General features: G+C 70.4%; 42 protein-coding genes and 2 riboswitches (2 of these 44 only partly in view). Of the genes, 21 read left to right on the top strand and 21 right to left on the bottom strand.

The window, feature by feature from the left end; all coding sequences use genetic code 11:
• Together AL2_RS19275 and drmD are read right to left on the bottom strand one after the other, a co-directional pair.
• Window positions 1–3,708 carry the 5' portion of an Eco57I restriction-modification methylase domain-containing protein gene (locus AL2_RS19275; RefSeq protein ID WP_067635274.1) on the bottom strand. It extends 318 nt beyond the left edge of the window, so 3,708 of the gene's 4,026 nt are visible here — the first part of the coding sequence; its start codon is at window positions 3,706–3,708; its stop codon lies off the left edge, out of view.
• 1 nt (window position 3,709) lies between these two features.
• Window positions 3,710–6,808 (bottom strand): DISARM system SNF2-like helicase DrmD, encoded by a 3,099-nt coding sequence (drmD, locus tag AL2_RS19270; protein WP_067635272.1) that lies wholly within the window; start codon window positions 6,806–6,808, stop codon window positions 3,710–3,712.
• Window positions 6,809–7,165: 357 nt separating this feature from the next.
• Between drmD and AL2_RS19265 the strand changes: the two genes are divergently transcribed.
• From AL2_RS19265 to AL2_RS19255, 3 genes are all read left to right on the top strand, one after another.
• Entirely contained in the window at window positions 7,166–7,789 is a 624-nt protein-coding gene (locus tag AL2_RS19265) for a dihydrofolate reductase family protein (protein ID WP_067635270.1), read from the top strand.
• 79 nt (window positions 7,790–7,868) lie between these two features.
• Window positions 7,869–10,334: an McrB family protein gene (locus tag AL2_RS19260; RefSeq protein WP_083946673.1), complete on the top strand. Its 2,466-nt coding sequence runs from the start codon at window positions 7,869–7,871 to the stop codon at window positions 10,332–10,334.
• A 74-nt stretch (window positions 10,335–10,408) separates the two neighbouring features.
• Complete coding sequence (locus AL2_RS19255; RefSeq protein ID WP_168444539.1) at window positions 10,409–11,662, top strand: McrC family protein; 1,254 nt, start codon at window positions 10,409–10,411, stop codon at window positions 11,660–11,662.
• Between the two features lie 31 nt (window positions 11,663–11,693).
• Here the strand turns inward: AL2_RS19255 and AL2_RS19250 are convergent, their stop codons facing one another.
• From AL2_RS19250 to AL2_RS19215, 9 genes are all read right to left on the bottom strand, one after another.
• Window positions 11,694–11,936 (bottom strand): hypothetical protein, encoded by a 243-nt coding sequence (locus AL2_RS19250; RefSeq protein WP_067635268.1) that lies wholly within the window; start codon window positions 11,934–11,936, stop codon window positions 11,694–11,696.
• Window positions 11,937–11,948: 12 nt separating this feature from the next.
• A complete protein-coding gene (locus AL2_RS19245; protein ID WP_174550859.1) occupies window positions 11,949–12,854 on the bottom strand; it encodes a TrbL/VirB6 family protein in 906 nt (301 codons plus the stop codon).
• A gap of 226 nt (window positions 12,855–13,080) precedes the next feature.
• Complete coding sequence (locus AL2_RS19240; RefSeq protein WP_218003678.1) at window positions 13,081–14,106, bottom strand: SRPBCC family protein; 1,026 nt, start codon at window positions 14,104–14,106, stop codon at window positions 13,081–13,083.
• A 134-nt stretch (window positions 14,107–14,240) separates the two neighbouring features.
• Window positions 14,241–15,221, bottom strand: coding sequence for an NAD(P)-dependent alcohol dehydrogenase (locus AL2_RS19235; RefSeq protein ID WP_067635265.1), 981 nt, complete (start codon window positions 15,219–15,221; stop codon window positions 14,241–14,243).
• Between the two features lie 104 nt (window positions 15,222–15,325).
• A complete protein-coding gene (locus AL2_RS19230) occupies window positions 15,326–16,027 on the bottom strand; it encodes a TetR/AcrR family transcriptional regulator (protein WP_210747717.1) in 702 nt (233 codons plus the stop codon).
• Window positions 16,028–16,179: 152 nt separating this feature from the next.
• Window positions 16,180–16,635: a hypothetical protein gene (locus tag AL2_RS19225; protein WP_083946670.1), complete on the bottom strand. Its 456-nt coding sequence runs from the start codon at window positions 16,633–16,635 to the stop codon at window positions 16,180–16,182.
• Between the two features lie 85 nt (window positions 16,636–16,720).
• Window positions 16,721–17,053: a hypothetical protein gene (locus AL2_RS36495; protein ID WP_157438242.1), complete on the bottom strand. Its 333-nt coding sequence runs from the start codon at window positions 17,051–17,053 to the stop codon at window positions 16,721–16,723.
• Between the two features lie 191 nt (window positions 17,054–17,244).
• The gene (locus AL2_RS19220; RefSeq protein WP_067635263.1) at window positions 17,245–19,755 is read right to left on the bottom strand and encodes a multicopper oxidase domain-containing protein; all 2,511 of its coding nucleotides are present in this window, start codon (window positions 19,753–19,755) and stop codon (window positions 17,245–17,247) included.
• On the bottom strand, window positions 19,752–20,900 hold the full coding sequence (locus tag AL2_RS19215) for a DUF8744 domain-containing protein (RefSeq protein ID WP_067635262.1): 1,149 nt from the start codon (window positions 20,898–20,900) through the stop codon (window positions 19,752–19,754). The genes AL2_RS19220 and AL2_RS19215 overlap by 4 nt, the downstream gene beginning before the upstream one ends.
• A 64-nt stretch (window positions 20,901–20,964) precedes the next feature.
• On the opposite strand from AL2_RS19215, the gene AL2_RS19210 reads away from it, so the two are divergent.
• A complete protein-coding gene (locus AL2_RS19210; protein WP_067635261.1) occupies window positions 20,965–21,747 on the top strand; it encodes a DUF2249 domain-containing protein in 783 nt (260 codons plus the stop codon).
• Window positions 21,748–21,903: 156 nt separating this feature from the next.
• Here AL2_RS19210 and metH read toward each other — a convergent pair whose 3' ends face one another.
• From metH to AL2_RS19190, 4 genes are all read right to left on the bottom strand, one after another.
• On the bottom strand, window positions 21,904–25,506 hold the full coding sequence (gene metH / locus AL2_RS19205; protein ID WP_067635260.1) for a methionine synthase: 3,603 nt from the start codon (window positions 25,504–25,506) through the stop codon (window positions 21,904–21,906).
• A gap of 24 nt (window positions 25,507–25,530) precedes the next feature.
• Window positions 25,531–25,608, bottom strand: a riboswitch (S-adenosyl-L-homocysteine riboswitch).
• Between the two features lie 66 nt (window positions 25,609–25,674).
• On the bottom strand, window positions 25,675–26,049 hold the full coding sequence (locus tag AL2_RS19200; RefSeq protein ID WP_067635257.1) for a DUF6221 family protein: 375 nt from the start codon (window positions 26,047–26,049) through the stop codon (window positions 25,675–25,677).
• Window positions 26,050–26,131: 82 nt separating this feature from the next.
• Entirely contained in the window at window positions 26,132–27,385 is a 1,254-nt protein-coding gene (locus AL2_RS19195) for a lipase family protein (RefSeq protein ID WP_067635253.1), read from the bottom strand.
• A 136-nt stretch (window positions 27,386–27,521) separates the two neighbouring features.
• The gene (locus AL2_RS19190; RefSeq protein WP_218003677.1) at window positions 27,522–28,649 is read right to left on the bottom strand and encodes a glycosyltransferase; all 1,128 of its coding nucleotides are present in this window, start codon (window positions 28,647–28,649) and stop codon (window positions 27,522–27,524) included.
• A 70-nt stretch (window positions 28,650–28,719) separates the two neighbouring features.
• Here AL2_RS19190 and AL2_RS19185 point away from each other — a divergent pair, with 70 nt between their 5' ends.
• The 7 genes from AL2_RS19185 to AL2_RS19155 all read left to right on the top strand — a co-directional run bounded on the left by AL2_RS19185 (window position 28,720) and on the right by AL2_RS19155 (window position 35,239).
• Window positions 28,720–30,087: a type I restriction-modification system subunit M gene (locus tag AL2_RS19185; RefSeq protein WP_067635251.1), complete on the top strand. Its 1,368-nt coding sequence runs from the start codon at window positions 28,720–28,722 to the stop codon at window positions 30,085–30,087.
• Window positions 30,080–31,111 carry a restriction endonuclease subunit S gene (locus AL2_RS19180; protein ID WP_157438241.1) on the top strand — a complete coding sequence of 344 codons (1,032 nt, stop codon included), beginning with the start codon at window positions 30,080–30,082 and terminating at the stop codon, window positions 31,109–31,111. Before AL2_RS19185 ends, AL2_RS19180 begins: the two co-directional genes overlap by 8 nt.
• 101 nt (window positions 31,112–31,212) lie before the next feature.
• Window positions 31,213–31,917, top strand: a complete 705-nt coding sequence (locus AL2_RS19175) for a hypothetical protein (RefSeq protein WP_157438240.1) — start codon at window positions 31,213–31,215, stop codon at window positions 31,915–31,917.
• Window positions 31,918–32,107: 190 nt separating this feature from the next.
• Window positions 32,108–32,623: an ATP-binding protein gene (locus AL2_RS19170; protein ID WP_168444540.1), complete on the top strand. Its 516-nt coding sequence runs from the start codon at window positions 32,108–32,110 to the stop codon at window positions 32,621–32,623.
• A 251-nt stretch (window positions 32,624–32,874) separates the two neighbouring features.
• On the top strand, window positions 32,875–33,867 hold the full coding sequence (locus tag AL2_RS19165) for a hypothetical protein (RefSeq protein WP_157438239.1): 993 nt from the start codon (window positions 32,875–32,877) through the stop codon (window positions 33,865–33,867).
• Between the two features lie 33 nt (window positions 33,868–33,900).
• Window positions 33,901–34,656, top strand: a complete 756-nt coding sequence (locus AL2_RS19160; protein ID WP_067635242.1) for a class I SAM-dependent methyltransferase — start codon at window positions 33,901–33,903, stop codon at window positions 34,654–34,656.
• A 10-nt stretch (window positions 34,657–34,666) separates the two neighbouring features.
• Window positions 34,667–35,239, top strand: coding sequence for a methyltransferase domain-containing protein (locus tag AL2_RS19155; RefSeq protein ID WP_067635241.1), 573 nt, complete (start codon window positions 34,667–34,669; stop codon window positions 35,237–35,239).
• Between the two features lie 24 nt (window positions 35,240–35,263).
• Here AL2_RS19155 and AL2_RS19150 read toward each other — a convergent pair whose 3' ends face one another.
• Window positions 35,264–36,082 carry an exodeoxyribonuclease III gene (locus AL2_RS19150; RefSeq protein WP_067635240.1) on the bottom strand — a complete coding sequence of 273 codons (819 nt, stop codon included), beginning with the start codon at window positions 36,080–36,082 and terminating at the stop codon, window positions 35,264–35,266.
• Between the two features lie 213 nt (window positions 36,083–36,295).
• Here AL2_RS19150 and AL2_RS19145 point away from each other — a divergent pair, with 213 nt between their 5' ends.
• Window positions 36,296–37,450 carry an FKBP-type peptidyl-prolyl cis-trans isomerase gene (locus tag AL2_RS19145; protein ID WP_067635239.1) on the top strand — a complete coding sequence of 385 codons (1,155 nt, stop codon included), beginning with the start codon at window positions 36,296–36,298 and terminating at the stop codon, window positions 37,448–37,450.
• 240 nt (window positions 37,451–37,690) lie between these two features.
• Window positions 37,691–40,354, top strand: a complete 2,664-nt coding sequence (locus AL2_RS19140; protein ID WP_157438238.1) for a transglycosylase domain-containing protein — start codon at window positions 37,691–37,693, stop codon at window positions 40,352–40,354.
• Between the two features lie 49 nt (window positions 40,355–40,403).
• On the opposite strand, the gene AL2_RS19135 is transcribed toward AL2_RS19140, so the two are convergent.
• Entirely contained in the window at window positions 40,404–40,805 is a 402-nt protein-coding gene (locus tag AL2_RS19135) for a DUF8711 family protein (protein ID WP_157438237.1), read from the bottom strand.
• Between the two features lie 20 nt (window positions 40,806–40,825).
• Window positions 40,826–40,942: riboswitch (SAM riboswitch) on the top strand.
• Window positions 40,943–40,983: 41 nt separating this feature from the next.
• Between AL2_RS19135 and AL2_RS19130 the strand changes: the two genes are divergently transcribed.
• From AL2_RS19130 to AL2_RS19120, 3 genes are all read left to right on the top strand, one after another.
• Entirely contained in the window at window positions 40,984–42,237 is a 1,254-nt protein-coding gene (locus AL2_RS19130; protein WP_083946665.1) for an aminotransferase class V-fold PLP-dependent enzyme, read from the top strand.
• A gap of 101 nt (window positions 42,238–42,338) precedes the next feature.
• On the top strand, window positions 42,339–46,154 hold the full coding sequence (locus AL2_RS19125) for an SseB family protein (protein WP_067635236.1): 3,816 nt from the start codon (window positions 42,339–42,341) through the stop codon (window positions 46,152–46,154).
• The gene (locus AL2_RS19120; protein WP_067635235.1) at window positions 46,151–46,519 is read left to right on the top strand and encodes a UCP033725 family protein; all 369 of its coding nucleotides are present in this window, start codon (window positions 46,151–46,153) and stop codon (window positions 46,517–46,519) included. The genes AL2_RS19125 and AL2_RS19120 overlap by 4 nt, the downstream gene beginning before the upstream one ends.
• 88 nt (window positions 46,520–46,607) lie before the next feature.
• On the opposite strand, the gene AL2_RS19115 is transcribed toward AL2_RS19120, so the two are convergent.
• Window positions 46,608–47,417 (bottom strand): hypothetical protein, encoded by an 810-nt coding sequence (locus tag AL2_RS19115; RefSeq protein WP_157438236.1) that lies wholly within the window; start codon window positions 47,415–47,417, stop codon window positions 46,608–46,610.
• On the opposite strand from AL2_RS19115, the gene AL2_RS19110 reads away from it, so the two are divergent.
• A complete protein-coding gene (locus tag AL2_RS19110) occupies window positions 47,401–47,688 on the top strand; it encodes a hypothetical protein (protein WP_067635233.1) in 288 nt (95 codons plus the stop codon). The two genes, AL2_RS19115 and AL2_RS19110, sit on opposite strands and share 17 nt — an antisense overlap.
• Window positions 47,689–47,777: 89 nt before the next feature.
• Here AL2_RS19110 and AL2_RS19105 read toward each other — a convergent pair whose 3' ends face one another.
• Window positions 47,778–48,593, bottom strand: a complete 816-nt coding sequence (locus AL2_RS19105; RefSeq protein ID WP_067635232.1) for a TrmH family RNA methyltransferase — start codon at window positions 48,591–48,593, stop codon at window positions 47,778–47,780.
• A 233-nt stretch (window positions 48,594–48,826) separates the two neighbouring features.
• On the opposite strand from AL2_RS19105, the gene AL2_RS19100 reads away from it, so the two are divergent.
• The 3 genes from AL2_RS19100 (at window position 48,827) to AL2_RS19090 (ending at window position 54,582) form a co-directional block, all read left to right on the top strand.
• On the top strand, window positions 48,827–51,109 hold the full coding sequence (locus AL2_RS19100) for a substrate-binding and VWA domain-containing protein (RefSeq protein ID WP_067635231.1): 2,283 nt from the start codon (window positions 48,827–48,829) through the stop codon (window positions 51,107–51,109).
• A 277-nt stretch (window positions 51,110–51,386) separates the two neighbouring features.
• On the top strand, window positions 51,387–52,892 hold the full coding sequence (locus AL2_RS19095; protein WP_067635230.1) for an RNA polymerase sigma factor: 1,506 nt from the start codon (window positions 51,387–51,389) through the stop codon (window positions 52,890–52,892).
• A 217-nt stretch (window positions 52,893–53,109) separates the two neighbouring features.
• Window positions 53,110–54,582 (top strand): RNA polymerase sigma factor, encoded by a 1,473-nt coding sequence (locus tag AL2_RS19090; RefSeq protein WP_067635229.1) that lies wholly within the window; start codon window positions 53,110–53,112, stop codon window positions 54,580–54,582.
• A gap of 45 nt (window positions 54,583–54,627) precedes the next feature.
• Here AL2_RS19090 and AL2_RS19085 read toward each other — a convergent pair whose 3' ends face one another.
• On the bottom strand, window positions 54,628–55,713 hold the full coding sequence (locus AL2_RS19085; RefSeq protein WP_067635228.1) for a phosphotransferase family protein: 1,086 nt from the start codon (window positions 55,711–55,713) through the stop codon (window positions 54,628–54,630).
• 454 nt (window positions 55,714–56,167) lie between these two features.
• Between AL2_RS19085 and AL2_RS19080 the strand changes: the two genes are divergently transcribed.
• Window positions 56,168–56,860: a hypothetical protein gene (locus AL2_RS19080; RefSeq protein ID WP_067635227.1), complete on the top strand. Its 693-nt coding sequence runs from the start codon at window positions 56,168–56,170 to the stop codon at window positions 56,858–56,860.
• Between the two features lie 4 nt (window positions 56,861–56,864).
• On the opposite strand, the gene pdxR is transcribed toward AL2_RS19080, so the two are convergent.
• Window positions 56,865–57,671, bottom strand: partial view of a MocR-like pyridoxine biosynthesis transcription factor PdxR gene (gene pdxR / locus AL2_RS19075; protein WP_376741299.1) — the 3' portion only. 561 nt of this gene lie beyond the right edge of the window; 807 of the gene's 1,368 nt are visible here — the last part of the coding sequence; its start codon lies off the right edge, out of view — the gene reads right to left on this strand; the stop codon is at window positions 56,865–56,867.

The raw sequence follows: 57,671 nt of genomic DNA, 5'->3' as shown, positions 1-57,671 counted from the left end.
CAGACCAGCCTGACGCGCCAGCATGACGTCCGCCCGGAACTGATCGAGCTTAGCCCCAAGCTCCCGCATCTCCTGCGTCATTTCCGGCAACGGCAACGTCTCGAAGACATCCGAGGGTGTATAACGGAGGTCCGCCTTCATTGAAGAGGCTCGCGATACTGCCCACCAGTAGTGAGCTGAACTACTCAGCAGAGCCAACATCGCAGTATCGTCTGTCGGAAAGACTGCGAGAGAGTCTGAAAAAACCTTACCCGTCCGAGTCGAAATAGGCATCACGGTTTTACTGACTCGCGTGATCACAATCACTCGGCCGAGACCGGCGATCGCTTCTTCCAGTTCGGGACGCTGACGGAAGAATCTCCACCAATATCGACGCCCATATTCATCTTTTTGCTTCATCCGCTCAGGTCTAACCTCTCTGGCCACCTGAGCAAAGCAGTCAATATATTGGGCCGCTTGATTCTCAGGCCAGTCATGGAAGTTGATGATCCAGCGACTGGGAGAGCAGTCTGCCCGTGTGTTCACATCTTGGCCGCTAAGATACGGGAAAATGACGTCACGATTCTGAACGTCATCATGAATAAGCCCATGAGCCCGCTCTTCACTCATAGTGAATCCCATACCCATGGCGTACTGGCCGATATAGACCCTGCCATAATTGGAGGCTAGAGGCCGGGCGGGGCCGTCGATCCTTGATCCAGGAGCCAACGATGAGTTGATCCTGAGCACAGCCGTACCGTCTACTACCCGTCTCGCGGTCTTGCCGAGAGTAGCCGCACTCGTCCATACCGCACAGTATTCAAGCACCGCACCTTTCGACGGCCACGGCTTGGACTTAATCGCCTGCCGAATCTCTACCCCTTTAGCGACTACTTGATCTAGCCCGACCTCCCGAGTATCCCCCTGGGCAAGGGTATTCGTTGCAATAAGACCCGTCTGACCGGAAGAGCTAATCAAATGATGCGCTCTCAAAGTGAAATAGGCGATCAAATCCGCGTGTCCACGAACACCTAGCCCGAGAGTATTCACGATGTATTCTCTATAGGCAGTCCCGGCGACCCCGCTAATTTTCTTTCCACCAAGGAAAGGTGGGTTGCCGATGATGGCGTCAAAACCACCCTGTTCGAAGACCTCCGGAAATGCGAGGGGCCAGTGAATTGACTCACGCTCGAAGGCTCCGTCCGGCCGGTCGGTACGGAGCCACAGGTTGAGTTGGTCACGCGCGGCGAGTTCCGCTGCCTCGTCACCGGACTCCACCTTGAGTGCTTGGGTCACGGCTTGCTTGGAGGCTGTGTCCAGACCTGCCGCTTCTCTGCTGGCGTAGGCCAGGGCCGCGGCGGTGGTGAGGTCGGCGAGGAGGCGGGCGCGTTCGGTGTCCTTTTCGACCTCGGCGAGCATGGCGCGCTTGGCGGCCAGCTTGTCCAGGTCGGTGCCTTCGATGGCGACGAGTTCGCGGCGCTTCTCAGCGACGCGGCCGACCAGTTCTCGAATGCCCGTGGTCAGGTTGAAGAGAGCGCCGTCGTCCTCGTGCAGCTTCCGGCCGGCCTTGGCGTCCATGTGCATGACTTCGAGCTGGTCGAGTGACGTGATGCCCAGCAGCGAGTCGCCGACGATGAGGCGGTCGTCCAGGAACGTGAAGGGCTTGTGCGGGTCCATGGAGACGAGCCACAACGACAGCTTGGCCATTTCGACGGCCATCTCGTTGATGTCCGCGCCGTAGAGGCAGTGCTCGATGATCTGGCGGCTGGCGTCGACGGTGACCGGGTCCGCTTCGGCATCGGCGGCCGTGGTGGTCGACTTGCCCTTGTAGTCGCGGACGCGCTCATCGCCCTCGCGGACCCACGCCTCCACGAGCTTGTCACCGAGGTAACGGCAGGCTGCCACCAGGAACGCAGCCGAGCCCATGGCGATGTCGGCGACCTTCAGCGACAGGATCTCGTCTGAGGTCTTGAGCTTCCACTCATTCTTGTCCGCCGTCTGCAAGGGGCCGGGCGAGTAGACGAGCGGCTCCAAGGCACCTTCGACGACCTGCTTGGCGAGGAAGCTGGGCGTGTAGTGGGTGCCGGTGTTCTTCCGCAGCGACGACTCTGTGACGTACAGGGCGTCCGTCAGAATCACCACGGGCAGGTCGCGGAGGTCCGTGCGGATGAGGTTGAAGAACGGCAGCAGGCGTTCGGTCAGCGGGTAGTCGCCTCCCGTGACGGCCAGGAGCTTGCGCTTGGCGTCCTGCTCTTCGGCGTCCGAGAGGGGCGCGAGTCGCTTCTCAAGCGCCTTGGCGGAGCCGATCCGGGAGTCCTTGTATTCGGTGGCGAGCTTGGCAGCCAGCGACGGGACGTCCGGGCAGGCGGCGGCGATTTCCTCCAGGGTGCGGAGGGGAACCTCTTCTTCGAATCCGGCCTTGCCGATCAGGCCGACGTAGGTCTCGTCCGCGTGGAAGCCCTCGAAGGAGAGCAGGCCCTCGTAGACGTATCCGATCTGCTCCACGTCGAGGGCGGCGAAGGAGAGCCTGCGGCGTTCGCGGCTCTTCCCGGTGCCGATCTCGACATATTGAACCGCCTGGAGCATGTGCAGGACGGTCCGGTCGTCGATGGTGTGCGGGAGCCACGCGTACGTGTCCGGGTTGAAGATGGAGCCGTCGTGGGCGTGCATCTTCATCTCGGGGTGGTCGACGCCGTAATACACCGCGTTGAACAGGGCGAGGAGGCGATGCCAGCCGGTGTAGGTGTGTTCGAGGTCGTCTTCGCTGCCATCCAGTGCACGTTGTTCGAGTTCGGAGCAGAGGAGGCCGGCGGAGTAGGCCGTCCGGTACAGCTCCTTGTCGGCGGGGAGGAGTCCTCGTTCCTCGGCGAAGAGGAGGAACACCACGCGCATCATGACGGCGACGGCGCCCCGGTAGACCTCGTGGGCGGACACGTCCGCAAGGCCCCGACCGCCCTGGGCGACGTCGGCGGTGTGGGCGCGTCCGATGGCGGCGACCAGCAGCTCGACGGCCTGGCGGACCTGGACGCCGAGAGCCTCGGTGATGTCCTCCTGGTTGTCCTTGCTGACGTCGAGGAGGCGGACGAGCGTCTCGTCGTCCGGGACGGCGAAGAAGCGGGCGCGGTTCAGGATCGACACGAAGGCGCGGACGACGTCGCGTTCGGCGGCCTCGTGCCAGTTGACCGCGTCGAAGACGGCTGTGGTGGTGACGCCGCCGCGCGGGGCCCAGACGAGCGCCCACCAGCGTCCGTCGGTGGCGAGCCCGAGCTGGACGTCGTGGTGGCGGCAGAGCTGGGCAAGCCGGTCCGCCGACGTCGCGGCCCACTCCGAGTCCTTGATCCGCTGGGTGGGGCGGTCGTCGCTGATGAGGCCGAGGAGCCGGACGTTCTTCGCGTCCGCGCCGGGGGTCGTGCCCGGTTCGAGGAGGGCGAACGACGGGGTGACCGCGGTGTCGTGCTCGGGGACGTCCATGGACAGGGCGTCCAGGCCGGTGAAGTGCGCCGCGTCGTCCCAGCCGAGGAGTTCGGTCAGGACGTAGTCGATCCACGGGCGGCCGGGGAGGGCGGCGTGCTCCTGGCGGAGGCGTTCGCGGGCGCCCTTGTCGAGCGCGTCGAGGGCAGGCCAGACGCGGCGGAGGACGGGGACGCTGAGGAACGGCCCGGACACGTCGATCAGGCTCAGCCAGTCGGCGTGGTTGAAGTCGTCGCTGTGGCGTGGGAACCGGGCCATGTCAGATCGCCTCTCGCTTCGGGACGACGAAAACGACCGCGACGGGGAACGAGTGCGGTTCGGGGCTCGCGTAACGGGACTCGATCTGCTGGAGTTCGAGGTCCTTCTCGTCCGACAGGCGTTGCAGGCGTTCCTCCCAGGAGCGTCGGTCGTTCTGGTACTGGCGGATCTCCTCGCGGCTGCGCGCCTCGATCATGGAGAACATCGCGTCCGCCTCGTCGCCCAGGGCGAGCTGGCCGCGGAGACTCTCGGCGAACTGCTCGATGTTGGCGGTGATGCGGCGCGACTCGGCCTCGCGGCGCTGGTCGAGGCGGCGGGCCAGGGACTCGTGCCGGGTGTCCGCCCGCCACTTGATCGCGGCTTCGAGGCCGGGGCGCAGCGACTCGAACCGCTCGGCGAGGCGGGCCTGGATGCGCGGAGTCGCCGACGTTCCGGCGGTGAGGGCGCCGTCGAGGAAACCGCCGAGGCGGGTGAGGTTCTCCAGGCGGCGGAACCGTCCGCCGTCCGGGGCCCAGCCGCCCGCGTACAGGACCTCCTCGTGGAGGCGGACGCCGTCCGCGCCGACGAGCACGAACCGGGAGAACGCGGCGACGAGCGTCGTCTCCAGCTCCGGGTCGTCGCTGACGACGGCCGTGACACGGTTCAGGTCGATGCGGTCGTTGGACACGGCGGCGCGCAGCAGCCGCGTCGACATCGCGACGAGCGGATGCCCGAGGTGGGCGAGGACGACATCGTCCCGGTCCTTCGCCGTCTGCTGGCTGAAGGTGACGGGGAGCTGGCGGGGCGGCCGGCCGTCCGGCGGCAGCTTCTCGAGCAGCCCGGCGGACGCGCGCTCCCACGACCCGGTGAGGACGGGCACGTCATAGACGCCGTCGTCGGGGTCGACGGCCTTCTTCAGCGGCTGCTGGCGGGCCAGTGCGAGCGCCGTGTCGACGACGCGCTTCACGCCGTTCGGGGTGATGCGGAGTGCGCTGACCGTCTCGTCCAGGTTGTCGCGGAGCTTGCGGACCTGGTCACCGACGTTGGACTCGGACGGGACCCGTTCCTTCTTCGCGGCCCTGGCCGTCTCGGCGTCCACGTCGACCTGCTCGCCGAGGAGGCGGCGCTGGACGGCGTCGGCGAGGACGGGGTTGACCGACCCCAGGTCCTCCTTCTGCTGCACGACCTTCTTCGCGACGCGGGACAGGAACTCCAGGTCGGCCTCGTAGGAGTCGACGGCCTTGTCCCAGCCGGTGCCGACGAAATGGCGGATCTCGGGGGTTTCCTTCTGGCCGTAGCGGTCGATGCGGCCGATCCGCTGCTCCAGCTTGTTCGGGTTGAACGGAATGTCGTAGTTGACGAGCCGGTGGCAGTGGTTCTGCAGGTCGATGCCCTCGCTGGCGGCGTCCGTGGCGAGCAGGATCCGGACCGGATGCTCGTGCGGCGCCTTCTGGAACGCGAGCCGCAGCTTCTCGCGGTCATCGGTGTTCATCGCGCCGTCGAGCTCCGCGACGCGGTCGCCGCCGAGGCCCTGGGCGCGGAGGAGTTCGCGGAGCCAGTCCTTGGTGTCGCGGTACTCGGTGAAGACGATGACGCGCTCGTTCGTCCAGTCGCGGCCGGGGCGGCAGACCGACTTCAGGTACTCGATGAGCTTGAGGGCCTTCGCGTCCGGCTGCGCCTCGTGCGCCGCCGCCCAGTCGTGCATGCGCTGCAGAAGAGCCAGCTCGTCGTCCCTCGTCTCGACGAGCGGGGTGGTGAGGGTGAGGGCGTCGGACTCCGCCTCGTCCAGGGACTCGTCATCGAGGGTGGCGACGTCGTCGAAGAAATCCTCCAGCCACTCGTCCTCGGGCGGGAGGCCGTGCCGCGACTTCGACCTGAGCGTCTCCATGTAGGCGGCGACGGTGTGCGCGAACGCGGCCGGGCTGGAGAACAGGCGCTTCTTCAGCAGCAGCGTCACCAGGTCGGCGGCCTTGCGCCCGCGGGTCTGGTTCAGGCGCCTGCGGCGGGCCTGCGCGAACTCCTGGAGCAACCGGTGGATCTCGCGCTCGTCGTCGGGGTAGGCGACCGGGATCTCGCGGGCGTCGCGCTCCTTGAAGCGGGGGCTGCCGCCCTCGATGATCTGGCTTTTCAGGCGGCGGACGACCGTGTCCCTGACGGCGGAGTCGTCGGGCTTCACGCCGCGCGCGAAGCGCTGGTCGTCAAGGATTTCGAGGAGCGCGGTGAAGCTCGCCTGGTAGCCGTTGTGGGGGGTGGCCGACAGGAACAGGCGGTGCGTGAAGTGCTGCGCGAGGCGTCTGATGAGCTTCGTCTGCTGCGAGTCGATCGCGTAGATCTGCTTGGGCGCGGCGGGGGCGACGTGGTGCGCCTCGTCCAGGATGAGGAGATCGAACGTGCGCGGGTAGGTCGGGCCTCCAGCCGGGAGGACCTCGTCCAAGAGCCGCTGCGCCTTCGCTCCCCGCAACCACGGCAGCGACACGATCGCGTGCGGGTAGACCTCGAACGGGTTCGCGGCGCTGCCGTGCGTCCGGCGGACCTCGGCGCAGCGCGCGGAATCGATGATGGTGAAGTCGAGGCCGAACTTCTCGGCCATCTCGTCCCGCCACTTCACCGTCAGGCCGGCCGGGCACACGATGAGGATCTTGCGGCCGCGCTGGCGGAGCAGGAGCTCCTGCGCGACCAGGCCCGCCTCGATCGTCTTGCCGAGGCCGACGTCATCGGCGAGGAGGAGGTTGACGCGGGGCGCGTCGAGCGCGCGGGCGACCGGTTCGAGCTGGTAGTCCTCGATGGCGACACCGGAACGAAACGGAGCCTGGAGCGTCTTGACGTCGGCGGACGCGACCGCGCCCCAGCGGACCGCGTCCAGGAACGCGGCGAGGCGCTCCGGGGAGTCGAACTTGCCCTGGCCGACCTCTGGGAGGGAACCGGACGGGAGTGTGCGGCGGCCCGGCTCGACCTCCCAAATGACGGAGAGCGTGTCCCCGTAACGTCCGTCCTCGACGGACTGGAGGGTGACGAGGGTGCTCTTCTGCTGCTCATCGATGGTGCTCACGACCCAGCGCTGCCCCCGCACCTGCACAAGGGCACCGGGCACGGGACGCTCATCGGTCACAGTCGACGGCACCGCGGGTCTCCTTCAGTGGGTCATGAGCTGCTGCTACTTGTTAGCACAGGGGGGGTGAGGGCCACGCCGAGCGTCGTCCCGATCCGGCCGATGCGGTCGAGCCACCGTACGGCATCTGGATATATCGCATCAACGGACAGACATCTCGTGTAGTCCGTACACATCGGCCGGATGCGGTCATGTGAGGACGGCGCCGGGGCTTTCGCGGACGGTACCGACCGGAGGAGCCGGCCGACCCGGCGGCTACTGCGGGAGGCGCATGAGGCGGGGAAGCCTGGTGGCGTCGCGGCGATGAGTCTGCCGACGCCCGCAGGTCTATCTTCCGACCGAGACAACCGACTCATCGGGGAGAAGGACATGGGTCTCATCCACATCGAACTGTTCACCACCCTCGACCTCGTCGGGCAGGCACCCGGCGGCCCCGACGAGGACCCGGAGGGGTTCCCGTTCGGCGGCTGGCAGGCCCCCCTGCTGGACGAGGTCGCCGGGGCGCAGATCAGTGCCGCGTACGACGGAACGGACGCCCTGCTGCTCGGCCGGCGGACGTATGACATCTTCGCCGGCTACTGGCCGCACCAGGAGGACGGCGAGATCGCCACGCTGTTCAACAGCGTCCCGAAGTACGTGGCATCCCGCGGCAAGCCCGACCTCCCGTGGGCCGGGTCCACGCAGCTCGGCCCGGATCTGGCCGGCGCGGTGCGCGAGATCCGGGACCGGCACGAGCACGTGAAGGTCGTCGGGAGCCTGAACCTGGTGCAGACCCTCCTGCGCGAGAAGCTCTTCGACCGCCTCGACCTCTGGGTGCACCCGATCGTGCTCGGCGTCGGGAAGAAGGTGTTCGACAATGGCGCGGTGCCCACGAACGTCACACTCCTCGAACCGCCTGCGGCAGGCCCGAAGGGCACCGTGTACCTGCGCTACGCGCTCGCCGCAGGTACCCCCGCGACCGGAGACATGAGCACCGTCGAACACAACGCCTAACTCAGGGAGTGTCGCAAGTCGGTCACGAAATCCATGCACGGGTTGAAGTCACCCGGCTTCATGCCGCTACCAATGGAGTATGGGTACCGGGCTGAGCGTCACCATCAACGAGACCCCTGACGGGCGCCGCATCGTCCACTACGACGGGCAGTCCTATGAGCTGACCTCCTCGTCCGGCGAGGTGATCTGCCCAGCGAGCGACGGGACGGCTCTCCATCACAGCCGGACCTGCACGCACATGGTCGGATACGAGAACGGGTGGAAGATCTATCCCGATCCGGATCGGAACCTGTGGCGGCGGCTCTCGGAAACCGCCCCAGCGGACGACGTGCGGGGGCGGCAGGCGTTCGCGGAGGCGGCCGGCCTGCGCAACGGTGCGGGCCGCCCGATCTCCAAGGTCTGCCAGACATGCACACTCGTCCCGCTCCCGAGCGTTGGCGGTGTCGCAACGCCCGCCAAGCCGCTGTCGACGGCCCTCGCCGAGTTCGACCGCTCCGACCTTGCGACCGTCATCGCCGAGGCGGACGCAGAGATCTCACAGGTGGTGCGCGACTTCCCCTTGGACGCCTGGCCGACCATGCCCCTGGAACGGTATGCGCTGGGGACGGACGTTTACCAGGATTCCTTCTGCCACCGCATGGAGTTCGGCACACTTGGGCTGTGCAGCATGAGAGGCGGGAGCGCCGCCAAGCACATCATCTTTCGGCGTAAGAAGGAGGGCGTATGGAGATACCCCTCCGAGTACGGCGATGAGCAGAGCGCCTGGGAGAACGTGAGGGCGGGCTTTGTCGAGGCATTTGAGACCATCCAGGCTGGACGGCTCAGCGAAATCGACACCATCGACTCGATCCGCCCAGCGCCGGCGCTGACGGCCAAGGCGATCTCCTGCTACTTTCCCGGCACCCTCATCCCGGTCACAAGCCGCGACCATGTGCGCGCGTTCGTCTTCCATCTGTCCGGAGAGAAGTCCAACCTGGACGCGTTCGCCGCACACGAGCGGCTCAAGCAGGTGATCGATGACGACGGGCGCTTCGACGGATGGCACCCCTACGAGATCGGGAGATTCCTGTACGGGTGGGCCGACCCTCGTCCGCCCACCCGGACAATTCTCAAGATCGCGCCTGGTGAGAACGCCAAGTATTGGGACGAGTGCCTCGCGGACGGGTACATCTGCGTCGGCTGGGAAGACGTCGGGGACCTGAGCGAGTACAACTCGGAGGAAGAATTCCGTACGGCATTCGAGGAGGCCTACTCCAGCGAGTACAAAGGCAATAGGAGCAAGATTTCAGCGAAGGCCAACGAGGTGTGGCGGCTGTACCAGTTGAGACCGGGTGACCTGGTCGTGGCCAACAAGGGCACCAAGGAGGTCCTCGGGGTCGGGACGGTGACCGAGGAAGGCTACAGGTGGCGTGACGAACGCACGGCCTTCCAGCACACCGTCTCCGTCGACTGGGACACCGATTACGCGCAGACGCTGGCCAAACCGCAGAAGTCATGGGGCACGGTCACCGTCGCCAAAGTCTCGGCGGAGCTGTGGAAATCCCTGCAGCCGTCCGGGGGCGACGATCGACCCGAGAACAGGATCGTCCCCGCGGACTCGCTGTTCACCGAGATCGCCGGGCTTCTCGCACGCAAGGGACAGGTCGTCTTGTACGGGCCGCCTGGAACCGGGAAGACGTACACGAGCCTGCGCTTCGCGCTCTGGTGGCTCTCGACCCAGATGCCGGACATGAAGGTGGAGACGCTCGCCGAATACGGCACAGCCGGGTTCCGGCGTGCCTTGGAAAGCTTCCACAAGGCCGGATCCCTGACGCAGGTGACGTTCCATCCCGCATACGGATACGAGGACTTCATCGAAGGATTCCGTCCGGACGAGGACGGTGGCGGCGGGCTGCGGCTGGTGCTGCGGGACGGGGTATTCAAGCGGGTGTGTGAGACCGCCGCGGCAAACCCCGAACGGCCGTACCTGCTGCTGATCGACGAGATCAACCGGGGCGACATCCCGAAGATCCTCGGGGAACTGATCACGCTGCTGGAGCCGGACAAGCGGGGCATGCAAGTCACGCTGCCGTCCGGCAAGCGCTTCGCTGTGCCGTCCAACGTCTACCTCCTGGGGACGATGAACACTGCGGACCGCAGCATCCGGCTGCTCGACTCCGCGCTGCGGCGCCGTTTCGCGTTCCATGAGCTGCTGCCCGACACCGACGTCCTCGACGGGCAGAAGGTCGGGGAGGTGGATCTCGGGTTGCTGCTTCGGGAACTCAACCGCCGGGTCGTCAAAGAGCTGGGGCGGGAACGGCAGATCGGGCACTCGTTCTTCATGCCGGGCGGGGAACCGGTGGACAGCGAGGCCGAGCTCGCGGCCATCGTCCGCACCGAGGTGATGCCATTGCTCCAGGAGTACGCCTATGACGACTATTCGATGCTGTCCCGGTTCCTCGGGCAGGAGATCGTGGACGTGCAGGCGCACACCGTCGCCGGGCTGAGCGACGAGCGGCTCGTCGAGGCCCTTTCCACGGAACTCCAGGCGAACGCGGGCGAATAGTGGAGCCGATCGAGCTGGACGAGTACGGGCGGCGCCGGGTGCGGGGTGTCCGGCCCGGCCCGGCCGACCTCGCCGTGGCCGAGTCCGAGGAGGTGTCGAAGCGGGTCACGCTGCGCTGGCTGCAGGGCGACACGCTTGAGATCGAGGCCGGGTCGCATGTAGGTGTGGTCGAGCTGGAATGCGCGTCCATACACGTCCGGCCGAAGCTGGTGGGCTCCGACCTCGGTGTGCTGCAGATGCTCGACTATGCCGCCGGGTTGGACTCACTGCGCGATCTGCCGCTTCTTCATCGGCTCGGTAGCGGGCTTCACCTACGCGACCTCGTCTGCCTGCTGCTCACGCAGGAGTGCGACAGGCTGCTTCGGCATGGGTTGCGGCGCGACTATCTGCGGCGTGAGGAGGCGCTGCCGGTCGTCCGGGGGCGGCTGCTGGCGGACCGGCAGGTGATGCGGCGGTTCGGGATGCTCGACCGACTGGAGTGCCGGTACGACGAGCGGAGCGCCGACATCCTCGACAACCGGCTGTGCGCGGCGGCCCTGCGGGTCGCCGCGCACACTTGCGGGAACCCCGACGTGCGGAACCGCGCCAGGCATCTCGCCGCCGACTTCGATGCGGCTTGCACGCTCGGCGGCTTCGACGCCCGCGCGGCCGCGGACCGCCTCACCTACGACCGCGGGAACGAGCACTACCGCACCGCGCACCGGTGGGCCCTGATGCTGCTGGGAGGAACATCGTTCGCCGGCCTGTACGCGACCTCCGGCGGCACGTCCCACGCCTTCATGATCGACATGAATCGGCTGTTCGAGGACTTCGTCACACGGCTGCTGCGAGACGCCTTCACGGGATCCGATGTCGCCGTCCGCGCGCAGGAGTCTCTGCCCGGAGCCGTGCGCGGGGAGACTGCTTCCTACACGTCGATACAGCCGGACGTGCAATTGGTCCGGGGGCACGGGGCGAAGTCCCGGCTATGGTCCGTGGACGCCAAGTACAAGCTCTACGCGGAAAAGAAGGTCGCGACCTCTGACTTGTACCAGAGCTTTGTGTACGCGCAGGCCACCAGCCGCTCGGAGGAGCCGCCGACAGCGTTCATCGTCTATGCCGCCGACCGTGACATGCAGGCGAGGACGGTCAGCCTGCACCGCCACGATGGGGACGTTGCGGCGCGGGTGACTTATGTGGCGGTCAACGTTCCGAAGGTGCTGCGGCAGGCCGATGCCCGGCAGACGCTGTTCGACGAGTTGCGTAATCTGCTGCCTGCGGCTGCCGGGCCTTGTTTCTTCGTCCGCGACCCTAACGGCCGAGTGGTCAACGTGCTCGGTCACCGCTGAGGCACTGGTCACGGCGGACTTGCCCCTGAATTCAGCCCGGTGCTTCGGGAAGTAGTTTCGCTTCGATGAGGTAGTCGATGTGGACGTCGCGGTAGGTGACGTTCTCTTCGACCTCGTCCGGCAGATTGGTTCGTTTGCTTCCGGACGTGGAGTCGTCCGCGGCGTCACCGGTGAACACCACCGAGTTTTCAGGTGCGACGTCGAAGCGGAGTTCGTCGGCCTTTATCTTGGCCGAGAAGCGGATGTCCACCGGCAGTTGCTCATCATGGTCCATGGCGGTGCCTCCTCACCCGGACGACCGGAGCACGCGGAGGAGCGCCCGTCCCAGGTCGCGCACGGACTCCTCGGTCTCGTGAAAAGCGTCCTGGAGTGCGGTGGCCTCTTCCTCCTGTTCGGTAGTGGAGGTGTCTGGCTCATCCTCCTTACGCTCGCCCTCCGCCGGTGCGGAGGCCGCATTGGCTTCCTCGCCGTCACCGGTTGCGTCCTCGCCGTCACCGGTTGCGTCTTCGACCTTCTCTTTGGTGTTCTCGCCCAGGTCGCGGGCTGCCGTGCCGGCACCAGCACCGACGTCCTTGACCGCGTCCCCGGCCCCCGTGCCCACATCGCGGACGGCACCACCCGTTCCCGCGCCCACGTCGCCGACGGCACTTCCGGCTCCCCGACCGACGCTGTCGACCGCACCCCCGGCACCGCGGCCCACATTCTCGACAGCCCCACCGGCACCGCGCCCGACGTCCTCAACCGCGCCTCCGGCACCACGGCCAACGTCCTCGACAGCACTGCCGGCGCCGCGGCCCACGTCCTCGACGGCACTGCCGGCGCCACGGCCCACGTCCTTGACCGCACCTCCGGCACCGCGGCCCACCTCGCCCACTGCGGTACCGGTTCCGGCGCCGATGTCGCGCGCCGCCGCCTCCACGCCGCGTCCGATGTGCTGCAGGATTTCCGGATTGCGGTCGAGCGTGGTCAGCACTCGGTCGACGATGACGGCCACGTTGTCCAGCCGGACGTCGAGCTGTGCCTGTGCCTCGACTCCCTTGATCTCCAGCTTCACTCTGCCGAGGAAGACGTCCGCGCCGACGTTCAGCCTGAGCAGGTCGAGTACCTGGGCGACGAGCGAGACGTGCGCCTCAAGGTTCTCCACCTCCAGGGAGATCTCCTCGACTTCGAGCTGCGGGACGTCGAGGTGCACGTCCGGCCCATCGCGGAAGTTCGGCCGACCGGGCGGAGGGGCGGCACCATTGGCCGGACGCTCCGCCGCACGAGCCGGCTCGCTCCGCCGCCGCTCGGGCTCTGGCCTGCCAGACGTGCCGCCGTCCATCGCTCCCCCCGAGTCTCGGCCGGTCTTCTCCGCGTCCCGACTCGCTACCCCACGCCGACCAGAGGAAACGTCACCGGCGACGCCCTGGTCGCGGAGGTCAGGCACTGCTGCTCTCGACCTTCTCTCCGGCGCCGTCTGCCTGATCCTGACCCTCCTCCTGCTGGTCCGCCTGCTCCTGGCCCTCCTGATCCTGCTCCTGGCCACCCTGGTCTGGGGCCTTGTCCGCCTGCTCCTGGCCGTCCTGGTCCTGCTGGCCCTCCTGTTCCTGCTGGAGGGCCTCCTCGTGGGTCTTGACGACCTCGCCGTCGCGGATTTCGCCGCGCCAGCCCTCGGTGTCGTCCTGGTTCAGAAGGGTCTGGGTCATCATGTGCCGCTTGATGTTCTTGAAGTCGAGGCGGAGGCGGCGTCCCTGGGCGCGCCACAGGTTCGCGGTCTTCTCGAAGAAGCCGTCCGGGTGGTACTCGGCCACGATCAGGACGCGCGTCATAGTCGGAGCGAGTTCGTGGAACGTCACGGCGCCGTCGACGTAGCCCTTGGCGCCCTTGGACTTCCAGACGATCCGCTCGTCCGGGACCTGCTCGATGATCGTCGACTCCCAGCTGCGATGGGACAGGAAGATCTGCGCACGCCAGTTGATCTTCTCGTCGGACTCCTGCTCGACGCTCTCGACCTTCTTGGTGAAGCTCGGGAAGTCGGCGAACTGCGTCCACTGGTCGTAGGCGACCCGCCGGGGCAGGCCCACATCGAACTCCTCGATGATGTTGATCACCTTGGCACCGCCGCCGCCCCTGCCCTTGCCGCCGTCGCCCCCGGCGCCCACGGCCTTCTTCACCTTCTCCTTCGCGCCGGTCACACCCGCGGCGACACCGGCCTTGAGCGGGGAGCCGCCCTGGGCGATCTTCCCCACACCGGCGGCCGCCATCTTGGAGCCGGTCCCTCCACCGTCGTCAGCGGCATCGTTCAGCCGTTGGGTCAGGCCCTCCACCTGGCCGCTGGCCTTCTCAAGCGTCCGCACCATGAGCGCTTGGCCCAACTCCCGGACGGCGTCCTTGAGCTGCTCGACCGGGAGTTCCGTGGCCTTGGCGTTGCCGCGGTCTCCGGTGTCCGTCTCCGTCACGGTCACCACTTCGCTTCCTCGTTGACGTCCCTTCTCACTCAGACCCCATAGCCCCACACACCAGAACGAAACGAGCTAAACGACCCCCGACCAGGGAAAACGAAAGATCTACCCGCCGTATACGCGGAACGGGGAGGTCGTCAGAAGGTGATCGCGACCTTGCCTCGGGCGTGGCCGGGCTCGATGTAGCGCAGCGCGTCCGGGATCTCGGCGAACGGGAAAGTGCGGTCGACGACGGGTGTGAGCTGTTCCTTCTCCATGAGCTCCGCCAGGTACCGGAGGTCGGCGGAGTTCGGTTTCCAGCTGACGGTGGCGATGCGCTGGCCGACGAAGGGGGAGGCCAGCTTCCCGCGGAACTGCTGTGCGGCGGGCCCCAGCAGGCGGCCGCGGGCCGCGGCGATGCCGCCGACGAGCACGAGCGTCCCGCGCGACGTCAGGGGGCGGCGCAGCTCTCTCAGTGACCGGTCGCCCACGATGTCCATGAGCAGGTCGTATCGTCCGGCACGGTCGGTGAAGTCCGCACGGGTGTAGTCGACGACGTCATCGGCGCCCAGGGAGGCGACGAGTTCGACGTTGCGGGTGCTGCACACGCCGGTGACCTCGGCTCCGAGCGCCTTGGCGAGCTGGACGGCGAACGTGCCGATCCCGCCGGACGCCCCATTGACGAGGACCCGCTGACCGGCGGCGATCCTCCCGGCGTCCCGCAGCCCCTGCAGCGCGGTGTGCGCGGCCATCGACACCGATGCCGCCTGCTCGAACGTGAGCCGGGCGGGTTTGAGGGCCAGCCTGTTCCACGGGACGGCGACGACCTCGGCGAACGAGCCCAGCCGGACTTCGCCGAAGACCTCGTCCCCCGGCCGGAGGCCCGTCACCTCGGCGCCGGCCCGCTCGACGACGCCGGCGAGATCGGCACCGAGGATCAGGCCCGGCTTCGGGCGGCGCAGTCCGTTGGCGAGCCGCGCGAGCGCCGGGTCGGCTCGCACATGGCGCCAGTCGTAGGGGTTGACGGACGCGGCCCGCACCCGGACGAGCACCTCATCGCGGGCGATGCCGGGCTCGGCGACGTCCTTGAGGGTCATCACGTCGGGCGAGCCGTAGCGGTCCCAGCCCCAGGCTTTCATCGCGGTCGCCCCTCCGATGTCCGTCGTACGACGTAAGGTTGTCATACGTCGTAAGGTAAGCATACGGCGTAAGGCAGTCAAGAGCGGGTGGCGGAGAAGGGACGTCAGGAACCGGCGACGCGGCGCCGCTCCAGCCCCTCCAGGATCAGGTCGAGCGCGAACTCGAACTCGAACCGGGCGTCGCAGAAACCGAGGGTGCCGTCCGGGTCGTCGTGGGCGGCCATCATCCCGGCGAGGTTCGGGAACTGGTCGGCCAGCTGCTCCAGCATCGCGGGGTCGTCGTTGCCGCCGCCGTCCGTCTGGAACAGCTCCTGGGTGAACCCGAGCGCGCGGCTCCCCAGGACGTGCAGCGCCCGGTGGGCCAGCTCGAAGGAGAACCCGCCCGCCCGCAGAATGCCGACAACGCGGTCGTAGTAAGCGGTGATCAGCGGGCTCATGGCGCCACGGGATTCGAGCACCCGCGGTGCCCACGGATGGCGCAGGAGAACCTCCCGGGCAGCGAGGATCCGCGCACGCAGCAACGCCCGCCAGTCCTCTTCCGGGGCCGGAGCGTCAACCTCCTCCACCGCCGCCACGATCTCCCCGAGGACCACCTCGACGAGACCATCGAAGACAGCCTCCTTGTTGGCGACATGGTGGTAGAGCGACATCGCCTCGACCCCGACCTCATGCGCCAGCCGGCGCATGGTGAGCGAGTCGAGCCCGTCCCGGTCGGCGAGCCCCGCAGCGGCCCGCAACACCCGCCTCCGGCTCAGCGGAATACGAGCCCGCTCAGCCACCCCGTCGACGTCGCTCCCCGGGATCACCCATCCCCCTCCTGCCGACTCCACCCATACACAGTAAGCCTCCCCGTCCAACGATGTCCGGGCTGCCCGCCCAGCACGGAGAGGGGCACAGGGATAACCGTCAGACGACATCGGCCCCGCCCACGAGCGCGGGCGGGGCCGGAGCAGAACGGTCAGTCGAGGAGGTCTTCGGCCTTGTCGATGACGGCGGCGCGCTGGACCCAGCGCTCCAGCTGGTCGGTGTCGGTGCAGCTCTCGACGCGCTCACGGACCTCGTTGGGAACGGCGATCCCGCGAGCCTTCAGGACCAGCAGGACCGACTTGGCCTCACCTCTGGCCTCGCCCTTGGCCTCTCCCCTGGCGATGTGGTTCTTGGCGAAGTCCGATTCCCATTCGTAGTCGGCGGTCTTCACGATCTCCTCCAGGAGCTTGCGGGCGGCGGCGGAGAACCGCGCCGTCAGGTAGTCATGGTACAGGTCGCCGGTGTCACCGGAGAGGCTGTCGATTGCGGCTGCCACGCTGGTCACGACGGCTTCGGCGTGCGGTCCGTCGGCGTGGGCGGGGGCGCTGAGGACGGCCAGTTCGGGGAGTCGGCGGGCCTGGTCGGGGTCGGTGATGGGGGGCAGCATCCCGGGGTGAAAGGTCAACGGCCTGAGCACCCATCCGGGATGTCCCATGTCGATCGGCTCGGCACAGCGCCGAGCGCCCGCCTCGTTACGGCAGAAGACCAGCAGGCTCACCCCGGCACTTGCGGCGGAGCCGAAGCAGCGCCACGTAGGCAGGCCAGCTGAAGTGCTTCTCCTCATCGAACCTGAGCTGGGACTCCACGATGACGCCGTGGCCGGGCTTCTTGGGGTCGTCCAGGAGGACGGTGGCGTCGCAGCGCGACTCGGCCGGGTTCAGGCCCGCGAAGGACTCCGAAGTCACCGTGGCCTTGGCGTCGTTGCCGGGTATGTCCAGCCCGAAGACGGTCCGCAATATCGTCGGGGCGAGCTGCGGCTGGTTGCGGAACATCTCCAGCGGCAGCTCGTGATCGGTTGACGGCATGACGAGCAAACTACCGGTAACCGTCCCCTCTCTTAGCGTTAAAGTCGCCTGTGCGCGGGCCATTTGACGAGTTAGTCAGGATGGGCCGTTCCCGCTGGTCATAAGGGATACGACAAGGCGTCTTCTTTGCCGGTTAGCTACGATTTTGTGGGACCAGGCGGTCTTCTGTCTCTGCGGGCAGGGTGATGGCATTACTCGGTCACCTTGAGGATGCCGTGGGCGCCGGATTCGCCGTGGCGCATGTCGTGGTCGACGAAGGGGTAGTGGCCGGGTCCGGGGACGACGGTTTCGACGAAGCCGCCCTGGCCGGGGGCCAGGTCCAGGATCTGGGCGCCGCCGGGGTCGCCCTTGCGCAGCAGGTAGGCGCCCTCCTTGTAGACCGTGTCGAACTGGGCGCCCACGATGTGGAACGCGGTGCTGGACGACGGGCCGGCGTCCACCACCCACACCCGCACCCGGTCCCCCGACCGGGCGGTCAAAGGCGCATGGTCGTAGCCGGCGGCGGTCCCGTTGAACATCCACGCGTCCGGGCGGCCGTCGCGCATCTTGGCCACCTGCTCCGCGGCGCCGGGCTGCCCCAGGTACAGCTCGCCCTGCACCAGGACGTACTCGCGGTCGACCGAGGGCAGATCGGGCGGGTCGATGACGACCGCGCCGTACATGCCGTTGGCGATGTGCTGCAGCATCGGCATGGTCGAGCAGTGATACAGCCACGCCCCCGCATGCTCGGCCTTGAACCGGTAGGTCAGCCGCTCCCCCGGCCCGATGGTGCGCATCGGCACATCGGGGGCCAGGGTGCTGGCGTGGAAGTCGATGCCATGGCCCATGGCGGTGTCGTTGACCAGGGTGATGACGAAGACATCACCGATCTTGCCGCGCAGCACCGGCGCCGGGACGCTGCCACCGAACGTCCACATCGTCTGCCGCACCCCCGGCGCCACCTCCAACTCCCGGTCGGTGGCGTGCAACTCCAGCCGGTGCTCCTTCGCACCGGGCGCCGGCTTGAGAGCCGCGTCATACGGCTTCCAGCCCGGGGACGGGTGCGCCGCCATGTCGAGCTGCCCGGTCCCCATCGCCTGATGATCCATCGGCGCCATCGGCGACTCGGCCGACGACCCCGCCGTCTTGATCTGCATGGTCATCCCCGCCGCGCGGTGACCGGGAACGGTGCACCAGCCATCGATCGTCCCCTTCACCGACGGCACCGTCAGCGTCGCCGACTCCCCCGGATCCAGCAACGGCGTCGCCTGCCCCGACGCCAAACGCAAATCGTGCTGCATCGCATCCTTGTTCGTGACGCGCAACACCAACCGCGTACCGGGAGCGGCCTCGATCGTCCCCGGACGGATGCGCATGTTGGCCAGACTCACGTCCACCACGCGCGTCCCCGACGCGGCGACCGTCTGAGGGGACGAGTCGCGGCCGCCGCCCGCCGTCACTCCGACTGCCAGCGCGGTGAGCAGAACGCCGGCCGCGAGGCCCGCGATGACGGGAGACGGACGGTGGGAGCGAAGGATCGTCGCGACCGCCAGGAGGATGAACGCGGCCAATGCTGCGAGGACGACGATCCACGCGGCCCGCGAAGCCCATTCCGGCACCGGGAGGACGAGCAGCGGCACCGCGAGGTTGATCGCCGCCACCCGCACCGGCCAGACGCGTTCGATCAGCGCCGAGTTGGCCTTCAGCGCGGCCGGTCCCCCGCCCAGGACGACGGGCAGCAGGAACGTCAGGGCGCCCAGCAGGGTCTGCCCCACGAACCCGACCAGCACCAGCGGAAGCAGCCCGGTCAGGCTCTGCCTGGACGCGTCCACGAGCAGGGTGACGGCGAACCAGGCGGTTCCGGCGGCGAGCATCCAGGACGCGGGGGTGTGCGGGCGGCGCCGGCGCAGCGTCCGGACGAAGGGAACGAGGGCCAGCGCGGCGGCACCGGCGTACACCAGAAGACCCGCGACGACGACCCACCGCAACCCGGCGAGCAGGCCGCCGACCGCGACCGCGAGCCCCGGCACGGCGAAGCGGAGCGACCAGCGGGCGATCTGCCCCACGCCGTCCACCATGCGGGTGCGCAGCACGGTCGGCCACAGCGTGAACAGCGTGCCCAGCACGGCGAGACCGATCCAGCCCAGGATGTTGACCTGCGCGTGCGCGGCGTGCATCCGCTCGTGCCAGTCGGACGGGACGCGCTCGGACGCCATCAGCCCGCCCAGCGTCCCGCCGATGATCAGCGCGGCGCCGGCCCACAGGTACCAGGAGACGACGTGCGCGAAACGTCCGCCCAGGGCGCCCCGGCCCCGCAGGGCGAGCACGGCGACATGCGCGGCGACGGCGCCCACGACAGCGGCCGCGCCGCCGACGGCCAACCAGGGGAATCCCTCGGAGACACCGCACAACACCGCGACGATCCCCGCGTTCAGCACCGCCAGACGCGTCACCGGCCACCAGTCGGGCGGAGCCGGAACGCGCAGCAGCGCGGAGGCGAAGTGCTCCGTCCAGGTCACGATGGCATTGGTCACCGCGCCCAGCAGGAACAGGTGGATCAGCAGCCATCGCGGGACAGGCAGCTCAGGCTGGATGAAAGCGGCGACAACGGTCAGCGCCAGCCAGAGCAGCACCACCCCGTTGGCGACGGCGTGCCACACGGACCGCGAGCGGCGCGGCGCCGGGGGCGGGCCCACCTTCGGGCGCACACCGATGGACGTCATGTCCGTTCCCTTCCGTGCGGGCGGGGCGCGGCCCTTCTCGCCAGCCGCGATGCCGCGAAAGCGCAGACGCCGAAGAGCAGGAGCGACACCTCGCCGAGCACGCCCCCGGTCGTCCGCGCGAGCGAGACGCCGGCCAGATCACCCACGACCCGCACCACGAGCGACGCGTGCAGCAGCGCCAGCGGCACGTACAGGATCGGGTGGTAGGGCAGCGGGACCCGCAGGACGGCGGGCAGGATCACCGGCGCGTGCCCGAACACCATGGAGATCACGAAGCCGAGGAACACCGCGTGCAGGGCGGCGTCGTAGAAGCCGGTCGACGCGGGACGTCCGGCGGCGAGCCAGATCGCTCCGGCGAAGGCCAGCCACGCGTATCCGGCGAGCAGGCAGGCGGCGGCGAAGCGGGGCAGCCCGTTGCCGCGGATGGTGCGGCGCGTGACGTCGTTGAGGGCGAGCCAGCCGGCGAGCGCGACCATGCCGAGGCCGGTCAGGCGCCAGCCCGGTTCGGACCACCACACCGAGACGGCCGCGCCGGCGGCGAGCAGCGCCGCCGCGGCGACGAGCCCGTCGGCGGTGCGGCGCTTCAGGAAGGCGACGCGCGCGAGTTCGAGGCGCTCCCCGGCGATCGTGAGGATGAGGAACGCGGCGAGCCACGGGACGATGTCGCCGACCGTCCGGCCGCCGATCCACAGCATGCCGCCGACGTACCAGGCGGCGGCCCCCATGATCTGGACGGCGAGGTCGCGTCCCGTCCGCCGGCCGAGAACTGTGATGTATATCGCGATGAGCCAGCCGCCGGCGGCGGTGAGCAGCAGCCGTCCGGGGACGGTGAACCCGGCGGCGGTGACGAGGCCGCCGGCCGCGGCGAGGGCCGGGGACGCGTAGGCCCAGGGACGGCCGAGGGCGACGGCGCGTTCGAGGGAGATCAGCGTGCCGAGGAAGCCGAGGGCCATCAGCGGCCCGTGCTGCTGCGCGAACGACGTGCGCGGCAGCGGGACGTCGAGGCCCAGCAGGCCGAGGGCGCCCCAGAGCGCGACGAGCAGGGTCAGCAGCGCGCCGGCCAGTAGCGGGAGCCGGCGCGCCGCCAGCCGGGGTGCCGCGGCCCGGGGGTGTCGGTCGCGTACCCCTGTGACCTGATTCTCCATGCCCGCTATTATAAATACAAGTAGTGTTGTAAAAAACAGGCCCGGCACGAGGAGTGCAGTGCGCATGACCACATCGACCGCGAGCCCGCAGCAGGAGACGGTGCGGGCCATCCTGGACCACCACGAGCGGCTCGGCCGGACCCTGGCCGACCACACGCTCACCATCGCCCGCGCCGTCGACCAGCTCACCGCCCCGTACGCGCGGCGCGACAAGCTCGTCGCGTTCCTGAAGGAGGAGATCGTCCCGCACGCCGCGGCGGAGGAGGAGACCCTCTACAAGGCGGCGGAGGACCTGCCCGAGGCCCGGCTGCTGCTGCGCGCGATGCTGCGCGAGCACGTCGTCCTGCGCGAGAAGGTCGGCGTGCTGGAGGCGGCCCGGACGCCCGCGGAGACCGTCGCCGCGGCGGCCGTGGTGAACGCCCTGTTCCAGTCGCACCTGGAGCGCGAGAACGACCAGATCCTGCCGGCGCTCGTGGACGCGGGCGTCAACCTCGGCGCGCTCCTCGAAGGGATGCACGACATCCTCGGCGAGGGCGGCGGCGCGTCCCACGACGACGGGCACGACTGCACCTGCGGCGGCCACGAGGCCTACCCCGGCGTCCCGGGCGCCACCGCCGAGGTGGCGGAGGGCGAACTCGACGTGCGCGTCCTCGCCCACGGCCAGCGCCACCAGCAGATCTTCGCGACGTTCGAGGCCCTGGCGGCCGGGACGGCGTTCGTCCTCGTCAACGACCACGACCCGAAGCCGCTCTACTACCAGTTCGCCTCCCAGTACCCCGGCCAGTTCACCTGGGACTACGAGGAGGCGGGCCCGGAGGTCTGGAAGGTCCGCATCACCCGCGGCTGAGGACATGACGCGGCTGAGGACATGACAGTGCGCTCGGCCGTGCGGCGCCCGGGAGCGCCGCACGGCCGAGCGCACTGTGCGGAACGGCGCCGCTTCGAGCGGACGCACGAGCACGCCTGACGGCCGCGGCGCGGTGGCCGTCAGGCGTTTTCCCGTCTACCTCGGGTCGTAGGACAGGTTGGGGGCCAGCCAGCGCTCGACCTCCGCGACGGGGAGGTCGCAGCGGGCGGCGTAGTCCTCGACCTGGTCCTTGCCGATGCGGCCCACCGTGAAGTAGCGGGACGCCGGGTGCGCGAAGATCAGGCCGCTGACGCTGGAACCGGGCGACATCGCGTAGGACTCGGTGAGCTTCATGCCGAGGCGGCCGGCGTCCAGCAGGTCGAAGAGGGTCCGCTTCAGGCTGTGGTCGGGGCTCGCCGGGTAGCCGAGGGCCGGGCGGATGCCGCGGAACTTCTCGGCGTGCAGGTCGGCCATCTCGGGGGCGGCGTCCGGCTCGAACCAGGCGCGGCGGGCCTCCAGGTGGATGTACTCGGCGAACGCCTCGGCGAGCCGGTCGGCGAGGGCCTTCACCATGATCGCCTTGTAGTCGTCGTTCTGCTCCTCGAACTTCGCGGCGAGGTCCTCGGCGCCGAGGATCGTCACCGCGAAGCCGCCGAGGTGGTCGCCGGACGGGGCGATGTAGTCGGCGAGGCACCGGTTCGGGCGCCCCTCCGGCTTGGACGTCTGCTGCCGCAGCATCGGGAAGCGGGCGTCCGGCAGGACGATGTCGTCGCCCTCGGAGTGCGCGGGCCAGAACGCGTAGGCGCCGGACGCCTCGAACGAGCCGTCCGCGACGATCTGGTCGAGCAGCTCGTTGCCCTCGTCGAACAACTCGCGGGCGACGGGCTGGTCGAGGATCGCCGGGTACTTGCCCTTCAGCTCCCAGGCCAGGAAGAAGAATTGCCAGTCGATCATCTCGCGGATCGCGGCGATGGGCGGCTGGACGATCCGCGCGCCCTCGAACGCGGGCGTCGGCAGGTCGGTGAAGTCGACCTTCTCGCGGTTCGCGCGGGCCTGCTCCAGGGTGAGCATCGGGCGGCGCTGCTTCTTCTCGTGCTGCTCGCGGAGCCGGGCCTGCTCCTCGCGGTTCGCGGTGGCCAGCGCGGCGGCGCGGTCCTCGTCGAGCAGGTCGGAGACGACGCCCACGACGCGGGACGCGTCCAGGACGTGCACGGTCGTCGCCTCGTAGGCGGGCGCGATCTTCACGGCGGTGTGCTGCCGGGACGTGGTGGCGCCGCCGATGAGCAGCGGCAGCCGCATGCCGCGGCGCTCCATCTCGGCGGCGACGGAGACCATCTCGTCCAGGGACGGGGTGATCAGGCCGGAGAGGCCGACGGCGTCGGCGTTCTCCGCGATCGCCGTGTCGAGGATCTTCGCGGCGGGCACCATCACGCCGAGGTCCACGACGTCGTAGTTGTTGCAGCCGAGGACGACGCCGACGATGTTCTTGCCGATGTCGTGCACGTCGCCCTTCACGGTCGCGAGGACGATCTTGCCCTGGCCGCGGTCCTCCGTGACGCGCCCGGCGCGGAGCGCCTCCTCCTTCTCCTTCTCCATGAAGGGCTCCAGGTAGGCGACGGAGCGCTTCATCGCGCGGGCGCTCTTCACCACCTGCGGGAGGAACATCTTGCCGGACCCGAACAGGTCGCCGACGATCTTCATGCCGTCCATCAGCGGGCCCTCGATGACGTCGAGGGGACGGGCGGCCTGCTGCCGGGCCTCCTCGGTGTCATCCTCGATGAAGTCGACGATGCCGTGGACGAGGGCGTGCGAGAGGCGCTGCGCGACGGGGGCGTCCCGCCAGGAGAGGTCGACCTCGCGGACGGTGCCCTTGCCCTTGACGTTCTCGGCGAAGGACACGAGCCGGTCGGTCGCGTCCGGGCGGCGGTTGAACAGGACGTCCTCGACGAGTTCGAGCAGTTCGGCGGGGATGTCCTCGTAGACGGCGAGCTGCCCGGCGTTGACGATGCCCATGTCGAGCCCGGCGCGGACGGCGTGGAACAGGAACGCCGAGTGCATCGCCTCGCGGACGACCTCGTTGCCCCGGAACGAGAACGACAGGTTGGAGATGCCGCCGCTGGTGCGGGCGCCGGGGCAGCGCTCCTTGATCCGCGGCAGCGCGTCGATGAACGCCCTCGCGTAGTCGTTGTGCTCCTCGATGCCGGTCGCGACCGCGAGGACGTTGGAGTCGAAGATGATGTCCTCGGCGGGGAACCCGGCCTCCCGCGTGAGCAGGTCGTAGGCGCGCCCGCAGATCTCGACCTTGCGGTCGGCGGTGTCGGCCTGGCCGGCCTCGTCGAACGCCATGACGACGACGCCGGCGCCGAAGTCGCGGATGCGGCGGGCCTGCGCCAGGAACGGCTCCTCGCCCTCCTTGAGGCTGATCGAGTTGACGACGCCCTTGCCCTGGACGGTCTTGAGCCCGGCCTCCAGCACGCTCCACCGCGAGCTGTCCACCATGATCGGGATGCGGGCCACCTCGGGCTCGGTCGCGATCAGGTTCAGGAACGTGGTCATCTCCTGCTCGCTTTCGAGCAGGTCGGCGTCCATGTTGACGTCGAGGAGGTTCGCGCCGCCGCGCACCTGCTCCAGCGCCACGTCCACCGCGGCCTGGTGGTCGCCCGCCTCGATGAGCTTGCGGAACCGCTTGGAGCCGGTGACGTTCGTCCGCTCGCCGATCATGATGAAGCCGGTGTCGGCGCCGATCTCGAACGGCTCCAGGCCGCTGAACCGGCTCGCCTTCGCGGGCCTGGCGACCTCGCGCGGCGCCACGCCCCGGACCGCCTCGGCGATCTTCGCGATGTGCGCCGGGCCCGTTCCGCAGCAGCCGCCGACGAGGTTGACCATGCCGGACTCGGCGAAGTCGCGCAGCAGCGCGCTGGTCTCCTCGGGCGTCTCGTCGTAGCCGCCGAACGCGTTCGGCAGGCCCGCGTTCGGGTGGCTGGCCACGTAGGTTCCGGCGATCCGGGCCAGATCCTTCACGTGCGGGCGCATCTCCTCGGCGCCGAGGGAGCAGTTCACCCCGACGACCAGCGGCTCGGCGTGCTCGATCGACCGCCAGAACGCCTCGACGGTCTGCCCGGACAGCGTCCGGCCGGAGAGGTCGACGATCGTCACCGACACCCATAGCGGCAGGTCGGGGGCGACCTCGCGGGCCGCGGCGATCGCGGCCTTCGCGTTCAGCGTGTCGAAGATCGTCTCGATCAGCAGCAGGTCGACGCCGCCCTCGGCGAGGCCCGCGATCTGCGCCGCGTAGGAGTCCTTGACCTGGTCGAACGTGACGGCGCGGTACGCGGGGTCTTCCACCCGGGGCGACAGCGACAGGGTGACGTTGAGCGGGCCGACGGAGCCGGCGACGAACCGGCCCTCGTACTCGTCGGCCGCCTGCCGGGCCAGCCGGGCGCCCTGCACGTTCATCTCGTGGACGAGGCTCTCGAGCCCGTAGTCGGCCTGGCCGATGCTGGTCGCGGTGAACGTGTTGGTCGTGGTGATGTCGGCGCCGGCGTCGAGGTACTGCCGGTGGACGTCGAGGATCACGTCCGGGCGGGTCAGGTTCAGCAGGTCGGGGTCGCCGGTGACGTCCTTCGCGTGGTCGTCGCCGATGCGGTCGCCGCGGTAGTCCTCGGGCTTCAGGCCCGCGCCCTGGAGCATCGTGCCCCAGGCGCCGTCCAGCACCGCGATCCGCTGCTCCAGAAGCTCGCGCAGATTGGTGTGAGTCATAGGTTTCCGAGCACCTCCCAGTTCATGTGGGAGGCGCCCTTGCGGAAGTGTCACGGGCCCGAGCGTGGCGGGCAGTCGCCCGTTGCAGCGCCTCTCGGACCCTTACGAGAGATTACCTTCCCGGGTTCCGATGTGTCAGTCGTGTCCCACGATGCGGGCGGCCGGCCTTCAGGGGCGCCATTCCTCGCGGTAGGCGGGGTGGGTCGCGTAAGGGAGGGCCAAGAGGCGGAGGACAGTTTCGCGGACGGCCTGGGCGGCTTCCAGTTCGGCGGTGCGCTGGCCCTGGCCGAGGATCCAGGCGGTCTTCTCGTAGTCGTCGACGATCTGGCGGCGGGCCGCCACCTCGGCGAGCGTGCGGGCGGGGTGGTGGCGGGCGATGTGCTCGGCGTAGGCGTCGTTCTCCGCCTTCGCGACGAAGGCGGGGTCGTCGGAGTCGATGTTGATCGTCCCGGCGGGCGTGGCCTTCCAGGAGGCGGACGAGCTGTCGCGGGCGATCTGCTCGTCGCGGGCCAGCCGGGCGCGGAGGAACTCCACCAAGTCCATGGGGCCATCCTGCCCTCTGCGAGTGCGGGATGGCCCCATGAGTGTCCCTACGGCCGGAAGGCGAGCGGGATCACGAGCGGGATCAGGCGGCGCAGTTGCCGGCGACGGGCTTGCCGTCGAACCGGTCGGAGAGGAACGCCATCGCGTCGGGCTCGCTCCAGAGCATGCCGGTGGCGTGCTCGGCGAACGTGTAGGTCTTCCAGGTCAGGTTCGCGCCCTTGGCGCACCACGCCTTGTGCAGCGTGTCGGCCTGCGCGAACGGGATGATCTCGTCATAGGCGGCCTGGGTCTGCAGCACCGGGACGGACGGGGCGGTGGAGCCGAGCTTGTTGGCCTCCAGCCGCTGCTGCCACTGCGGCGTGTTCAGCGGGTCGCTGGTGGTGTAGTCGCTGATCTTCCTGAAGAGCGTCCCGGCGAGGGTGCCGATGCCGTCGACGCTGACCAGGCAGAGGTTCTCGGCCTTCTTCAGCAGCTCGCGGCCGTTGTCGTTGAGGTACTTCTCCAGGTCCAGCTCGGGGTAGGCGGCGTCGTAGCCGACGGCCGCCATGAACATCAGGCCGACGAACGGGGAGCCGTCCAGGCCCTTGGCGACCGCCGTCAGATCCGCCGGGACGCCGCCCGCGAACGCGCCCTTGATGTCGAGCTCGGGCGCGTACGACGTCGCCAGCTCGGCGGCCCAGCCCGAGGACGTCCCGCCCTGCGAGTAGCCCCACAGGCCGATCGGCGAGCCGCCGAGGCCCGCGTCCGGGAGGCGCTGCGCGGCCCGCGCCATGTTCAGCACGGCCTGGCCCTGGGAGCGGCCGACCTCGTAGGTGTGCTGGCCGGGCGTGCCGAGGCCCTCCATGTCGGTGACGGCGACGGCCCAGCCGCGGCTGAGCGCGTCGGCGACGAAGAACATCTCGTAGTCCATGCCCTGGGTGAGGGTGTAGGACGGCGCGCACGCGTCGCCGAGGCCGCGCGTCCCGACGGCGTAGGAGACGACCGGGCGCTTGCCCTGGCCCGTCCACGCCTTGGTCGGGACGAGCACCATGCCGGACACGGCGGCCGGCTCGCCCTGCGCCGTCTCCGACCGGTACAGGACCTGCCACGACGTGACGCCCTCGTACGGCGAGCGGCCGAACGGGTCCATGGAGAACACGGCCGGACGCGACCGGATGACATCGCCGGGCCGGCCGGCCGGGAGCGGGGACGGCGGCGTGTAGAACGGGTCCTGGGCGGGGGGTACGGGGTCCTGCGGTGCGGCCGCGGCGGTGCCCTGCAGGGCGGTCGCCGCCATGGCGAGCCCGATGCAGGACGCCGCCACGGTGCGGAGCACCCGGCGAACGTTGATGGACATGGCGGGCAACCCTTCGTCTTCGCCTGCCGTCGGCGCGACGGCCACCCGACCGTAACGTAATTGGACACTTACTCCAATGAGGTTCGGGACACATCGGAGTCACCCGTTTTGTCTCGGCGCGACAAGGACGGCGGGGTCAGGGCGCGGTCGCCGTGCGGCCCTTCCAGGCGCCGCCCCTTCCGGCGCGGTGGCGGCGGGCGGAGTCGACCGTCATGGCGGCGTACATCAGCGCGACGGCGGGCAGGCCGAGGGCGCGCAGGGGCGAGAGCCCGTAGAAACGGAGCATGGGAACGTAGGTGAGCGTCATGATCGCCCAGGCCGGGGCGCCCGCCGCGAGTGCCACGGGACGGGCGGCGAGGGCTCCGGTGAGCGTCGCGGCGGGCGGCGCGGCGTAGAGCAGGAGCAGGCCGAGAACGGTGCCCGCCAGCAGGGCCGGCGAATAGCGCAGCTGGTGGTAGGCGCTGCGGGCGATCATCATCCACAGGTCGGCGAGGCGGGGGTAGGGGCGGCGGCTGACCACGTCCCGGCTCAGGTCGAGGCGGCAGCGACCGCCCGCGCGCTTGATGAGTCGGCCCATCGCCACGTCGTCGATGAGCGCGTCGCGGATCGCCGCGATGCCGCCCGCCCCGTCGAGCGCGGCGCGGCGGACGAGCATGCAGCCGCCCGCCGCGGCGGCGGTGCGCGCCCCGTCCCGGGTGACGCGGCGGAACGGGTAGAGCTGCGCGAAGAAGTACACGAACGCCGGGACGACAACCTTTTCCCAGCGTGTGCGGACGCTGAGCGTCGCCATGAGTGAGACGAGGTCGCGCCGCGCGCCGGCGGCCTCGCGGACGAGCCTTGTCACTGTGCCGGGCTCATAGGCGATGTCGGCGTCGGTGAAAAGGTAGAAATCGGGGTCTCCGGCCGCTCGGACGCCCTCCGACATGGCCCACACCTTGCCCGCCCACCCCTCGGGACGGCCTCTCGCTGAGATGACGTGTTCCGTCAGGCCGGCGGCCGTCTCGGCGGTGCCGTCGCTGCTGCCGTCGTCCACCACGAGCACGCGGAAGACGCCCGGATACTCCTGGGCGAGCAGCGTCGGCAGGGTTCCAGGGAGGATGGCCGCCTCGTCGCGGGCCGGGACGATCGCCGCCACCTCCGGCCATTCCGGTGGATCGTCCCGCTCCGGCAGGCCGGGCCCGGTCCGCCAGAAGGCGCCGTGGCCGAACGCCAGGTACAGCCATCCGGCGAGTGCCGCCAGCGCGAGGACGTCCACGATCACCACGCTTCGCAGCGTCGCATCACGCTGTGGCGTCCGTCCACCGGGCGCGTCGCTGGGCTAGAGTCTCGCGGCGATGGAGGAAGTTCTCTGGAAGGCCGCCGACAAGCTGCGGGGGGCGGTCGACGCGGCGCAGTACAAGGACTTCGTCCTCGGGCTGGTGTTCCTCAAGTACGTGTCCGACTCGTCCGGTGACGGGGGCTTCGTCGTCCCGGACGGGGCGCGCTGGACGGATCTCGCCGGGGCCACCGAGGACCTCGGCGCGCGGATCGACGCGGCGATGGACGCGGTCATGCGGGCCAACCCGCCGCTCGGCGGCGCGCTCCCGCAGATCTTCGGCGGGGTCGACCAGCGGCGCCTCGGCGACCTGGTCGCGCTGATCGGGGAGGTCGGCTTCGGCGGCAAGGCCGCGCGGGACGTGCTGGGCGAGGTCTACGAGTACTTCCTGGAGAGGTTCGCCCGCGCCGAAGGCAAACGCGGCGGCGAGTTCTATACGCCGCCCAGCGTGGTGAGGCTGCTCGTCGAGATTCTGGAGCCTTTCAAAGGGCGGGTGTACGACCCGTGCTGCGGTTCCGGCGGCATGTTCGTCCAGGCGGAGAAGTTCGTCCGGAGCCATCGCGGACGGCTGGACGACATCGCCGTCTACGGGCAGGAGGCGAACGAGCGGACGTGGCGGCTCGCCAAGATGAATCTCGCCGTTCACGGGATCTCCGGCGACCTCCGCCGCTCGGACACTTTCCACGCGGACGCCCACCCCGATCTGCACGCCGACTTCGTGCTGGCCAATCCCCCGTTCAACATGTCGGACTGGTACCGCGACACCGGCGACCCGCGCTGGCGGTACGGCGTCCCGCCGGCCGGGAACGCCAATTTCGCCTGGCTGCAGCACATCATCTCCAAGCTCGGGCCGGACGGCCGCGCGGGCGTCGTGATGGCGAACGGCTCACTGTCGTCCCGGCAGTCGGGCGAGGGCGCGATCCGCGCGTCGCTGCTGGAGGCGGGCCTGGTGTCGTGCGTGGTCGCACTGCCGGACCGGCTCTTCCGCAGTACCCCGATCCCCGCGTGCCTTTGGTTCTTCGACCGTTCGGCGGGCGGCCGGGTCCTCTTCATCGACGCCCGCGACATGGGGACGATGGTCGACCGCACCGAGCGAGTCCTCACCGATGACGACATCACCCGGATAGCAGGCACATACCGTTCCTGGCGCGGCACCGGTTATTCGGACGTTCCGGGGTTCTGCCGTTCCGCCGGCCTGGACGAGATCAGATCCCATGACCACGTCCTCACCCCGGGCCGCTATGCAGGCGCCGCTCAGGCGGATCCCTCCGACGAACCCGCGGCCGCCAGGGCCGAACGCCTCACCAAGGAACTCTTCGCCCATTTCGAGGAGTCGGCGCGGCTCGACGGGGTCGTCCGGGCGGAACTGGGACGCCTGGATGGCTGACGTGACGCTCGGCGAGATCGTCGCGTTCGCGAACGGGAGGTCCCGCCCCGCCCAGGGCTCCGCCTACCGGACCTATGGAGCCAACGGCGTCATCGGCACCTCCGGCGATTTCAACGCGGGCCCGCACAGCACCATCGTCGGACGCGTGGGCACGTACTGCGGCGCCGTCCAGTACAGCGCGGAGCCGTGCTGGGTCACCGACAACGCCATCATCGCCACCCCGAAAGAGGGAGCGAACCCCCGCTACATCTACTACCTCCTGAGAAGGCTCGCCCTGAACCGGTACCGCATCGGGTCGGGACAGCCCCTCCTCACCCACGGAATCCTGAACCGCCTCACCGCGACCCGCCTCACCGGGGCGGAGCAGGATTCGGCGGCCTCCGTCCTCGGGGCCCTCGACGACAAGGCCGCGGTGAACGACCGCATCGCCGCCTGCGCCGACGCCCTGGTCCGCGCCCGCTACGACGCGTCCGCCCCCCGCACCCGGGTCCGCATCGGCGACCTGGCGGACCTCGTCCGGTCGAACGTCCCGGCCGCCGGCATCTCCCCCGCCGAGAACTACATCGCCCTCGAACACATGCCGAAGCGCAACATGTGGCTCTCGACCTGGACCGACGCGTCCGGCATCACCAGCGCGAAGAGGCGCTTCACCGCCGGCGACATCCTCTTCGGCAAGCTCCGCCCCTACTTCCACAAGGCCGGGCTGGCGTTCGTCGACGGCGTCGCCTCGACGGACATCCTCGTCGTCCGCCCGAAGGACCCCGCCCACCGCGGCTGGCTGCTCGCGGCCCTGTCCAGCGACGCCGTGATCGCCCACGCGTCCGCCGTCGGCGACGGCACCCGCATGCCCCGCGCCCGATGGCCCGACATCGCCGCCTTCGAGATCCCCTGGCCCGGCGACGCGGCCATCCGCGGATTCCACGAATTCACCTCCACCCTGGCCGCCCGCGTCCAGGCCGCGACGACCGAGACCAGGACCCTGACAGCCCTCCGCGACACCCTCCTCCCCCAATTGATCCCGTGACGTCCCGCCGCGAGCGGCGTCATCATCGGGACGGCCACCGGATAATCCGTTGCCGCCGGACCCCGCGATCTTTCACCCTCCAGGCCTTTCCGGGGACCATCGTGCCCAATCCGATGGTCGGCGAACTCTCCGCGCTGGCCCAGCAGGCCGGTCTGCGGGTGCCCTTCGTCGAGGAACTCGCCGCCGACATCTTCATGGGCACGTTCTCGGTCAAGTTCCTGCGGGCGGCGCGGCTCGCGGGCGACGTCCTGGAGGGCACGCTCTACGAGCGGTACTACGGCGTCGACTACGCGGCCGTGCGGTCGATGAGGTGGGGATTCGACAAGCTCTGCCTGAAGCGGGCCGGAAAGCCCGCTGGGTGGTCGGTCGCCGGCAACGGGATGGTGATCGAGCAGTCGCAGATCCTCACCACGCACAATCTGGCCGCGCTCGTCCACCCGGTCGGCGTCACGCCGGTGGACGGCTGGGACGGGCTCGCGCGGCGGTCGTTCGAGGTCGTGTGCCGGCTGGTGCGGAAGACGCACGGGAACCGGCGGCCGCTGCCGACCGTCAAGGACGCCGCCTACGCCTGGCGGCAGACCGTCTTCTACCTGGCGCTGTGCGGGCTGAAGGAGCAGGTCGCCGTCATCGCCTGGATGCAGGACGAGCTGGACCGGCAGCCGGGCCACGCCGTCCGGCGGCTCGACCCGGTCCTGGCGGGGCTCCGGCACGTGCTGGCCGGCGGCGCCCTCGACGACGGGTCCGCGCCGAACGCCCGGCGGTTCCTCGGCTGGTCGGCCGGCGGCCACTGGATGGCCGGTGAGTGACCGGCCGCGTGCGCTCGGTCATCGACCGCTGGGTGCGGCAAGGGGCTTGCATGCGCGCAAGGGTCGGTGACTGGGTCGTGCAGGCTGCGTAAGAGTGTGTGTTGTTTCACTCCACGTCCGACTTCCGACTTGGCCTTGAGAACACATGTTCGCTTACAGCCCGACACGGAGACGTGAAACCAACGCCGCCATGAACGCATCAGACGCGTGGTCCGGGGGGCCCGTGCTCGTTCCCGCACCCTCACTCGAACTCGGAATCCCGTCCGCCTGGAGCAACGGCAAGTCGTCCGGCCGGCTCATCGGGGAGATCGACCTCGCCGCCACGCCGCCGGCTGTCCGGCTCGCCCGGTCCTACGTCCGGGAGCTCGTCGGCCAGCACTTCGGCGCCGAGCGGTCCGAGCTCGGCGACCTGGAGCTGCTGACCAGCGAGGCGATGACCAACTCGGTGCTGCACGCGCGGCCGCGCCGGGACGGGACCGTCATGCTGGCCGTCCTGCACCTCGACCGGTACGTGCGGGTCGAGGTCACCGACGGCGGGCCCGCGCCCGGCCAGCCGCGGCCGGCGGACGAGCACCCGCCGGTGCACGGGCGCGGCCTCGCGCTGATGAAGGCGCTCGCCACCGACTTCGGCACCCACCGGGGCCGGAACGGGACGTCTACCTTCTGGTTCGGGATGGGCGTCCGGGACGAGTGGCGGCTGCCGTGACTCCCGGGCCGCGGGCCGTCCAGGTGCGCGGGGGCCTCCTGGACCGCGCCGGCCTCGGGTGACCGGCCGCCGTGCTCTCCGCCGCGCTCGCCGCCGCCACCGGTGACGGGACGGACACATCCGCGGATCGTCCGTCCCGGGCAGCCGCCGCTTCGCTAGGATCGAGGCGTCGACAATTGCCACCTCGAGGGCGAGTGATGACAGCGGACGGTGCGCCGAAGTCTCTCTCGGACATCACCAAGGACATGGGCTTGAACATGTCCGACGTGGCGGCCTTCTCCGGCCTCGACGAGAGCACGATCTTCCGGCTGTGGGACAACGTCGAATGGCTCGACCGGGTCAGCGGGCGGTCGCTGCAGAGCCTCATGTCGTCCGTTCCGGGAATCGCCGAGTACTCGATGGCGCACGCCGTCCGGAAAAGGCGCGACGGGCTCGTCGGCGACCTGCACGGCGAAGGGCTCGCGGTCGACCTGGACGCCCTGGAGAACTCGACCGTCGCGCAGCAGCATCTGCTGAACGCGCTGGAGGCGGCCCTGCACATCGTGCGGGGGCAGGCGACGCAGAAGACGTCCTCGTTCATCGCCCGCTTCTGGGGACGGGAACAGGACCGCGCGCTGGAGTCCATCTATTCGACCGACCCCGGCGAGGGCCTGCTGAAGGACCCGCAGAAACTCTTCGACGCCTCGCTCGACCTGGCGCCCCGGCTGAACCGCAAGAGCTACTCGTTCCACTCGATCTTGGCGCTCAACATCCTGACGCACCAGGTCAGCAAGGTGACCGGGAAGCTGGAGGCCGACCTCAGCTTCGAAGTCCCCGGACGGCAGAGCGCGTTCATGATGCGCGGCGTCGTCATGGGGTCCCTGATCAGCTCGGACGACTTCGACCTCGCCGAGCGGTACCGCAGGGAACTGGATGCCACCCCCGTGTACGCCGCCCTTGAGGAATGGGCGTTCCCGACCTACACCAGAGACGGCCGGATCAGCAGCGACTTCACTCTGCCGAGCTCCCTGTCGCTGCGCAACACGGCAACCGAGGTGCTGCGCGAGATAGCGGTCTACAACGACGCCTACCTGTACTACCTGGTGTCGACGTACATTCCGCTGGCGCTGAAACGCGACCCCGCGTTCGGCGGCAAGATCGTCGAGTTGGTCCAGGCGCTGGAACTGCGCGGGGTCGAGTGCCGGGACAGAACGACCAGACAGACCTGCAACACGCTGGTGCGGCGGCTCAAGGGCGCCGCCTGAACCTGCGTGGAACACCTGAGGAATGGGGAGCCGGTGGAGGACACGGCGCAAGCCATCGCGAATCTGACACGTGAAAGGTGGGAGGCCAACGCGCAGTACTGGGTCAAGGTCATCAGGGAGGGCCGCGACCGGTACCGGACCGAACTGACCGACGCCGCCGTCCTCGACGCGGTCGGCCCCTGCGCCGGCCTGCGCGTCCTGGACGCCGGGTGCGGCGAAGGCTACCTGTCCCGCAGGCTCGCCTCCATGGGCGCGGACGTCGTCGGCGTGGACGCCGCCCAAGGTCTGATCGACGCGGCCTCGTCCCACGCGGCACCCGGCGCCACGTTCACCCGGGCCGGCGTCGAGGACCTCCCGCTGGACGACGAGCAGTTCGACCTCGTCCTCTGCAACCACCTGTTCAGCCATCTGCAGGACCCGGCCCGCGCCATCGGCGAGTTCGCGCGCGTGCTGAAGAGCGGCGGGCGGCTGATCCTGCTGACCCTGCACCCGTGCTTCTACGTGGAGAACTCCGAGCAGGGCGCGATGAACAGCGTCCCGGCGGCGCAGTACTTCGCCTCGCGCGGCATCGACCAGAGGTTCCTGGTGGACGGCATGGAATCCCCCTCGATGATCACGAGCTGGCTCCGGCCGCTGGAGTACTACGCTGGAACGCTCCGAGACGCCGGATTCGTCATCGCGGACCTGCGCGAACCGCACCCGACGGAAGAGCAGCTGCGGGACGACCCGTGGTGGCGCAAGGGCTTCCCCACGGCGATGTTCATGCTGCTGATCGCGGAGCGCCGCTAGGGTCGACGGCATGGACCCCGAGCTGGCCGAGCATCCGGACAGGCTCCGGTGGAACAGCAAGTACGGGGACGCCCCCGAGCCGTCGCACGTCCATCCGCTGATGGAGCGGGCGCTGGCGCTGGGATTCCCGGACGGCGGCGTGCTCGACCTCGCGTCGGGGCCGTCCGGGAGCGCCCTGTCGGCCGCCGGAGCCGGGCGCCGCGTGACGGCCGTCGACATCTCCGAGGTCGCCCTCGACCGGCTCGGCGCGGAGGCGCGGAGGCGCGGCCTCGACTCGCTGATCACTCTCGTCCACGCCGACCTGGGGCGGTGGCGGCCGGCGCCGGACGGCTACGCGCTCGTCCTGTGCACCGGGTTCTGGGACCGCGCCGTGTTCGGGCGCGCGGCCGGGGCCGTCCTGCCCGGCGGCCTGCTGGGCTGGGAGGCGTTCACCGAGGACGTTCGCCGCGACCGGCCGCGGATACCCGCCGAATGGTGCCTCGCACCCGGCGAACCCGCCGCGCTCCTGCCACCCGGTTTCACCGTCCTGGACCAATCGGACGTCCCCGCGACGGGAAAGCGCCGACTCCTGGCCCGCCGCTAGCCGTACCGCCCCACCTGCCGCACGTCAGCGGAGGTCGACGACGACCGGGGCGTGGTCGGAGGGGCCTTTGCCCTTGCGGGCCTCGCGGTCCACGTAGGCGGACTCGACCCGTTCGGCGAAGGCGCCGTTCCCATAGACGAGGTCGATGCGCATGCCGAGGTTCTTATGGAACATCCCGGCCCGGTAATCCCAGTAGGTATAAGGGTGCGGGCCTTTCATCGGGGTGGGGACGATGTCGTGGAGGCCGAGGTCGCGCAGTTCGGCGAGTGCCTGGCGTTCGGCCGGGGTGACGTGGGTCGAGCCTACGAAGACGGACGGGTCCCAGACGTCGTCGTCGGTGGGGGCGACGTTGTAGTCGCCCGTCGCGACCAGCGGCGTCCCGGCGGACAGTTCGGCGGCCAGCGCGTCGCGGAACGCGGCGAACCAGGCGAGCTTGTAGAGGTAGTGGGCCGATTCGGGGGTGCGGCCGTTCGGCGCGTAGAGCGACCAGACCCGGATCCCGCCGCAGGTGGCGCCGATCGCGCGGGCCTCGGGGGTGAGCAGGACGGGTTCGGTCAGCTTCGCCTGGGCCTCCGCCTCGCCCTCGTATACGGGCTCACCGTGGAAGCTTTTCGAGACGTCCTCAATGCCGACCCGTGAAAGAACCGCGACTCCGTTCCACCGCCCGTCGCCGTGCGCGGCGGTGGCGTAGCCGAGTTCGGCCACCTCGGCGGACGGGAACTTGCCGGCGGCGCACTTGGTCTCCTGCAGGCAGACGACGTCGGGCTTCGTCTCGTCCAGCCAGGAGAGAAGGCGCGGCAGCCGGGCCTTCACCGAGTTGACGTTCCACGTCGCGAGGCGCATTCCACCAGCCTGCCATCCGAGGGCGCGAGCCACTCCGCCGGCGGGGATATCCTGGCGGCTTCTCCAGTCCCCTGCCGGACGGCGCCGCGGCCCCCGCGTGACCGGTAGATTGCGGGTCGGCCTCCTTTACACGGTTTTCACGCTGTGCTTAGCCCGGCCCTGGAAGGGTGGTCACGTTCGCGATGTCGTCTAACCCGGAGCAAGTGAGGAACCATGTCCGAGGATGACAAGCCCCGGGGCAAGCCGGCGGTCAAGGCGAAGGCGAAGATCCCGAACGCCCAGAGCATCCGCAGCCCCGAGTTCACCCCGCACGGCATCAGCGCCGGGCGCGGCAGCGGGCTGAACCGGCCGTCCGCCCCGTCCGCGCTCACCGCCAAGCAGGCGCGCAACCGGCGGCTGATGATGATCGCCGGGATCGTGGTGGTCGCGCTGGCGATCACCGGCGGCGTGTACTGGTGGGTCAACCGCCCCGATCCGGTGATCGAGGTGACCGGCAAGTTCGCGTCCGAGCCCAAGGTCGAGATCCCGACCAAGCTCGCGCCGACGAAGAAGCTGAAGATCACCACCCCGATCAAGGGGTCCGGCCGCACGATCGCCGAGGGCGACACCGCCTACGTCTCGTTCGCCACCTACAAGTGGGCCGCGGACAAGGACGAGGAGAACTCGCGCGTCAAGAGCACCAGCGAGAAGGTCAGCTCCACCTGGGAGCAGCAGCAGGGCCAGCAGCCGAGCGGCCCGCGCCCCCTCGTCATCGGCAAGAGCGGCCTGAAGGAGATCGACAAGAACCTGGTCGGCAAGACCGTGGGCAGCCGCGTCGTGCTGCAGCTCCCGCCGTCCAAGGACCTCAGCCAGCTGAGCCCGCAGCAGATCACCGCCAAGGACGCGGTGGTGTTCATCATGGACGTCCAGGCCGCCGTCCCGAAGGACCCGAAGCCGGAGGGCACCGCCCAGAAGCTGGACGACAAGAACCTGCCGAAGGTGGAGGACAAGGGCGCCAAGGAGCCCAAGATCACCATTCCGGACGCGGACGCCCCGGACAAGCTGCAGGTCAAGACGGTGATTCAGGGCAACGGGCCGGCGCTCGCCAAGGGCGACGACGCGATCGTGAACTACGTCGGCAAGATCTGGAAGAGCGGCGACAAGTTCGACTCCAGCTGGACCAACGGGCAGCCCGTGAACTTCCCGATCGGCACCGGCGCGACGATCCCCGGCTTCGACAAGGGCCTGACCGGCGCGAAGATCGGCAGCCGTGTCCTGCTCGTGCTGCCGCCCGCGGAGGGCTACGGCAAGGAGGGCAGCCCGCCCAAGATCAAGGGCGACGACACCCTGGTGTTCGTGGTGGACGTCATCGCGAAGATCCAGAAGTGAGCCGGGCGCGGCACGGCCGCGCGGGCGGGATCGCCTGAGGGACGATGTGCGAGCGGCGGGGCACCCGGTGGGGCCCCGCCGCTCGGCGTTCACGGAAAGCCGCCATCGCGGCGCCCGGCACGACAACCGGCGGGCCGGATCACCCGTCCTCCTATTGGGAGTCCGTGGGGTTGCGCATTGGGCGGCCGACGCACGTGTCCCCTCAGGTATCGTCGGTGACGCATTAATCACGGGGGGCTTGTGAGCGACAGCGAAAAGGGCCCGGAGGGCGACGCGCCCGCCGGGCCTTCCGAGGTGGACCGGCACGGCACCGGGGCCGGGGCACCGGCCGGCGCGGACGGACCGGCGACCGGCACGCTGACCGAGGACACCGGCGAATCCGCCCGCGACACGGAATTCCCGGACGTGCGAGACAAATCACAGAACGGCGACAAGGAGGGCGAAGCGCCCGACTTCGCCGACGATGCCGCCGAATCGCCTGGCACCGAATCACCTGGCACCGAATCACCTGATGCGGAAACGCCTGCCGCGGAATCGGCCGAGGCCGGAACGGCCGCCGCCGAATCGGATGATGCGGGCGAGGCGGAGAAACCCGGCGAGAGCGGCGAGTCCCCTGAGGATTCGGGTGAACCGGCGGCCGATGGTGTTGAAGCGCCGGTCACGGGTGATACCAAGACCATGCCCGCCGCCTCGTCCCAGCACGGATCGTCCCAGCATGGCGGACCGCCCCCGCCCGGCGGCGCCGGCGGTGGAGACGGCGGCGGGAAGCGCCGCGGCAAGCCGCGGAGCCGCAGATCGCGGCTGCTGCGCCGGACGTTGTTCACCCTGCTCGGGTTCATCGGGTTCTTCCTCGCCGCGTTCGGCGTCGCGTACCTGTTCACCCCCGTGCCGTCCCCGCAGGAGAAGGCGATCGCGCAGGGTCCGACCTTCTACTACTCCGACGGCAAGACACAGATCGCCAAGACCGGCATCAACCGGGACGCCGTCGAGCTCGACCGCGTCCCCGAGAGCACCCGCAACGCGGTCATCGCGGCGGAGAACGACAGCTTCTACCAAGATCCCGGCGTATCAGTCGAGGGCACCACGCGGGCGTTCTGGTCCACGGTGACCGGCAAGCAGCTGCAGGGCGGGTCCACGATCACGCAGCAGATGGTCCGCAACTACTACGGCGGCATCGGCAAGGAGCGCTCGGTCACCCGCAAGCTCAAGGAGGTCATGGTCGCGCTGAAGGTCGACCGGGAGAAGCCCAAGGACTGGATCCTGGAGCAGTACCTCAACACGATCTACTTCGGGCGCAACGCCTACGGGGTGCAGGCCGCCGCGCACGCCTACTACGACAAGGACGTCTCCGACCTGACCCCCGCCGAGGGCGCCTTCCTCGCGGCGGCGATCCAGCAGCCGAGCAACTTCTCCGACCCGACCGGCGACCAGCGCGTCCGCGCCGAGCAGCGGTGGCGCGCCGTCGTCGGCAACATGGTGCAGGACGGCTACCTGACGTCCGCCGACGCCGCCGCCATGGAGTTCCCCACGCCGGTCAAGCAGAAGATCACCGACGTCCTCAAGGGCCAGAGGGGCTACATGGTCAACGTGGCCAAGAAGGAGCTCACCGAGCGCCGCGGCTACAGCGAGGACGAGATCAACCGCAGCGGGCTGAAGATCACCACGACGTTCGACAAGCGGCTGATGGACGCGATGAAGCAGGCCGTGGCGCAGAACACCCCGGACGGGATGAGCAAGAAGATCCGCACCGGGGCCGTGTCCGTCGACCCGTCCACCGGGCAGGTGCTCGCCTTCTACGGCGGCCGCGGCTACCTGGAGGAGGCGCTGAGCAGCGCCTTCGGCGAGTGGGCGCAGGCCGGGTCCGGGTTCAAGCCGATCGCGCTCGCCGCCGCGCTGCGGGACGGCCGGTCGCTCAGCACCACCTACGACGGCAGCTCGCCGCAGACGTTCGGCGGCCATTCCCTCCACAACGACAGCAACGAGAGCTTCGGGTCGGTGAACCTCGTCACCGCCACCGAGCACTCGATCAACACCGCCTACGTCAACCTCGGCCAGGACGTCGGCAACGAGAAGATCGCCGAGATGGCCGAGAAGATGGGCATCCCGGCGTCGCAGATGACCAAGGACCAGCGGAACGCGGCCACGTTCCCGCTCGGCATCGTGTCGCTGCACCCCGTCCAGCAGGCGGGGGTGTACGCGACGTTCGCGTCCGAGGGCGTGCATCGGACGCCGTTCGTGGTGAAGTCCGTCACCGACAACGAGAACGAGAAGCGCACGTTCACCGAGAAGGGGAACCGGGCGCTGAGCGCGCAGAACGCGCGGGACGCGACGTATGCGATGGAGAAGGTCGTCCAGGGCGGTACCGGGACGAACGCGCAGCTCCCGGACGGCCGCGACGTCGCGGGCAAGACCGGCACGACGGACGAGGGCAAGGCGATCTGGTTCAACGGGTACATCCCGCAGATGGCGACGTCGGTCGCGATGTTCCGCAGCGACAACAAGCCGCTGAACATCCCCGGCTACGGCGCGTACGGCGGGCAGCTGCCCGCGCAGATCTGGCGCACCTACATGGCTGAAGCCGTCAACATCAAGGACTACGCGCCGAAGTCGTTCGGGGAGCCGTCGATGCGGCCGGGCGGCGGCTACGAGCGGCCGTCCGGCCCCAGCACGCCGGGCCGGACGGAGCCGCCGCGCACGACCGAGCCGTCCGGACCGCCGCCGACCACGGAGGAGCCCAACCTCCCGACACCGCCGACCGGACTGCCGACCATCATCGAGCCCCCGAACGGCGGGGGCGGCGGTGACGGCGGCGGTGGTAGTGGTGGTGGTGGTGACGGCGGCGGCGGAGGCACCGGCGGAGGCGGCACCGGCGACGGCGGCGGCCCCACAGGGCCCAACGGCTGACCTGCGCGGTCCCTGCCCGGCCACGAGCGGGGACCGCCGCCCCGGGCCGCTAGTCGCAGGCCTTGCCGATCCTGGCCGGGGCCTCCTTCATCACGGCGCTGAGCTGGGAGACGTCGCCGGCGCCGACGGCGGGGGCGGCGGCGCGCAGCCTGCCCGCCTCCGCCTCCAGCGCCTTCTTCAGGTCTCCGTCGCCGGCCTTCTTCGCCAGCCCGTCCAGCCGTCCCGCGAGCCGCTCGGTCGGCTGCCGCCACTGCGCCGGCTCGGCCGCCGGGATGCTCCTGACCTGCGTGACGTACTGCTCGAACGCCTTCTTCGTGTCGGTGCACACCTGGCCGGAGTTGCCGCCCAGCATCCCGCACCCGCTCAGGGTGCCGAGCACCAACGCACCTCCGGCCAGCGCCCGAACCACCCCGTACCGCATCGCTTCCTCCAGCTTGATCCCCGACCGCACCCGTATATGATTCCGCACTAGGTCATGAGCGCCAGCGTCAAGCCCCGGCTTGCTGGCCGGCAACCCTTCGTCCGCGATGGGGTGCCCCGGGTGAGGACCTGGCCGGACGCGGTTCCGCGTTCCGGCAAGCGCGGATCCCGACCTGTCATCCGGGGTCCCTGGCCCGGAAGGTCCCGGTATGCCCACACTGCTCTCCCCCATCACGCCTGCTGTGACGCGCCCCGAGGGGGTCCGGGTTCGCCGGATTCCGCGCATTGTCGGGGCGGACGTCCCGGTGCCGCTGCGGGACGGCGGCCACGTCCCCTACGCCAACTTCGACTACGCCGCCAGCGCGCCCTGCCTGGAGGCGGTGCAGGAGGCCGTCGCCCGCGCGCTGCCGTACTACAGCAGCGTCCACCGCGGGGCGGGCTACGCGTCCCAGGTCACGACGCGCGCGTACGAGGAGGCCCGCGAGACCGTCCGCGCGTTCCTCGGGGCGTGGCGGCGGTCGGCGGTCGTGTTCACCCGCAACACGACCGACTCGATGAACCTGCTCGCGCACGCCGTCCCCGCAGGGACGAGCGTCGTCGTCTTCGAGACCGAGCACCACGCGTCGCTGCTGCCGTGGAAGCGGGCCGTGCGGCTGCCCGCGCCCGCCACCCCGGCCGAGGCGATCTCCGCCGCCGACCGCGCGCTGCGCGCCTGCCCGATCGGGTCGCGGCTGCTCGTCGTCACGGCCGCGTCCAACGTCACCGGCGAGCTGTGGCCCATCGAGGAGCTGGCGCGGGCCGCGCACCGCAACGGCGCCCGCATCGCGGTGGACGCGGCGCAGCTCGTCCCGCACCGTCCGCTCGACATGACGGCGCTCGGCCTGGACTACGCCGCGTTCTCCGGCCACAAGCTGTACGCGCCGTTCGGCGCCGGCGTCCTCGCCGGCCGCGCCGACTGGCTGCGCGCCGCCGGCCCGTACCTCAAGGGCGGCGGGGCGAGCGCGGCGGTCGGCGCGGCGACCCGGTGGGCGCCCGCCGCGGAGCAGCGGCACGAAGCGGGCTCACCGAACGTCCTCGGAGCCATCGCGCTGGCCGCCGCCTGCGAAACCCTGTCCCCCCTCTGGGAGGACCTCGCCATCCATGAGGCGGCCCTGGTCGGACGGCTCCGGACCGGGCTCTCCGCCCTCCCGCATGTGCGAGAACTGTCACTCTGGGGCGACCGGGCGCCGCGCGTCGGGATCGTGTCGTTCACCGTGGACGGCTGGAACGCGCGCGACGTGGCGCTTACCCTGTCGGAGGAGCACGGCATCGGCGTCCGGGACGGGCGGTTCTGCGCGCACCCCTTCGTCCGGCACCTGGCGGGCGGGGACGGGACCGCCGTCCGCGCTAGCCTCGGACTCGGTACGAGCGAGGAGCACATCGACCGGCTGCTGACCGCCCTCGCCGGGCTGACAGCGCGCTGACCTGCACGCACCCGCGAGCAGTCAGGTGATTATGCTCTTTGGTCCTGTTCGCCCATGTAGCGTAGGCAGTCGCGTGGGGACGAGCACGGAGGAAACAGGGGGTGGCGACCGTGGCCGACGCGTGGCGACCCACGTCGGAGCTGGAACACCGACTGCAGGAGACCGTACGGGCCGGGGACCAGGAGAGCTACTTCCGCCTCCTCGCGGACAGCGAGCTCGTCGTCCCCGTCCCGCCCGAACTGGTGGACGGCGTGCTCGCCAACGAGGCGCAGCCGTCGTGGCCGACGCAGGAAGAGGACGGCCGCGTCCACGTCCTCGTCTACACCTCGGCCTCGGCGATGCGCGCCTGCCTGGGGCCGTCCTACCAGCACTTCATGACCGTGCGGTTCGGCGACATCGCCGAGACGTGGCCGGACGCCCGCTGGTGGCTCGCCATCGACGCGCCCGCCCACGGCGTCGGCACCGTCCTGCCCATCGAGGCGCGGATGCCGGCCTGGTTCGTCCGCCAGGTGGCCGAGGGCGACGGCCGCCCCCCGCAGGTCGGCCGCGCGCCCGCCCCCTGGGAGGAGCTCCGCGACCAGCACCGCGACCTGCCCCGGCAGTCGCCCCGCCCCGAGTTCCAGCCCGCCAACGACGTCGAACGCGAACTGCTGCGCGCGGCCTCCAACAACGACCACGACCTGTTCCTGCAGACGCTCGCGGACACCGACGTCCTGCTGCCCGTCCCGGACGACATGGACTTCACGCTGCGTCCGGGCCGTCCCGGCTTCCCGTGGCAGACCCGCGAGGTCGACGGCTCCACGGTCGTGCCCGTCTTCACGTCCCCCGAACGCCTCCACGAAGCGTCCGCCGCCGGCGCCGAGTACATCAAGCTGCCGTTCACCGTCGTCCTGCGCTACTGGCCGAACCACGACTGGCTGCTCGCCATCAACTCCGGCTCCCCGGCCGGCGGCACCGTCCTGGCCCAGCAGCTCCCCGGCCTCGCCACCTGGGCCGACCAGCGCGCCGCCCAGCGCATGACGGACAACTTCGAACCGCAGAACGACGTCGAACAGCGCCTCCTCGACCTCGCCCGCCGCCGCGACACCGACGCGTTCTACAAGACCCTCCTCGGCGCCCAGGTCCTGGTCCCCGCCGAGACCGACACACCCTGGGGCATCGTCCCCGGCGACCCCGACTTCCCGTGGCGCCCCGTCCCCGTCCACGGCCGGACGTCCATCCAGGTGTTCACGTCCCTGAAGTGGATGAACGAGGCCATGGGCTCGTCCCGCTTCATCATGCCGAGCCTCCACGAGATGGTCGCCGCCTGGCCCGACACCGACTGGACGCTCGTCCTGAACCCGGGCACCCCCATCGACGCCTCGATGCCCGGCGACCAGATCCGAACCCTCCGCGGCCCGGCGACGCCCCCGTCGGCCTCCACACCCCCGCCCCCGGAAACCCCGGCCGTCCCGGTGGCCCCCGCAGTTCCCCCCGCAGTTCCCTCCGCGGGCACACCGGGCCACGCCGTCCCGCCGACGGAACCCGCCACTGGCGTCCCCGCCGGGCCCAAAACACCGAACATCGGCACGCCGGGCGTCCCCACAGGGGAAGGCCCAGCTGACCGCCCGGCGGAAACGCCGCACTCGCCCGGCCCTGAGCCCGCCCGGCACGCCACCCCACCACAGCAGGGGACGTCCGACATATCCGGCGGAGTAGCCGGACAGCCCGGCATACACGACACGACATCCGGCGCTCAGCCTGGCCAGCCCACCGGCTCGCCACAGCCGGGCACCCCGGGCGACACAGGCCCATCCACCATGTCCGGCACACCCGCCGGACCCGGACACCCCGCAGGTGCACCCGGCTTTCCGCACGAGGGCATCTCAGGCAATGCGAGCCCGTCCAGCACGCCCGGCCTGTCCGGCAGTCCAGAGGACCCCGCAGGTGCACCCGGCTCTCCGCACGAGGGCCTTTCGGGTGGTGCAGGCGCGTCCGGCATGCCCGGCGGCGTTGACTCGTCAAGCACACCGGGGGTCGGGCAGGGGACTTCCGCCTACCTTGGCGACGGGACGCACGAAGCTCTTCGCGCGTCCGACGACGCCGTCGGGCTGAGTGGTGGACGCGACGCAGGACAGCCCGGCTACCAGACCGGCACGCCAGAGCAGGGCAGCGCGAACGGTGTCATAGGCACGGCAGGCGGACACGGTGCGCCCAACACGGCACCACACCCCGAACTCGGTCACCACGCCGGCGCCCCGGGCGCGTCCAGCATGTCCGGCGCCGCTGACTCGTCAGGGACGCCGGGTGCCGGGCAGGAGCCTTCCACCTATCTCGGCGACGGGACGCACGATGCTCTACGCGCGTCCGGCGAAGCCGCCGGCCTGGGCGCCGCCGCGCCCGGGTCGACCGGTGGCCGCGACGCCGGGGAGCCCGGCGCGTCGCCGGAAGGCGTCACGGGCGGCTCCCCCGGTGGACCTGGTACGCATGGCGCGGCCCCCCGTCCAGAGGGCGGCCACCACGCCGGTACCCCGCACGAGGGCATCGCGGGCGCATCCGGGGGCGAGGCCGTCTCGCCGTATCCGGGCGTTCCGGGTGGCGCGAGCCCGTCCGGTATGGGCGGCGATCGCGACGTGGTGTCCGGGGGCGCGGCCGGGCGGCATGCCGGTTCGCCGCCCGAGGGCGCCTTGAACGGTGCGGATGCGCCCGATGTGGCCGGCGGCGCAGGCCCGTCTGGCGCGCCGGGCACGGAGTCCGGTGTCTACAGCGGTGAGGGGGCGTACGGCGCTCTCGGCGCATCCGATGCGTCCGGCGCTGCCGGGCCGAGTGGTGGACGGCATGCCGGCGCGCCGCGCGAGCACGGTGCGGATGCGTCTGATGTGGCGGACGGCGGGCACGGCGTCGACGCGATCGGGGCGCCCGGTACGGGCCCGCAGTTGCGGGCCGTGGGGGCGGTGTTCGAGCCCGGGAACCGGATTGACCAAGAGCTTTACGAGGCCGCGGTGGGCGGGGACTCGGACGCGTTCCTGCGGGTGCTGCTGAACGCGAACGTGCTCGTGCCGATTCCGGCGGCGGCACCGCTCGAGGTGACGCCCATGCAGCGGGAGTTCCGGTGGGACGCGGCGCTGCGGAGCGAGACCGCGGTGCAGGTGTTCACGTCGCTGGTGCGGCTGCGCGAGGTGCTGCCCGAGTCGCGGTTCGTGTACGCGGACTTTCGGGAGCTGATCGGCGCGTGGCCGCGGGACGACTGGACGATGCTGCTCAACCCCGGGACGCGCATCGGGGCGTCGCTGCAGGGCGAGCAGGTGCGGGCGCTCAGCGAGTGGGCGGTGCGGGTCGGGCTCGTCCGGGCGCGGCCCGAGGTTCCGCTGCCGCCGCCGCGGCCCGAGCCGGTGCCGGCGGAGTCGCCGGACGACCTGGACGACCGCGTCTCATCCCTGACGATCATGCAGAAGGTCGTCCCGCACGGGCATGTCGCCTGGTACCTGGAGCAGGGCTACGACCGGGTCGGCGGGTTCGTGCACTCGACCGGTGACGTCGCCGAGCTGCAGACGCCCGGCCAGTTGTACGAGGCGCTGGGGCTGCTGTACGACGGGTCGCCGTTCTCGCCGTCGGACGAGGGCGTGTACGTCATCCGGTGGCCCGCTTACTGTCCTGACCTGTACCGGATTCCCTTCGGGGGGCGGGACGAGGCGGAGCTGGCCGCCTGGGGCGACGCCGGCTGGGTCGTCGAGCGGGCCCCGTTCCTCGGCGGCGGGTTCGCGCCGGGCAGCGCCGGGTCCATCCGCGAGTACAAGGTGGACAGCGTCCGGCTTCCGTACGGGGCGGAGATGTACTACCTCGGCCATGACCGGTCCGAGCAGTTCGTAGCGATGTACGACCCGGACAGGCTCGCCTGGCTCCGGCCGGAGGCGAACGGGCGGGAGGCCGCGCAATGATCCGGGACGGGTACGTCGCGCGCTGGCTCGGACGCGACTTCGAGGCCGCGCCGGGCGCCGACGGTGAGATCAGGCTGTACGCGCCCGGTCCGACGGACGGGTTCGAGGAGCTCCGGCAGGGACGGTTCCGCCGGATCGTCCCCGCGTCCGAGATCGAGGACCTCCGGTACGTCCGGACGACGTGCCGGTGGCGCGGTGAACGCTTCGTCATCGTGGGCGAGCATGAAACTTGGCTGCGCGTCGAATACGCCGGTGGCCGGGCCCCGGTCGCCGAAAGTCTGGGGCTCGACCGCATCGACCAGGGCATCTGGCAGACGTGGGCTCCCGCCGCCGAGGTCGAGGACGTCCGCGAGGAGATGATCTGACGCCGGACGGGGTTGATTTGGCTCGCGGATCCGTGTTCGCTTGATACCCGAGGCGATCCCTCGGGTATTGCATATCGGGCACGGGCGCTCAACGGCGACGCGACGGAGGTGCTGCGGCGGTGATCTGCCGATCGGCGGTCAAACCGATGTTCATCGGTATCGGCACGGCGGCCGTTCTGGCCGCCGGCGGTGCGTCCGCCATAGCCGCAGACACTCCGAGTCCGTCCGAGCCGGGCACTACGGCGCCCGCCGTGGGCGAGCTGAAAGTGCGCGTCACTCCGGTCGCCGCGACGGTCGATCCGAAGGACTCCTTCGACATCACGACGGCCATCACGGCCGTTGGCGGTGATCTGGCGGGCGTCAAGGTCACGAACGTCACGGCGACCCTTGAGGGAACGACGGTCACGGGCTTGTGCGGCTCGCCGTTCACCGCCGCGGAGTGCAATGTCGGGGACCTTGCCAGCGGAAAGGACGGCGCCGTCAAGTCGACGGTGAACGTGCCGGAGAAGGGTCCCGACAGCACGTCGAAGTTCGAGGTGACCGTCACCGTCGACGCGGCCGGCGTCGACCCCGCCAAGGCGTCCATGACCATCACGTACGTCGTGCCGAAGCCCTCGCCTACGCCCACACCGACGACCAGCAAGCCGCCCACGTCGAAGCCGCCGTCCAAGCCGCCGTCCAAGCCGCCGACGTCGCGGAAGCCGTCCAAGCCTTCGTCGTCGCCCACTCCCACGAAGTCGTCCGGGTCGGGCGGGGGCGGTGGTTCCGGTGGGAGCGGCGGGTCGAGTTCGAGCAGTGGATCATCGTCGTCCAGCGGGTCGGGGTCGGGCGGAATCGTGCCGCCGTCGCCCAACTCGTCGTTCGATCCGAAGGACCCGCAGGTGGCGCTGCCGCCCATTCAGGCGCCCAGTCCGTCGGTCGCGCCGAGTCCGGTGGCCGGGTCGGGAACGCCGCAGAGCCGGTTGCAGGGGAACAAGGCGCCCGTCGCGCAGGACGTCACCTTCGAGCGAATGGCCAGCACGCAGATCGCATGGCTGGCCGCCCTTCTGGTCGCGTTCTCGCTGCTGCTCACACAATTGCGGCTCGGACGGCGGAGCATGCCCGCCGGAGCCGTTAAGCGCGTGCAGGGAACGCATCGGCGCACCCGCCGCGGAATGTTCGGAAAATGATCCATTCACTGATCGGCTCGGCGGGTTTCAGCTGGTCATTCCGGGTGACGAGCCGCTGAGCACTCACCGCGAATTCTCCCCTGATGAAGTCAGGATCGAGTTAGGGCGTAGCAGGCTATTGCGGCGGCCGCCACGACGTTCAAGGAATCGACGCCGCGCGCCAGAGCCGTTTCGTTCATGGGAATGCGGACGCGGTGGTCCGCCTCGTGCAGCCAGCGGGACGACAGCCCGTCCCCCTCGGAGCCGAGGAGCAGCGCCCGGCGGCCGGCCGTCTCCACCTCGTCGATGGGCTCCGCGTCCGAGGCCGGGGTCAGGGCGAGGAGCTGGAACTCCGCGGCGCGGATCACGGAGAGATCGTTGTGCCAGTCGGTCATGCGAGCGTACGGGAGGGCGAACACCGCGCCCATGGAGACTTTGACCGAGCGCCGGTAGAGCGGGTCGGCGCAGCGGGGCGCGAGGACGGCGGCGTCCACGCCGAGCGCCGCGGCGCAGCGAAAGATCGCGCCGATGTTGGTGTGGTCGACGATGTCCTCGCAGATGACGATGCGGCGGGCGCCGGCGAGGACGGCGCCGAGCGGGGGAAGCGGGAGGCGTTCGAGGGACGCCAGCGCGCCGCGGTGCACCTGGAAGCCGGTGATCGACTCCATGGTGGCGTCGTCCGCGACGTAGACCGGGGCGTCCAGGCCGTCCAGGACGTCGGCCAGCGGCTCCGCCCAGCGGCGTGCCATGAGCAGGGAGCGGACGGGGTGACCGGCGGCGACAGCGCGGCGGATCACCTTCTCGCCCTCGGCGACGAACAGACCGTGCTCGGCCTCCAGGCTCTTGCGGAGGTTCACATCCCGCAGGTGCACATAGTCTGTGAGGCGCGGGTCGGCAGGGTCGGAGACGGGTTCGAGGTCGGCCATGTCCCCAAGTCTGCCGCCCGCCGCGGCCGGATTCGGTCGGCCTTGAACGGATGTTCGCGCCGATCCGTACCGCCGCGGTTGCGGTCCGTGACGGCCAGGGGCAATGCCAGGTTCGTCGGGACATACGGTGATGACCTGCGTCATTATCAGTTTTGAGTTCTTTGTAACCTCTGGTTCGTACTACTACAGTGCCGGGGAACATCGGCGGGTTTCTGGTGAATCGAGGGCAGGCCATGAGCGGACGTCATCGCAATGACTTCCCTGAGGGGATGGACGGCGGTTACGACCCGTCCAGGCCCGTCTTCGGCCCGGCCAACGACGGGTCGTCCGACTGGTTCGGCGGGCGGGACGGCCAGGGCCGGCCGCTCTCCCAGCCCCCTGCGGGGCCGCAGGGCGCGCCGCCCGGCGCTTCGGGCGAGACGCCGGAGTGGTTCACGCCGCGGCAGTCGTCGGAGGAGCCGGTCTACGGCTCCGGCGGCTTCAGCGGCGCTTCCGACGCGGGCGGCTACGGGCTCGGGCGGTCCGGCGGGTACCCGCAGGGCGAGCCGCGGCAGTCGTCCCCGCAGGGCCCCCCGCCCGAGTCCTCGCCGCTCGCCGGCACCGGGTACAGCGAGTACGACTCGATCAGCCGCTCGGACGGCGGCCCGTCGGGGTTCTTCGGCGGCGGGTCAGGCGGGTCCAGCGGCCCGGGTGGTTCGGGCGGTTCGGGCGGTTCCGGCGGCTACGGCGGCGGATCGGGCGGCTATGACAGCGGGTCCGGCGGCTACGAGTACGGGCGCCGCAAGCGCAAGCGCAGCGCGACCGCGCTGATCGGGCCGATGGCCGGGGCCGTGGGGCTGGCGCTGCTGCTCGGCGTCGGCGTCTACGCGTTCGCCGAGAGCGGCGGCGGCTGCTCCGGCGACGACGCGCTGAACCTGTCGGTCGCGGCGGCGCCGGACATCGCGCCGGTCGTGGAGAAGGCCGCCGGACGCTTCAACGACGGCAAGAGCAAGGTCGACGGCAAGTGCGTCAAGGCGACGGTGAAGAAGGTCGAGCCGTCGGCGGTGACGCCGCTGCTGTCCGGGCAGGCCGTGGCCAGCGGGTCCAACGAGCGCCCCGACGTGTGGATCCCCGACTCGTCCCTGTGGATCTCGCTGGCCCAGGCCGGCGCCGAGGGCGGGGACAAGGGCGGCGTCATCTCCACCAAGACGTCGGTCGCGAAGAGCCCGATCGTCGTCGGGCTGCCGCAGTCCCTCGCCGTGCAGCTGAAGAAGCAGGGCATCACCGCGAGCCCGTCCTGGGACAACCTGCTGAAGGCCGCCGGCGGCACCGCGGGCGGCGCGGTGACCAAGAACCAGATGATCCCGGCGGGCTCGGTGCGGCTGGTCGTGCCCGACCCGATGCGGAACGCGGCCGGCATGGGCTCGCTCATGGTGACGAGCATGCTGCTGGCGAACGACCCCAACCGGGACTCGATCTTCACCGGCATCGTCCGGACGGTCCGGGAGAGCACCGTCCCCTCGACGGAGGCGGAGTTCTCGGCGTTCCGGAAGGACCAGGGCGGCAAGAAGCCGATCTCCCTGTCGTCCGAGCAGGCCCTCTACCAGTACAACCACACGAAGCCGGCGGAGCCCGCGGTGGCGCTGTACCCGATCGAGGGCACGCTGTCGATGGACTACCCGTTCACCGTCACCAGCAAGGACGACGCCAAGCAGAAGGCCGCCCGGTTGCTGGAGAAGGCGATGAGCACCGAGGCGACCCGCAAGGACGTCCACGAGCTGGGCTTCCGCACCCCGGACAGCAAGGCGCCGTCGGGCTTCACCCAGGCGGCCGGGGTCAGCCCCGCCAAGCCGCGGCAGCTGCCCACGCCCAAGAGCCAGGACGTCGCGAAGGTCATGCAGGCCTGGTCGAAGCTGTCGCTCGGCCTGCGCATGCTGACGCTGATCGACGTGTCCGGCTCGATGCTGGAGAAGGTCGGCCCGAACACCAACCGGCTGCAGGCGATCGCGCAGGTGTCGCAGGGCGGCCTGAGCATGATGTCGAACGACACCGAGATGGGCCAGTGGCTGTTCTCGACGAAGATGAACGGCGACCTGCCGTACAAGATCACGGTGCCGATCGGCGCGCTCGGCGACCGGATCGGGTCCAACACCCGGCGCGGCCTCGTCCTGTCGACGCTCAACCAGATGAAGCCGAAGCCGAACGGCGACACCGGCCTGTACCGGACGATGCTGGCCGCGTACAAGAAGATGAACGAGACCTACAAGCCGGAGTTCGGCAACTCGATCCTGCTGCTGACGGACGGCAAGAACGACGACGACGGCGGCCCCTCGCTGTCGTCGACGCTCAAGCAGCTGAAGGCCATGCAGGACCCGAACAAGCCGATCCAGGTGAACATGATCGGGTTCGGCAAGGGCGTGGACCGCAACGAGCTGGAGCAGATCGCCGCGGCCACCAACGGCAACGTCCAGGTCGCCCAGACGCCGCAGGAGATCTCCAAGATCTTCCTCAAGATGCTGTCCCGCCGGATCCAGTGATCACCTGTGGGTGATCTTACGGACGCGTCAGGTAGTTCTTGATTTTTCCTGCGGTTCAGTGTCAACCGGGCGCGTCGGCCGATCGTCCAACGTGTGGAGGCCCGACGGGGAGCGGGGCCGTCGGGCCTCCGACCTGCTTTCCCCCCGGCCCGTGACGGGGACGTGACCGCCGGGCGAGAACCGGCGGCGGGAGAGCGCACCGCTCCCCTCTTGGATCTTCCGGCCCGTCCCCGATGCCGCGGACGCGGAAGACGAACACTGCCCGCGGGAGGACCTCGTGTCCGGTTGGCCCAGTTACGACCGCGCCGACGACGAACGCCTGGCCCGGTCGCTGGCCGCAGGCGATCCGAGCGCGCTCATCCAGGTCATGGATCGCTACGCGGCCCGCCTGTACGACTACTGCCACGCGCTGCTGCGCGACCAGGACCAGGCGGCCGGCGCGCTGCACGACGCGCTCATCGCCGCCTACGCGCACGTCCCGGTCCTGCGCGAACCCGACCGGTTCCGCGGCTGGCTGTACGCGCTGGTCCGGGGCGAGTGCACGCGGCGGCTGCGCGACCCGGACCGGCCCGCCGGGCGGCACGAGGCGCCGGAGGCCGAGGACGGCTTCCTGGACGACGCGGAGCTCGCGCGGCGGCAGGAGACCCGCCGGCTCGTCCACAGCGCCCTGTCCGGGCTGCGCGGGCGCGAGCGCGAGGCGCTCGACCTCATGCTGCGGCACGGCCTGGACACCTTCGAGGTCGGCGGCGTCCTCGGCCTCGGCGCGCAGGAGGCGTCCGACCTGACCGGCGCCGCCCAGGCCCGCCTGGACGAGGCGATCGCCGCCCTGCACATCGCGCGCACCGGGCGCGGTGACTGCCCCGGTATCGCCGCCATCGCGGACGAGGGCGGCCGACCGGTGCCGCCGCCGGTCGTCCGCAAGCTCGTCCAGCACGTCGAGATGTGCCCGGCCTGCGACTCGCGGCGCGGCCGGGCGGTGCCCGCGGCGCGGCTCCTGCAGGTGCTGCCGGTCGCGATGATGCCGAACGACCTGCGCGGGCACGTCATGGCGACCGCCACCGACGCCGCGCTCGCCGCGGACATGGCGCACATCGCGCACCGCGCCGAGCCGCTCGACGAGTGGGGCTGGCCCGTCGTCGCCGACCGGGCGTCCACGCGGGACGCCTCCGAACGGCGCAGTTCCCGCGCGCTGTGGCCGGCGCTGGCCGCGGCCGCGGCCGTCATCGTGATCGTGGCCGGGGCCTTCTACGTGATGTCGGGGTCGTCGCCCAGCGGCGGGACGAGCGCGCAGGGCCCGTCCGGCGGGGCGTCGGTGCTCGACCCGTCCTCGCCGCCGGATTCCGAGGAGCCGCTGGACTCGCCCACGCCCACGGAGAGCGACACGCCGACGCCCACCCCCACGACGACGTCCGCGACTCCGACGCCGACCCGGACGCGCAAGCCGGAGTCCACCTCCTCCAAGCCGCGCCCGACCACGCAGAAGCCCGTGACGGGGACCTTGTCGGTGGGTTCCTGCACGATCAATCCGCCTGAGAACAGCTGCCAACTCCCCGTGCGCGCGGTTGGGGGCACGGTGCGATGGCGGGCCACGGGCGCGACCAACGGCTTCGCCGCGAGCGGCGGCGGCACCCTTGCCGCTGGTCGAACCGCCTACGCGCAGGTGAGTGGCAGCTGTGACCAACCCGGTACCTCCGGAACCGTCAGCTTCTCTCCCAGCGGCGTCGGTTCGGTCACCTGCGGTCCGCCGTCCGGGGGCGGTGGAAACCCGCAAAACGGCGGCTGATCGATCGGTGTGAGCTAGATCACTTTTATGTGACCGGGTGGCCTTCGACTAGGACAGATGGCCACACCGCGTACCGAACCCGTCACGGAATCTGCTCATACGGGAGAAATTCCAGCAGCTTGGTGGCAAGATCAGGCAACCAGAGTCGGCCGACAGGCGTCGGGGCTCGCCGGGGGCACGATCGACAACACCACCGAATTCGACTGGGAGGGTTCCCGTGGCCGGTGAGCCAGGGCCCGGGCGGAACGACGACCAGAGGCTGGCGGACTCGCTGCGAGCCGGGGACGTCATCGCCCTGACCGAGGTCTACGACACCTACGCGCCGTTCCTCTACGACTACTGCCACGGTCTGCTCCGCGACCGGGTGGAGGCGGCGGGCGCGCTCCGCAACGTCGTCATCGCGGCCCGCGAGCACGTCGACCGGCTCACCGAGCCGGACCGGCTGCGCGGCTGGCTCTACGCGATCGCCCGCAAGGAGTGCATGCGGCGCCGCGACAGCCCGAACCGGCACATCGGGCAGGAGGCGCCGGAGGCCGACGACGACCTGACCCCCGAGCAGCTCGCCCGCCGCGAGGAGCGCCGGCTGCTCGCGCACAGCGCGCTCGCCGCGCTGAACGGCCGGCAGCGGGAGGCGATCGACCTGTCGGTCCGGCACGAGCTGGACGAGGTCGACGTGTGCGGGGTCTTCGGGATCCCGCTGGAGGAGACGCTCGCGCTGGTCGCGAAGGCCCGCGAGGACCTCGCCGCCGCGCTGCGCGCCGCCCTCATCGCGCAGAACCACTGGAAGAACTGCCCGAGCGTCGCGGCGCTGACCGAGTCGTGGCCGCTGACGCCGCAGACGTCGGCGTCGCTCGTCCGGCATGTGGCGAGCTGCCCGGTGTGCGAGGTGCAGGAGACGCCGCCGCTGCCGCCGGACCGGCTGCTGTCGGTCCTGCCGATCGCGGCGATCCCGGCCGAGCTGCGGCTGGACGTGCTGACCGCCGCGACCGCCGGGGACCGCGCCGGGAACCGCCGCGCCATCGCCGCGTGGACCGAGCCGTTCGACGAGTACGGATGGCCGCTCCCCTACCAGCCGGCCGCGCCGCGCGGCCGCGACCGGTCGCCGCGGCGGCGCGCCCCGATGCTCGCGGCCGTCGCCGTGGCCGTCGGCGTGGCGGTCCTGTGCGTCGGCGCCTGGTCCTGGCTGCACAGCGGCGGCGGGGGGACGAACGCCTCGGCGACGGGTCCGGCGGTGCCCGGCGACAGCGGCTCGCCGGGGGACTCGCGCGTGCCCGAGGCGACGCCGACCGACCCGTCCCCCACGGTCACCTCGCCGTCCCCGACCGAGTCGAAGTCGCCGTCGAAGTCGCCGTCGCCGTCCAAGAGCCCGTCGAAGACGCCGACGACGAAGGCCCCGGCACCGCCGACCACGCGGGCTCCGGAGCCGCCGCGGCCGGGCAGGCTGTCCGTGGCCGGCTGCGCCATGGGCGACGGCGAATCCTGCGCCATCCGCATCACCGCCGTCGGCGGGCCGGTGGACTGGCGCGTGACGGGGACGTCCGGCGAGCTGCGCGCGAGCGGAGGCGGCCACCTGTCGTCGGGCGAGTCGGCGAGCGTGACGGTGTCCCGTACGAACGTCATCTGCTGGGGGCGCAAGAGCGGATCGGTGTCGGTGTCCCCCGGCGGCTCCGCCCGGGTCACCTACTGCTGACCGCGCCGTCCGCCGGGCGGGAACGTCCGCCCGGCGGACGACCCTCTACGAGATCGAGCCGGTGTCCAGGGTCCGGTGGGCGCGGCCCAGCAGGAGGGGGACGCCGCCGCCGATCTGGTCGAAGCCCTCGCCCACGGTCGCGTTCTGCAGGAAGCGGGCGTGGATGCCCTCCAGGATGACCGCCAGCTTGAAGCAGGCGAACGCGACGTAGAAGTCGAGGTCGGCGAGGTCGAAGCCGGTCAGCGCCGCGTACCGGTCGGTGAACTCGCGGCGCGTGTAGAAGCCGGGCGCCGAGGTGATCGTCGCGCCGACGGGGAGCTCCTCGGCGTCGGCGGCCTCGGCCCAGTAGACGAGCGTCAGGCCCAGGTCGGAGAACGGGTCGCCCAGCGTCGACATCTCCCAGTCGACGACGGCCGCGATCTCGGGGCGCGGCTCCAGCCGGGCGAGGGCGTTGTCGAGCCGGAAGTCGCCGTGGACGAGCCGCGCCGGGGCGTCCGCCGGCAGCCGCTCGGCCAGCCGCGCGACGAGCCGGTCGTACTCGGGCAGGTCGCGGGTCGTCCCGGTGGCCCGGATCGCCTCCTGCGAGCTGTCCCACTGCTTGCCCCAGCGCTTGAGCTGGCGCTCCATGTAGCCGTTCGGACGCCCGAAGTCCGCCAGCCCGACGGCCGCCACGTCGACGGTGTGGATCGCCGCGAGGGCCTCCACCAGCGCGCCGGAGAGGCCGCGCGCCTGCTCGGGGGAGATGTCCTCGGCGTCCTCGCGGGTGCGCAGGACGCGGCCGTCGACGAAGTCCATGAGGTAGAAGCGGGCGCCGATGACGTCCTCGTCGTCGCAGAACGCCAGCGTGGTCGGCACCGGCACGGCCGTCCCGGCGCCGAGGGCGGACAGCACCCGGTACTCGCGCCCCATGTCGTGGGCCGTCGGAAGGACGTGCCCGAGCGGCGGCCTGCGCAGCACGACGCGGCGGCCGCCGTCCAGGGTGATCCCGTACGTCAGGTTCGACCGTCCGCCCGCGATCAGGTCGATCGCGGTGATCCGTCCCGACCCGGGCAGTTCGCGGGCCAGCCAGGACGCGAGGCGGGGGACGTCGATGCCGGGGACTCCGGCCGGAAGTTCTGCGTCAACGGTCATGACCCACTATTAGAACGCGGCTCGGTCCAGGCGGGGAACCCCACCCCCGTTTCCAGCCGCTCACCTGCGCGCGGACGCGAATACGCCCGATCCGTTGTCGGCCACTTCCGGCCGGTTTGCAGGGACGCCTCACCTGGCCTTCAGGATCCGGGCTGACCTGCACAAACCGGGCGACATCCGGCCTCTGGCCGACATTTCACCGAAAGTCTCTGGAGAAAAACCTGACTCCAGGTGGAATCTTTGGACACCGGGGGTACGCCTCAGCGACGACACCCGAGCGCGCGGGCCGCCCCCCGGCGCGGATGTCGGCAGCCGTCATCCCGGCCCATGAGACGGCAGGCTGGACTTATGAGTCTCGCTGGGCTAAGAGAATAGGACTAGACCACTCGGGACTAGACCGCCCGATTGGGGGGGACTCACCGTGGCAGACGCATGGCTGCCGGGAGCCGGACGCATGCCGGCACGACACGACGGCGGAGCGTTGCGGGGAGGTGCTCCCCGTGCCGTCTGGTGCGCCGGAGAGCACGATCCGCGCACCGTCTCCGCGCGCTCGGTGGCCGCCGACCTCGGCAAGGAGGGCCGGCCGGCGCACCTGGTGTGGCATCCCGGCACCGGCGAGATCGTCCAGCTCCTCCCGATCACCCGCGCGGCCCTGCTGCTCGGCGACCGCATCGGCCGGGAGGGCCGCGTCTGCGCGCAGATCATGGTGGTCGGCCAGTCCCGGACCCCGTTCACCGCCACCGGATCGCTGCTCACCGGCCTCGACGCGATCGTCCAGTGGCTGGACGACTGGGGCGTCGCGCGCCGCTGGCCCGCCGGTCCCCCGCTGCCGTCGCCGCAGTCCTACCACGCGAGCCGCAGCCGCAAGGAGTGGGCGCGCGGCGGCTACTACGGGGCGTCGCAGGTGCCGGCGCTCGGCCGTCCCGATCCGGGCGGCATCGACATCCGGCGCATCACCGGGCCCGACACCCCGGTCGCGCCGATCCCGAAGCCCCGCGCGCCGAGCGTGCCCGGCGGAGCCCGGCTGCTGCCCCGGCCGCGCACGCCCGACCCCGTCCGGCCGCCGCAGGGCGACCCGCCGGCCCCGGCGCCGCTGCGTCCGGCCTCGGAGCCCGTACCCGTCGGTCAGTCCGCCATGTCGAACTGACCCGTCAACCGCCCAGGCTCCGGACCACCTCGCAGCCCTTGCGCAGCTCGGTAAGGGTCGCGGCGGAGCCGTAGCCGATGACCAGACCGGACGCGCGCCTCGTCCCCGCGCAGTGCCGCTCCATAGTCTCCACCAGGACGCCCCGTTCGCCCGCTTCCGCCGAGATGCGCCGCGCCTCGGCCTCGGGGACGTCCACCACCAGATGCAGACCCGCCGTGTCGCCGCGCAGCGGAAGGCCGTCCAGCGCCCGCACGACCACCTCCCGGCGCCGCGCGTACTCGGCGCGCATCCGCCGGATGTACCTGTCGAGATCGCCGCGTTCCAGGAGAAGGCGCAGCGCGTCCTGCGGGACGATGGCCGTGCGGTCGTTCAACTGCTCCCGGCGCAGCGCCACGTCCCCCACGAGGTCGGGACGTCCCGCCAGCCAGCCGACGCCCATGTCCGTGGTGAGGATCTTCGCCGTCGTGCCGAGATAGACCACCACGTCGGGGTCGAGCCCGTACAAGGCGGGCAGGGGCGCCACGTCGAACCTGAACTCGCCGTCGTAGTCGTCCTCGGCGATGAGCGCCCCGTTACGCCTCGCCCATGCGAGCAGGGCCCGCCGGCGCGGGACGGGCAGGACGCCGCCCATCGGGTACTGGTGCGACGGCGTCGTGTAGACGAGGCGCAAATCGTCGGGCAAGCCGTCGACGATGAGGCCGTGCTCATCGACAGGGCACGGCACGAGTTCCGCGCCACGTCCCTCAAGGACGATGCGTGCCTTCCGATAGCCGGGATCCTCTACCCCCACGCGGTCGCCAGGGCGAAGCAC

Origin of the sequence: Actinomadura latina NBRC 106108 (assembly GCF_001552195.1) — a bacterium.
Taxonomy (GTDB): Bacteria; Actinomycetota; Actinomycetes; order Streptosporangiales; family Streptosporangiaceae; genus Spirillospora; species Spirillospora latina.
Note: the sequence above shows the minus strand (reverse complement) of the source record. Positions and strands in the feature narration are given on the sequence as shown.

Bases quoted from the DNA above. Each gene is read 5' to 3' on its own strand.
- AL2_RS19130 (WP_083946665.1), top strand. From the start codon at position 40,984: ATGCCCACACTGCTCTCCCCCATCACGCCTGCTGTGACGCGCCCCGAG.
- AL2_RS19235 (WP_067635265.1), bottom strand. From the start codon at position 15,221: ATGAAAGCCTGGGGCTGGGACCGCTACGGCTCGCCCGACGTGATGACC.
- AL2_RS19180 (WP_157438241.1), top strand. From the start codon at position 30,080: ATGGCTGACGTGACGCTCGGCGAGATCGTCGCGTTCGCGAACGGGAGG.
- AL2_RS19265 (WP_067635270.1), top strand. From the start codon at position 7,166: ATGGGTCTCATCCACATCGAACTGTTCACCACCCTCGACCTCGTCGGG.
- AL2_RS19195 (WP_067635253.1), bottom strand. From the start codon at position 27,385: ATGTCCATCAACGTTCGCCGGGTGCTCCGCACCGTGGCGGCGTCCTGC.
- AL2_RS19260 (WP_083946673.1), top strand. From the start codon at position 7,869: ATGGGTACCGGGCTGAGCGTCACCATCAACGAGACCCCTGACGGGCGC.
- AL2_RS19105 (WP_067635232.1), bottom strand. From the start codon at position 48,593: ATGGCCGACCTCGAACCCGTCTCCGACCCTGCCGACCCGCGCCTCACA.
- AL2_RS19120 (WP_067635235.1), top strand. From the start codon at position 46,151: ATGATCCGGGACGGGTACGTCGCGCGCTGGCTCGGACGCGACTTCGAG.
- AL2_RS19155 (WP_067635241.1), top strand. From the start codon at position 34,667: ATGGACCCCGAGCTGGCCGAGCATCCGGACAGGCTCCGGTGGAACAGC.
- AL2_RS19215 (WP_067635262.1), bottom strand. From the start codon at position 20,900: ATGGAGAATCAGGTCACAGGGGTACGCGACCGACACCCCCGGGCCGCG.
- AL2_RS19170 (WP_168444540.1), top strand. From the start codon at position 32,108: ATGAACGCATCAGACGCGTGGTCCGGGGGGCCCGTGCTCGTTCCCGCA.
- AL2_RS19085 (WP_067635228.1), bottom strand. From the start codon at position 55,713: ATGACCGTTGACGCAGAACTTCCGGCCGGAGTCCCCGGCATCGACGTC.
- AL2_RS19225 (WP_083946670.1), bottom strand. From the start codon at position 16,635: ATGCTGCCCCCCATCACCGACCCCGACCAGGCCCGCCGACTCCCCGAA.
- AL2_RS19100 (WP_067635231.1), top strand. From the start codon at position 48,827: ATGAGCGGACGTCATCGCAATGACTTCCCTGAGGGGATGGACGGCGGT.
- AL2_RS19115 (WP_157438236.1), bottom strand. From the start codon at position 47,417: ATGGGCGGCAGCGCCACCTGCGGGTCCTTCGGATCGAACGACGAGTTG.
- AL2_RS19080 (WP_067635227.1), top strand. From the start codon at position 56,168: ATGCCGGCACGACACGACGGCGGAGCGTTGCGGGGAGGTGCTCCCCGT.
- AL2_RS19145 (WP_067635239.1), top strand. From the start codon at position 36,296: ATGTCCGAGGATGACAAGCCCCGGGGCAAGCCGGCGGTCAAGGCGAAG.
- AL2_RS36495 (WP_157438242.1), bottom strand. From the start codon at position 17,053: ATGCCGTCAACCGATCACGAGCTGCCGCTGGAGATGTTCCGCAACCAG.
- AL2_RS19185 (WP_067635251.1), top strand. From the start codon at position 28,720: ATGGAGGAAGTTCTCTGGAAGGCCGCCGACAAGCTGCGGGGGGCGGTC.
- AL2_RS19210 (WP_067635261.1), top strand. From the start codon at position 20,965: ATGACCACATCGACCGCGAGCCCGCAGCAGGAGACGGTGCGGGCCATC.
- AL2_RS19200 (WP_067635257.1), bottom strand. From the start codon at position 26,049: ATGGACTTGGTGGAGTTCCTCCGCGCCCGGCTGGCCCGCGACGAGCAG.
- metH (WP_067635260.1), bottom strand. From the start codon at position 25,506: ATGACTCACACCAATCTGCGCGAGCTTCTGGAGCAGCGGATCGCGGTG.
- AL2_RS19220 (WP_067635263.1), bottom strand. From the start codon at position 19,755: ATGACGTCCATCGGTGTGCGCCCGAAGGTGGGCCCGCCCCCGGCGCCG.
- AL2_RS19250 (WP_067635268.1), bottom strand. From the start codon at position 11,936: ATGGACCATGATGAGCAACTGCCGGTGGACATCCGCTTCTCGGCCAAG.
- AL2_RS19150 (WP_067635240.1), bottom strand. From the start codon at position 36,082: ATGCGCCTCGCGACGTGGAACGTCAACTCGGTGAAGGCCCGGCTGCCG.